Raw genomic sequence first — 57,671 nt, 5'->3', positions numbered from 1 at the left:
GACGACCGCTTCGACCTGATCGTCGCCAACCCGCCGTTCGTGATCTCCCCGGCCGGCCGGTTCACCTACCGCGAGTCGGGCTTCCACGCCGACGACTTCTGCCGTGACCTCGTACGCCGGGCGCCCCGCCACCTCGCGCCCGGCGGCACCTGCCACCTGCTGGCCAACTGGCTGCACGTCGACGGCGAGGACTGGCGCGACCGGGTGGGCGGCTGGCTCGCCGGGACCGGCTGCGACGGCTGGGTGGTGCAGCGCGACGTCCAGGATCCCGCCGAGTACGTCGAGCTGTGGCTGCGGGACGCCGCCGAGCAGGGCACCCCGCGCCACCGCGAGCTCTACGACGACTGGTTCGGCTGGTTCGAGGCGGCGAACGTCACCGGGATCGGCTTCGGCTGGATCACGCTGAACGACTCCGGGAGTCTCGACCCCGTCGTGCGGGTGGAGGAGTACGGGCGGCCGGTGGAGCTGCCGGTCGGCGGATACGTGGACGAGGTGCTCGGCTCGATCACCACGGCACACCGGCTGACCGACGCCGAGCTGCTCGGCTCCAGGCTCGTGGTGGCAGAGGGGGTGCTGGAGGAGCGGGTCGGCCCGCCGGGCGCCGAGGACCCGGCGCGCATCGTGCTGCGGCAGACCGGGGGGCTGCGCCGCAGCGTGGCGGTCGGGACCGTGGAAGCCGCCCTCGCGGGGGTCTGCGACGGCGATTATCCACTGGACCCGCTGCTCGCCGCGATCGCGGAGCTGACCGGTGAGGACCACGATGACCTGCGGACGAAGGCTCCCGCCGCCCTCCGCCCGCTGATCGCGGAAGGGTTTTTCCACATATCCACAGGGTGATCGTCCACAGGCTGTGGATATCGTCGCTATCGCTTGTCAATCGGATGGCAAACGCCGTGGGAGAAGCTCTGGTCGTGGGGCACGGACCCGGGGGGTGAAGGGTCCGTGCCACGTCCGGCCGGCTGTCACAGTGAGGCGGCCGACCCGCGGGCGACGCACCGGATGACCGGGCCCCCTACGCGTCGCCCGGGTCAGACGGCCGGCCGGACCTCCACACCCATCCCGAGCGACGGGGCCTGACTTCGAGGGGAACGCCGGTGATCAACCACGTCTGGATGACGCGTCTCGACGACGACCTGTACGACGGCCTGGGATCAGCTGTCGACCTGGTCGCGCTCCAGCAGAAGACGCAGATCCTCGGCCTCGGGCGCTCCGAGCCTGCCGAACAGGTCGTGGGCACGCTCGAGGCAGTCCCTGCCACGCCCGACCCTGCCGAGACCGTTGAGCGCCTTGCCTAACACCCACAGCGCCTGCGCCTCGCCGTACGGGTGGCTGATCTCCCGGCTCACGGTGAGCGCCTGTTCCGCGTGACGGGCCGCGTCCGTGAAGCGTCCCGCGTTGATGAACGTCTCGGCCAGCCGGGAGCAGACCCGCTGTTCCCAGACCCGCTGCCTGCTCGCCCTGAAGAAGGCGAGGCACTCGGCGTGGTGGTGGACCGCCTCGTTCAGCCGGCCGACCCGCGACAGGATCATCCCCAGGTGGTAGCGGGCCCTGGCGGTGCCCGCGCTGGAGCCCATCTCGATGAACAGGGCCAGCCCCTGCTCGGCGGCGGCGATCGCCTCCTTCGGCTGCTCCAGGAACAGGTGGTCGCGGGCGGAGTAGCTGAGCGTCAGGGCCTCCCCGCCCCGCGCCCCGACCTCCCTGAACGCCTCGCGCGCCGAGCCGAACCAGGCCAGGGCCTCCTCGTGGCGGCGGCGCCGCCCGGCCACGACGGCCAGCGCGTTGAGCACCTCGCCGGTGACGATGCGGTCGCCTCCGGCCGACAGCTCCAGCGACGTACGGAACTCCTCCTCCGCCTCGGCCAGCCGGTTGGCGCCGAACAGCACCCGCCCGAGCACGTAGCGGCAGCGCAGCTCGCTGGAGACGGCGCCGATCCGCCGCGCGACGGCCAGCATCTCCCGCGTCCGGCTCTCGAACTCCCGGACGTGGCTCCCCGACTCCAGCAGCGGCTCCATGGCGAGCAGCAGGTCGGCTCCCGGCAGCAGCTCGTCGGCCTTGTCCGCGCAGGTCACCTGGGCGATCGACGCGAACAGCGACTCCGCCTCCACCGAGAGCCAGGCCACCGCCTCGTCGGCGGAGGCGAAGGCGTGACCGGTCCCGGTGACTCCCAGCCGGTCGGCCATCGTGCTGCCCTCGTAGGCGAGGCGGTGCGCCGAGCGCGCGGACGCCAGGTAGAAGTCGAGCAACCGGCGCAGTGCCGCCTCGCCCTCCCCGCCGATGGTCACGCTCACACCGGACCCGCGCCGCTCTCCCCGCTTCGTCTCGCCCGCGGCGCAGCTCTCCTCCGTCGCGTTCTCGGTCCGTTCCGCGACGCGGCGGGCGAAGAGTTTGAGCAGGTCGTGGAAGCGGTAACGGCCGGGAGCGGGGGCTTCGAGCAGGCTGGTGTCCACCAGGGACTCGAGGACGTCCTCGGTGTCCATCGGGTCCAGCGCGAGCAGCGCGGCGGCGGCCCCGATCGAGATGTCCGGACCCCCGGGCAGGGAGAGCAGCCGGAACGCGCGGGCCTGGGCGGGGTTGAGCTGGCCGTACCCGAGGGCGAAGGTCGCCTCCACCGCGAGGTTGCCCACGCGCATCTCGTCCAGGCGGCGGCGCTCGTCGGCCAGCCGGGGCACCAGGGAGGCGACCGTCCAGGCCGGCCTGGCGGCCAGGCGCGCCGCCACGATCCGCACCGCGAGCGGCAGGAAACCGCAGGCGGCGACCACGTCCATGGCGGCGGCGCGCTCGGCCTCCACCCTCTCCACTCCGGCGACGATGCCGAACAGCGCGAGGGCCTCGTCCGGCTCCATGACGTCCAGGTCGATCAGCCTGGCCGAGGCCAGGTCGGCGAGCTTGCCCCGGCTGGTCACGATCGCCGCGCACCCGGCCGAGCCGGGGAGCAGCTGGCTCACCTGGGCGGCGTCGCGGGCGTTGTCCAGCAGCACGAGCATCCGCCGGTCGGCCAGGATCGAGCGGAACAGCGCCGACCGCTCGGCCAGGCCGTCGGGGATGGCGTCGGCGGGCAGGCCGAGCCCGCGGAGGAAGGCCGCCAGCGCCGACTCGGGCGCGGTCGGCTCCTCGCCGTACCCGCGCAGGTCGGCGTAGAGCTGGCCGTCGGGGAACAGGTCGTGCATGGCGTGGGCGACGTGTACGGCCAGGGCCGTCTTGCCCACGCCGCCGATACCGGAGATGGCCGCCACCGGCACGCCCTCGGAGCCGTCCTGGGCCGACAGCAGCGTGCGCAGCCGCGCGATGATCTGGCGGCGGCCGGTGAAGTCGTTCACGGCGGCGGGAAGCTGCGCCGGTCGCGGCAGCTCCGGGCTCGCCGCCGCCTGCGCCTCCGGCGTCCTCGCGGCCTCCGGGTCCGCCTCCTGGGGGGAGCCCTCCCGCGCGGACGCCTCCGCGGCCTCGGCGGCCCTGCCGACCCCGGCGGGCGCGGCGGGCGCGAGCCGCGCCGGCGGGCCGGCCGGGGCCGGCGTGAGGGCCGGGTCGCCGGTGAGGATGCGCTGGTGCATGCTCGTCAGGTCGGAGCCCGGCTCGATGCCCAGCTCCTCGATCAGCGTGGCGCGGGTGTCGGCGAAGGCCGCCAGCGCCTCCGCCCTGCGCCCGCACCGGTAGTAGGCCAGCATCAGCTGGGCCCGGAGCCGCTCGCGCAGCGGGTGGTCGCCGGTCAGCGCGATCAGCTCGGACAGGACGTCGGCGTGCCTGCCCAGCTCCAGGTCCAGGTCCATCAGGACCTCGATCACGCTCATCCGGCGCTCGGCGAGCCGCCCGCGCTGGTGTTCGGCGTACGGGCCGACGGCCCCGGCGAGAGGCTCGCCGGTGTGGAGCGCCAGGCTCGCGCGCAGGCTCTCCGCGGCCCGGGCCAGATCGCCCTCGCGGCGCGCGGTCTCCGCCTCCTGAAGGCCGCGCTCGAAGACGAGCAGGTCGAGGGAGCCGCCGTTCAGCCGCAGCGCGTACCCCCTGCCCACGGAGGTGAGCAGCTCGGGACGGGTGCGCGGCGACCTGCCGGGCTCCAGCACGGCGCGCAGCCGCGAGACGTAGGTACGCAGGGCGCCGAGCGCGCGGGGCGGGGCGTCCTCCCCCCAGATCGCGTCGATCATCTCGGCCGGCGTGACCGCCCGGCCCTCCCTCAGCAGGAGCATCGCCAGGATGGAACGTTGCAGCGGGGTGCCCAGATCGAGCTCGGAACCGTCGCGCCATGCCTGGACAGGACCGAGCACCGCGAACCGCAGTCCGTCTTCGCTGCCCTGAACAGCCATTTCTTGAATCTCCGCCCAATGGGAAGTTTTATGGCCAAATGATAGATCCTCCCTTGCTTACCCCGTAGGTAGAGGCTTGCTTGTTCGCCGAGACGTTGATTGCACGTCAATCGGCTGTTGAGCCGTGCCCCCAATGCTGGTGTCGTCGGGCATGGCCCCATACGGGGGCGGCCATGCCCGACATGTCAGTGGATTGCAGGCGTGGATAAAGGCGCGGTAAGTGCGATGCAGGGACCCGGGCCTATCAATGAGCCATGGCTCCTTCGGAAGCCGGGAGCCGCACCCCTCAAGGAGAGAACCACCATGCGCCGCTCGATCACCAAACTTCTCGGTCTCGCCGCCGCCACCGCCGTCATCGCGATCGGCGTCCCCGCCCTCGCCACTCCCGCCTCCGCCGCCACCCTCACCGCCTCGAGCGGGTACGACGAGGAGCCCTGGGGCTACTACTACTCCAAGTACTACGACGACTCCCGCGCCGCTGCCAGGGGCACCGTGTGGGTCGACGACGACGACCGCCTCCACATCCAGGGCAGGCTCTACGACAAGTACTCGCCGGGCCGGCTCTGCGGCTACGTCCAGTTCAAGTTCGAGACCCACGAAGGCGACGAGAACTACACCTGGGCCCGCAAGTGCGGCACCAGCGGCTACCAGCGCTTCCACTACGTCGCGGACGAGATCGACAACCTGCAGGTCAGGGTCTGCTACTGGGACAGGCACCACGCCAAGAAGACGCTGTGCGGTAAGTGGCGCTACATCTACGAGGTCGAGTCCGACGAGGAGTGACCCCGGGGCCCGGTGGATCCGGTGGATCCGTCCGGTGGCCGTACCGGTGGTGCCGGCAGACGGGCATCCTCCCCTCAACCGCGATCTCCGTTCGACCCGCTGACCACGCGAGCCGCGATTCGCGTGCGACATCGGGCGAACACCGGGCCCGCCCGAAACTTCGGGCGGGCCTTTTGTTCCATTAAGTAATTAGAATACTGTTTTTGACGCTATGTGCTTTCTGTGTAATTTCTAGCTGTTTATCCTTTTGGTCGTTCACCGTTCCTCGTATTACCGCACGCAGGTGTCCGTCTCACGCGGCCTCGGCCAGGCCCATCCGCGCGTGCATCCGTTCTCGGACGACCGGCCATTCGTCACTCAGGATGGAGTAGTACGCGGTATCTCGGACCGTGTCGTCGGCGCCTCGGCTCTCCGCCCGCCGCACACCGTCGAGGTGCGCGCCGAGGGCTTCGATGGCGGCCCGGGAGCGTACGTTCCGTATATCGGCCTTGAGGGTGATGCGGTGGACCTGCCAGGTCTCGAAGGCGAGGGAGAGCATCAGATACTTGCTCTCGCGGTTGACGCCGGTTCCCTGCGCGGAGGCGGAGAGCCAGGTGTAACCGATGTCCGCCACGGACGGGACATCGCCCACCGCCCCACGGGCGCCCGGCGGCCAGGGCATGGGGCCCTGCCAGTACTCCAGGTTCATGAGACGGGTGGCACCGACCACGCGATCGGTGTGAAGCCACCGGATGGCGAAGGGCATCGTGCGGCCCTCCGCCTGCTCAGCCAGAGCGGCCTCCACGTAGGAGACCATCTCGTCCCGGCCATGGGGGACGCGAGTGAAGGCGTAGGTAGAACGGTCTTCACTCGCCGCGGCGACGAGATCGTCGACGACCGCGAGGCTGAGCGGTTCCAGGCGCACGAGGCGCCCGGACAAGGTGACAAAAGCGGGCATGAGCACATAATGAGGGCTCTTTCCCCTGCCTGATACCAAACGACACGAGACATCTTGGTGAGCATCGAGGAACGCACGTGGCCCGCGGGTCTTCGGGGTAAGAGATACCAGGTCAGAGCCGCTGACGCCACCCCGGAGACCTCCGCCGCCCGAGCGGGCCCGGCGGGGTGCGATCACCCCGCAGCGGGGCCCGCGACGAGCGGGACGCGCGCGGGGGGCGTGGGTGCTCCCCGCCCCGCGATCAGGCCGGTCAGCGCCTCGCTCAGATGGTCCAGCGAGGCCGAGATCCAGGGCAGCGCCAGGGGGTCGGGAGCGTCGAGCGCGGCCAGCCGCAGCCGCGTCGTCTCGCCGTACAGGAGGCTGGTCGCCACCCGCACCCGCAGGGCCGCCGGGTCGTCGCCGAAGGCGTGGCCGGGGAGCACCCCGACGCCGTGCCGGTCGAGCAGGCAGGCGGCCAGGTCGGCGGAGGACGCGAAGTCGAGCCCGGTGAAGTCGGGGTAGAGGTAGAAACCACCCCGCGGCGCGTCCACCCGCACGCCCGCGCGGACGAATCGCTCGTACACCGCCCGCGCCACCGCGCCGTGCAGCTCGCGGCTCCGGCTCACCCGCTCGACGAGCTCCGGCGGCTCGGTGTAGGCGTACGCCGCCGCCTGCTGGACCGGCGCGGCGGGGCTGGACCAGATCTCGCTCGCCACCGCCAGGAGCCGGTCGCGCAGGGCCGGTGACGGGAGCCGGGCCACGCCGATCCGCCAGCCGCCCAGGGCGAGGCTCTTGCTGAGCCCGCTGGTGATCACGGTTCGCTCGGGAGCCACGTCGGCGGGACTGAGGAAACCGGTGTCCGGGGAGTGGGCCAGGTCGCGGTAGATCTCGTCGGAGATGATCGTCAGGTCGAGTTCACGGGCGACCTCGGCGATCCGCCGGATCGTGGCCGCCCCGGCCAGCGTGCCGCTGGGGTTGTCGGGAAGCGTGACCAGCAGCGAGCGCACGTCGCGCCCCTGGGCGCGGGCGCGCCTGACCACCGCCGTCACGCGCTCGGGATCCGGCACCCCACCCTCGCCGGGGGGCGTCGGAACGAGCAGGGAGCGCGCCCCGACCAGCTCGGCCTGGGCGGCGTAGCTGACCCAGCTCGGCATCGGCAGCACGATGTCGCCGCCGATCGCCGGCAGCAGGCCGTACAGCAGGGGCTTGCTCCCGGGGCCGCAGACCACCAGGTCGGGGTCGGTGGGCAGGCCGCGCCGCGACCAGTAGCCGGAGGCCGCCTCGCGCAGCGCGGGCGCGCCGGCGACGGGCCCGTAGCCGTTGAGCCCGGACGCGGCGCCCAGCCGCTCGCTCAGGGCCGGATGCACGGGCAGGCCGGCCTCGCCGAAGGCCAGGTGCAGCACGCGCTCACCGGCGCGCCGTCTTCGCTCGATGTCCTCGTTGGCCGCCAGGGTGGCGGAAAGTGTGACGCTCATCGCGGGATCCCTACCTCGTCGTGGAAAGCGCGGAACGCGCTGCGGGGAAGTGCGGAATGTGTCGTGGAGAAGTGCGGATCGTGCCGGGGAGAAGTGCGGGCCGTTCGCGGGCAGGACGGACCGCCGCGGAACAGCGCGGGCCGTTGTGGAACGCCTTCCAGCCTGGTGGGATAGGGGCATCAGGACAAGCTTCGGTTGTCGTGGGTGGGCGTAAGGAAAACTGATGCTTGATTTACGGAGACTCGTCCTGATCTGTGAGTTCGCTCGCCGGGGCAGCATCGCGGCCACCGCGACCTCCCTCGGTTACAGCCCCTCGGCGGTCTCGCAGCAGCTGGCCGCTCTGGAGCGCCAGGCGGGCGCCGTGCTGATCGACAGGACCGCCAGGAGCGCGGAGCTGACCGACGCGGGGCGGCGCCTGGTCGAGCACGCCGAGCGCATCCTGGCCATGGTGGAGAGCGCCGAGTCCGACCTGTCGGCCCAGGCCGCGACCCCGTCGGGGCGGGTCACCGTGACCGCCTTCCCGACCGCCGCGGTGGCCTTCGCGCCCGCGCTGGCCAGGACGCTGCGCCGGCACGGTGAGCTCACCCTGCGGATGGGACAGTGCCGCTCGGGGCGCGGGATGCGCGAGGTGCAGTCGGGCGAGGTGGACATCGCCCTGATCGACGACTGGCACGGCCGGATGCGCGAGCCCGACACCGTGCGGGTCTTCCCGCTGCTGCACGATCCGCTGGTGCTCGTAGTGCCGCGCAGGCACCGGCTCGCCTCCCCCGACGTCCCGGTCGACCTGTGGGAGCTGCGCGACGAGCCTTGGATGGCCACCCCGGACGGCGAGCCCTCCCGGCTGGCGGTGGACCGGCTGATGGCCGACGTCGGCGGTCACCGGCCGGTGCCCTGGGAGTTCGAGGGACTGGGCACGATCATCGGCCTGGTCGCCAAGGGCATCGGCATCGCGGCCGTCCCCGCCCTGGCACTGGCCAGCGGGGTCCGCGGCATCGCCGTCCGCCGGTTCCCCGGGCCACCGGTGGGCCGGGTCGTGCACGCCGTCGCCCGATCGTCCAGCGTCCACCGCCCCGCCGTCTCCGTCACGCTCCGGGCCGTCCACGTCGCCGCCCGGCTCCTCGCCGCCGACCTGGAGGGGGTCGAACCGGCCTCCCGGGAACGCCCGGAGGCTCAGCCGGAGTTCGAAGCCCCGGATGAGGTGACGACCGAAGGCCCGTATCGGGATGATGACGCCTGACCGGGGCGGTGTTCCGTCGGGACGGCGTCCGGAGGCTCGCGGCCCGGTAACGTCGGCACGTGCCTCCCACCTACGCGCTTGAGCGGTTGCTGAACGACGGCGGTTCCAAACTGGTCGCCGGGGTGGACGAGGTCGGGCGCGGAGCCTGGGCCGGTCCGGTGGCGGTCTGCGCCGTGGTCACCGACCTGTCGGAACCGCCCGCCGGGCTCACCGACTCGAAGCTGCTCACCCCCGCCCGCCGCGCCGCCATGGTCTCCGAGATCACCGCCTGGGCGGCCGGGATCGGGTACGGCGAGGCGTCCCACGAGGAGATCGACGCGCTCGGGATGACCGAGGCCCTGCGCAGGGCGGCCAGGAGGGCGCTGGCCGGGCTTCCCGTCCGGCCCGACGTGGTCGTCCTGGACGGGAAGCACGACTATCTGGGCGCGCCCTGGCCGGTCAGGTGCGAGGTCAAGGGCGACCTTTCCTGCGTCTCGGTGGCCGCGGCCTCCGTGATCGCCAAGGTTCGGCGGGACACCTACATGGCCTCGCTGGGTTTCGAGGAGTACGGGTTCGCCGACAACGCGGGCTACCCCTCACCGGTCCACCAGGCGGCTCTGGCCGCCCTCGGCCCGACGGAGCATCACCGCCTGTCCTGGTCCTATCTGGACGACCTTCCCCGGTGGCGCCACCTCAAGAGGCATCGCAACCCGCTGGCCGGAGAGGGCCAACTCGGACTTTTCGGACCGCAATGAGACCGGTCCTGAGACCGGGACGAAACCGGGGAAGGCGGTCCGCCTCGGAGCGAGGCCGTCAGCAGTCGACCAGCTCGGGCGTCTGGTTGAGGATCTGTGACCTGGCGGTGACGAACTCCGCGTGGGCGCCGGTGGCGGACGGGTCGAAGACGGCGACCCGGTGGCAGTTCTGGAAGGCCAGCCTCACCCCGAAGTGGCGCTCCAGGGCACCGCGCATGGCGTCGCTGGCGAGAGCGCGCAGGAGTTGGCCACGAGCGGCCTCGTCCGGCGGGGGCACCGTGTTGTCGGCGAACTCGGCACCGGTGTGCTCGCGCTCCTTGACCAGGTCGCTGATGAGCGACCAGGCGTATGGAAGGGAGTCTCTGACACAGGTGACGAATGCCGCGTCCTCCACCTCACCGGCCTTGGCCTGGTCGAGAAGATCGTTCGAAACGGTCAGCGACATGCTGCGTTCTCCTCACAGAAGGGGATTCATCAGACACTAGGTCGGGCCTACGGATCGCTCCATCTAGCGGGAGAGCGACACTCGCGTGGGCCCGAAGACGAAGCCGGGATCGATCTGGGCCGCCAGATCCTCGCCGGTGGCCCTGTTCGCCCAGGCCTCCGCGTTGCGGAGGTGGAACTGCACGGCCTGGCGCCCGAAGCGGAACCAGTCCTTCTCCTGGGCGTCGAGATGGTCGAGAATCATGCCCAGAGCCCGGGAGTTGGCCGGTTCGAGGTCCCGGAGGGTGAAGGGGCGACCCTGCTCCATCGCGCGGATCGCCGCGGAGTGCTCCAGGCAGACCAGCAGGTCGTCGCCGACCTGGTCGCGCAGGAACGCCACGTCTCCCGGACCGTGGATCTTGTTGCCCACCACCGCGACCGGCACGCCGTAGTCGGCGGCGTAGTCGCGGTACTGCCGGTAGACGCTCACGCCCTGGCGGGTCGGCTCGGCCACCAGGAAGGTCATGTCGAAGCGGGTGAACAACCCCGAGGCGAAGGAGTCGGCCCCGGCCGTCATGTCGACCACGACGTACTCGCCCGCGCCGTCGAGCAGGTGGTTCAGATAGAGCTCCACGGCGCCGACCTTGGAGTGGTAGCACGCCACCCCCAGGTCGTCCTCGCTGAACGGCCCGGTGACCATGAGCCGGGGCCCCTCGGGCGTGGCGGCGGAGAATCGGGTGTGGATCGGGTCGTCCTGCTCGTCGAGGCGGAGCAGCCGCGAGCCGGACCCCGGCGGGGTGGTCTTGACCATCGCGGAAGCCGATGAGATGCGGGGGTTGTCGCCCCGCAGGTATTCCTTGATCTCGGTCAGGTGCGAGCCCATCGGCCTCGGCAGCGCACCCTCGCCCAACCCCAGCGCCATGCCCAGGTGCTGGTTGATGTCGGCGTCGACGGCCACGACGGGGCCGCCCCGGCTCGCGGTGTATCTCGCGAAGAGCGCCGACAGGGTCGTCTTGCCGCTGCCGCCCTTGCCAACGAACGCCACCCTCATAACGACGATCCAATCTGATTATGAAAATCATTTCAATACTTCTGGGGGCCCATCATGCCACGACGGGTGGGGGCGCGGGGCGCATATCGCGAGGAGAAGGAGAGACGCTCTCGTGTCGCGAATGCGGATAAAAGTAATCTTTCAGAACAGGAACGGATGAAAGGGGCGAGAGAAAACACCTGCCATGTCATGACCGGTGACAAAGATCCGCTGTTACCGCTTCGAGGTCTCCTGTGCGGAATCGGCGGCCCTCTTGGCGATCGGCGGGGCGGATGTTTACCACCGGCGCCGGTGAGATCCGGCCGGTCCGGGTATCCCACCCCGAGTCGGTTGATCTTGACCCCCTGCAAGATCGTGGACAAGGGTCAGCAAGGGGCTTTGGTGGTACGTATCGGTACCTGGTCGCGTCGCGTTTCCGCGCGGCGGGTTCCTGAACAGCGGTTTTCCGCACGAAGGGTCTCCGGGCGGCGGTTTCCCGCGCGGAGGGTCCCCGATCGGCGGCTTTCCTGGCGGTTGGTCTCCGGACGGCGGGCCGGTGGGTTCGCCGCGTGCGGGGTCGCGCTCGCGGTGCTCGTGACGCCGGCGCCCGTTCTCGCCGCGTCCGGGACGGGTGGGGCGGAGACGTCCTCGCCGTCCTCGCCGTCCTCGCCGTCCTCGCCGTCCGTCCGGACGAAGGCCGAAACTCCCTCGACGACGGCCGCGGACGGAAAGTCCCCGTCGGTTCCGGTGGTGAGGGGGAGGTCTTCGCCCGTGGCGGTGGTCAGGGGGAAGCCTTCGGCGGTGACGACGACGGTGACGAAAAAGGGAAGGCCCTCGCCCGCGTCCGTGACGGGAAAGCGGGTCGCGCGGGGCGCCGCCGACGACGAGGGCCGTTCGACGGCAAGGGCCGGAGAATCGGCGGGTGGCGAGTCGGAGGTCGAGGAGTCGGTGGGTGGTGAGCCGGGGGTCGAGGAGTCGGTGGGTGGTGAGCCGGGGGTCGAGGAGCCGGCGGGTGGCGAGTCGGCGGGTGGTGAGTCGGGGGTCGAGATCACCAAGACGGCCTCGCCCATCCTCGCCAAGCCCGGCCAGAAGGTCACCTACACCATCAGACTTCGCAACACCGGTGATACCGGTCGGTCGAACTTCACCTTCACCGACGACCTGTCTGGCCTGCTCGACGACGCGCACTTCGACCACGACCAGTCGGCCACCTCGGGGACGGTCTCCTTCACCGCGCCCGAGGTGACCTGGACCGGTGACGTGGCAGCCGGTCAGACGGTGACGGTCACCTACGGCGTCACGGTGGACGACCCTCCGGCGGGGGACCTGCGCCTCTCCGGCGAGCTGGTCGGTCCCGAGGGGTCCAACTGCGCGGCCGGCTCCGCCGATCCCGCCTGCGGGAACCTCGGCGCGCCCGGCCTGCCGCTGCTGTACGTCCTCATGACCGCCGACAGGGAGACCGCGGCTCCCGGCCAGGTGGTCACCTACACGATCACCGTCGGCAACGTCGGCAACGCCGTCTATCCGGGGGCCACGCTCACCGGAGACCTCTCCCGGGTCCTCGACGACGCGGCCTACAACGGCGACGCGCGGGTCACGAGAGGCACCGTCTCGTACGGCGCGCCGAGGCTGGCCTGGACCGGCGACATCCCGGTGGCCGAGACGGTCACGATCACCTACAGCGTGACCGTCGGCACCCCGGCCACCGGGGACGGGGTGCTGGACAGCGCCGTCCAGGCTCCCGGGGGCGGGACGAACTGCCCGAACCCGGCACCGTGGTCCGCCAGGCTCGCCGCTCCCGTTCCCGGCGCGGGTCTCGGCTGCGCGCAGCGGGTCGCCGTCGAGGGGACGGCGAGCACCGGGGCGCCCGCACCCGAGGCGTCCGAGCCGGGTGACGTCGTGGTGGACGCGAAGCCCGGGTCCGGCTGCCCGGCGGGGTCGGCCGGCCCCGGCTGCGAGAGGCGGCCGGTGGAGACCGTTCCCGCCCCGGCGGCCGCCGACGGCTCCGCCCCGGCATCCGAGACCGTCCCCGACCCGGCATCCGACACGGCGCCCGACCCGGATTCCGCGCCGATTCCCGCTCCCGGCTCGGTACCCGAGCCCGCGCCGGTTCCCGGTCCTGCACAGGCGCCCGCCTCCCCCTCGGGGGGAACGCCTGCTCCCCGCCCGGAGCGGACGCCGGTGCCCGCGCGGGTGCCGGGGCCGCCCTCCGACCCGTCGTGCGTGCCGGGGCGGGGACGGTCCTTCTCGGTCCCCTGTCCCGCCGGTTGGTCTCGCGTGGAGCCGGCCGGTCCCTCGCTGCCGTTCACGGGCCTGCCGTTCTGGCCGGTCCTGGCGGGACTCCTGCTCTTCGGCCTCGGTCTGGCCCCGCGGCTGGGTGCCCGGCGAGGGAGGCCCTAGCCGGGCTCTCGGCGCGCCGGATCAGACCGGCTGGACCCGACGGCGTCGACGGAGCAGGAACGCGCCGGTGACCAGCCCCGCGACGGCGGCGGAGGCCAGCGAGGCCGGCAGGACCCAGTCGGCCGGCTTCTCCGGCGCGGCCACGGTGTTGATGTCCGTGGCGCAGACCAGCACGGGTCCGGTGGCGCTCCTGCGGGCGCAGGCCGTCGTCGCCAGGTTCTGCACCGCGGCCCCCGCGACCGCGCCGACCCGGGCGCTCACGTGGACGACGGCGTCCTTCTGGGGCGGGACGTTCACCGTCCACGCCACCTCGCCCTGCTTCACCCGCCCTCCGGCGTCGGCCTTCACGAAGGTCATCGACGGCGGCAGGGACTGCACCAGGAGGACGCGCCTCAGCTGGGCCGTCCCCTGGTTGCTGATGCGGAGCGTGTACGTGTTCTCCGCGCCCGGAGCGGTCTCCCTCGCCCCGTCGTCGAGGGAGATGGAGACCGAGGGGACCGGATCGGCCCAGGCGAGGGGCCATCCAAGAGCGGGTACGGCGATTGCGGCGAGCAGACCCACGCTCGCCAGATGACGTTTCATCCTCGAACCTCCATGGTGACGCTAAGTAATCACTCCATAACAGCATTCCGACCCTCGTGGGTGCTCTCAACGCGCCGGACACGCCGAGCGCGTTGTCCGCCGGTTCGCCGGCCTGTCGGGTCGACAGCCCGTCAGCCCACCGGTTCGTCGGCCCGCCGGGTCGTCAGTGGCAGGCGGAGTCGAGGATGACGGCGTTCGTCTCGGCGCGTTCGCCCGCGTTCCTCCGGTTCCCGGCCTGCAGCGCGGGCACGGAACGGGGCGGGGCGGGCGGCGCCGCCAGGGTGGCGATGACCTCGCGCCTGATCAGGTGGTAGTCGGGCGCGCCCGAGTAGATCAGCGGGGGGACGAACTGGAGGCTCCTGATCCTGGAGTCCTTCACCTTCTCCGCCAGCTCGACCAGGTCGGGCAGCAGCTGTCGCGGGATGTCGGTGGAGATCGCGTCGACGGCGGCGGTGGCCAGTTTCTCGAAGCTCTGGAAGACCGCCATCGGATCGGCCTGTTTGGCGACGGCGTTCAGCAGGCACTTCTGGCGGCCCATCCGCACGTAGTCGTCGCTGTCGGTGCGGGACCTGCCGTACCAGAGCGCCTCCTCGCCCGAGAGTTTCCGCCTGCCCGCCTCGATGAGGCCCTCGTTCTGCCTGCCGTACACGATGGGGTCCTTGATGCGGACCCGCACGCCGCCTATCGCGTCGACGATTTCTATGAAACCCCTCATGTCGACCATCGCGTAATAGGGGATGTCGAGCCCGAGGATGCCGCTGATCGTCCTTTTCAGGAGTGTCGGGCCGCGGTGCCGCTTGTTCTGCCGGGGAACCATCTCGGGGTAGTCCTCGGCGTACTGGTAGACCTCGTTGAGCAGGCCCGGCGTGTACGGCGGCTCGCCCTGGAAGCCGTAGGGGAAGCGGTCGCGGGCCGGGCCGGGCGGCATCGGGACGTCCTCCAGATTCCTGGGCAGGCCGAACAGCACGGTGTCTCCGGTCCGGGTGTCGACGCTGGCCACGGTCATGCTGTCGGTGCGTACGCCGACCCGGTTGGCCGCCGCGTCCGCGCCGACGAGCAGGATGTTGAGCCGGTCCACGCCCTTCCACGGGTCCACCGGGATCGGCGTGACACTTTCGGCGAACACCGAGGTCACCACGTTGTGGGAGACGTAGGCCAGCCGGGCCGCGTAGACCATGGGAGAGATCACCAGCACGCACAGCACGCCGATGGCGGCGGCCGAGAGGTACTCGGCCGCGGGGGGCGCCGCCTCCGGCCGTACCAGCAGGTAGGAGCGGATGATCACGGCGACGGCCACCGTGGCGACCAGCATCGCGGTGAGCGCGAAGACCCAGAGCCAGGCCGGTTGCACGGCGAGGGAGAGCAGGGAGGGCCCGGCGGTCAGCACGGCGGTCGCGGCGGCTCCGGCGAGGGTGAGCTCGATGCCCATCAGGAAGGCGCCGGTCAGGCGGCGGCCCACCCAGATGTGGGCCAGGCCCCACAGAACAGCCGATCCCAGCGTCAGTGCCAGGCTCGATCCGACGCCTGTTCGCCCCGTATTGCCTGCCATAGCCGTGACATCTCCTGTCCGTCAGCCCAATACGTCGCAGGTTAGTAACGGTTTTCGGTTGAATCGGCTATGTGGTTGTTCGACGCGCTGGGGGTGGTGGGTCAAGGTTTGTAAACCAGATCTCGCCGTCGCGATGACGCTGATCCCCAAGTTCGCGTCAAAAAGAGTCCGTAACCGGTTTTGCCCGGCAAACGCGGGGATTCCCAGGTAAAGCGGTTAGGGGGCCCCGTGCGTAGAGTGATCGGTTCGATTTTGATCGCGCTCGGATGCCTTCTCGCTCCCTTCGCCCTCACCGCCCACTGGGCGGCGAACGAGATCGCGGACCCCAGCCGTTACCTCCGCAACGTGACCCCGCTGGCCGATCACCCGGCCGTCAAGAGCGCCGTCACGAATCGCGTCACCGACGAGATCGTCGTGCGGTTGCGCGGGCTGGGGATCTCGGTCGGCGGGGAGCTCATCCGCGAGACGGTGAAGGCCGGCGTCAACGACGACTTCGCCGTCGCCTGGGTGGACATCAACAAGCTGACGCACCGCCGGTTCCTCGCGATCCTGGGCCACTCCCCGAACACCGGCGTGCAGGAAGACGGTGTCGGCTACGACCTGGCCCCGGTGTACGAGCTGGCCAAGCGGAGGTTGCAGGTCGCCGGCATGGGGGACGCCTCGCGCCTGCCCGAGGCGCACCCCGTCACCCTGCTGCTGCCCACCTCCGCCATGGTCACGATCGACAAGGGCTACGACGAGCTGATCTCGCTGAGATGGGTCCTGCTGGGCCTGTCGCCGGTCCTGATCGTCGCGGGGGTGGCCCTGATCCGCGATCGGTGCACCGCGCTGATCGGCGCCGGGCTCGGCCTGGCCGCGAGCATGCTCGCGCTGGCGATCGCCATGTCCGCGGTTCGCAACGTCTACCTGCCCGGTGCCGTCGCCGGTGGCCTGTCGTACGCCGCCGTGGTCGCGATATTCGACGCGCTGACCGCCTTCCTGAGGAACGGCCTTCGGATGATCTTCACGCTGGGCCTGCTCATGGCGGCGGTGACCTTCTTCGTCAGGGGCAGGCTCGTCCGTTCCAGGCTAGCGGCGGCGGCGTTCGAGGCCCGCGCTCACCAGTCCGCGGCACCCTCGAAGGACGTCCCCGAGGGGTGATAGCCGAGCCGGGTGCGCGCGGCGGTGATGTCGAGGGTCCGCTCGACGGCCAGGTGGCCCGCGGCGTAGCGGGTCAGCCGGGGCGGGCGCGGGCGCCGGAGCAGCCGTGACACGGTCTCGGCGACGGCGGCGAGGGGGTCCACCAGCGCGAGCGGCAGGTAGTACGGTTCGGCGTCGATGCCGCGTTCCCCGAGGATCGCGCGCAGGGCGTCGTCGAGTACGACGGGCTCGGCGTCGGTCACGTTGAAGACGCCGTGGTCGACCGGGCCCTCGGCGGCGAGCAGGCAGGCCTGGACCAGGTTGTCCACCGAGGTCAGGCTGACCCGCTGGCGTCCGTCGCCCACCGCGAGCAGCCTGCCGCCCCGGACCGCGCCGAGGACCCGGGGGAGCAGCGTGGTGTCCCCCCTGCCGTAGACCGCGTGCGGCCGCAGGATGACCGCCCGCTCCAGGCACCGCTCCGCGGCGGCCTTCGAGGCGCCGTACGCGTTGGCGTACCGCCCGACCGGGGCGGCGTCCTCGGCGGCCATCACGGTCGGCAGGAACGGGTCGTAGACGCTCGCCGTGCTGACGTGCACGAACCTGGCGCCGGGAAAGGCGGCGGCGGCGTTGCGGGTGCCGTCCACGTTGGCGGCCCAGATGTCACGCGGCGGCCCCCAGTCCGTGACGCTCCCGGCGCAGTGGATCACCACGTCCACCTCCCCCGGGAACGTCACGGGCCGGGGGCCGAGAAGATCCCACGACGTGTACGGCGCGCCGCCGACGTGCCCGCCGTCCACCCGGGGCCGCCTGCCGAAGGCCGACACCGTCCAGCCCCGTGCCACGGCCGCGCGGCAGACCGCGCCCCCCACGAATCCGGAGGCGCCCGTCACCGCGATCCTCGGTGGCCGCCCGGTGGGCCCGCCAGGTCCGCGAGGCCCGGCGGCCCGTTCGAGCGCGGCCCGTTCGAGCGCGGGCCGCTCAGGCACGGGCCGCTCAGGCACGGGCCGCTCAGGCACGGCGGGCGACCAGGTCCCGCAGGGCGGCCCGGTCGAGTTTGTCGGCCCGGCCCGAACGGGGGAAGGCGTCGAGCGGCTCGATCCGGTCGGGCAGGGCCGCGGCGTCCACGATCTCGGGAAGCGCCCTTCGCAGCAGGCCCTCGTCGTAGCCGTCCGCGGGAACGACGGCCAGCACGACCTCCTCGTCCCCGGTCTCGGGGTCGGGGAGCCCGACGATCGCGGCCTCGGCCACCCCGGGCAGCGCCGCGACACCGGACTCGTACAGGCCCGGGTAGATGTTGACCCCGTCGCGGAGGATCATGTCCTTCTTCCGGCCGAGCAGCACCAGCCGGTCTCCTTCGAGCCGGACCAGGTCGCCGGTGGCGATCTCCCGCAGCGGCTCCTCGCCGAGATAGCGCTGGGCGAGGTGGGGGCCGGAGACGAACAGCTCGCCGTCCTCGGCGATCCGGACGCCGACGCCCGGCAGGGGCACCCCGAGCAGATCACCCCCGGCCTGGGCCAGCTTCTCCCGGGCGGACGCGATCGCGATGGGGAGCGCCTCGGTCATCGCGTAGACCGACAGGACCTCGGGCCCGGCCTCGATCGCCCGGCGGAGTACGCCCGGCGGGGCCGGGGCGGCGCCGAGCAGGAGGTAGCGGAGGGTCGCGGGGAGCCTGGGGGTCTCGCGCAGCAGCCTGTCCAGGTGGACCGGGACGGCGAAGGTGTGGGTGGCCCGCCGCGCGGCCAGTTCCGCGGCGAGGTCACCGCCCCCGGGCAGGGACCAGGTCGCCCCGGCCAGCAGGGCGGGGAGTCCGAGCATCAGCTGGTCGGTGTGCACGACGTCACCGGGGCCCAGCGGGAACACGCTCCGGAACATCTCCAGCCCGGCCGCGAGAGACCCCCGGGTGTGCACCACCCCTCGGGGGCGTGCCGTGGTACCCGAAGTGAAGATCACCGCCGCTGGTTGGTCCGGGTCTGTCCCGTACGCCGCCGGACCGGTCGCGGGACCGGCCTCCCGGCCGACGGCCTCGCCACCCCGACCGCCGTCCCGGCGGTCCCGACCGGCCGGGTCGGTGGGGCCGGTGGGGCCGCCGGACGACCGGAGGATCCGGGAGAGCCGCAGCGCCCCCCTGGGGACTCCCGGCAGCCACGGGCCCGTGTACAGGTGGCGGACGGGGTGGCCGGGAAGCGGGTTCGCGAGGTCCGGCAGGAGCAGGCCCCGGCGGCGGGCCAGGCCCTTGAGCGGACCGCTCAGGGTGTGGAGCAGGGACTCGCTGACCACCCACGCGGGCCGGGTCGCGGCCATCCGGGCCGCGAGCACGTCGGGCGCCAGGCCGGGGTCCGCGAGGACGAGCGTCCCGCCCGCCGCCACCGCCCCCAGCGCCAGCGCCACCGCGTCGACCCCGGGCCGCACCGCGAACAGCACCCCGTCCCCCGGCCGCATCCCGGCTCCGTCCCCCGGCCGCATCCCGGCTCCCCGCCGCGTCCGGCCCTCCGCCCGCGCACCGCCCTCCGGACCCGCCCCGGCTCCCGGACGTCCTCGGCCCTCCGGCGCCGGCCCGCCCATCGCGTCGCGGACCGCCGACACCCGGCGGGCCAGCTCACCGTAGGCGATCTCGCGGCTCCGGCCGTCGACGATGGCGGTCCGCCCCGGCTCCCGCGCGGCGACCGCCATGATCCCGCTGACGATGTCGTTGATGTCGTTGATGTCGTTCACGCGGCACCGGCCCGGCCGACCCACAGGTGCTCGTAGGTCGGGATGAGGACCCCCCTGGCCGCGCGTCGCCGTACGACGCGAAGCCGGTGGGAGAGCAGGACCGAGGCCACCGCCCGGATCTCCGCCAGGGCCAGCGGGTAGCCGATGCAGAAGTGCGGCCCCGCGCCGAACCAGAGCCTGCGCAGCTCGGGCGGGTGGGCGCGGGAGGGGTCGAACGGGCCGTACGCCCTGGCGCAGTTGTGGGTGACGATCAGCACCCGGTCGCCGGGGCGCACCCGCGTCCCGCCGACGCGCGCCGGAGCGGCCACCGAGCGCAGCATCAGCGGGGTCGGCGTGGTGACCCGCATGGCCTCCTCGATGACCGTGTCCAGGTCGCCGACCGGGGTCCGGTGGTCGTGCAGGAGGGCGACGAGCCGGGGGACGAACGTGGCGACGGTCTCGGTACCGGTGAGGAAGAACGCCCCGGCCGCGCCCCTGGCCTCGGCCGCGGACAGCCCCTGCGCCCGCATCCGGCCCATGACCGTGGACTCGTCCCCGGCCTCGTAGGCGGCCTGCGCGATGTCCCCGATCCGGTCGAGCACCCGCCTGGCGACGGCCACCTGCCGGTCCGACAGCCGCCGCGAGCGCAGCGAGACCATCGAGACGACCCGCTCCCCGTCCGCGAACAGCTCCCTGGCCCGCGCCTCGGAGACCTCGCCCAGCCCGATCACCCGGCAGATCACCGCCCCGGCCATCAGCCGCATGGCGTCCACCAGGTCGACCGTCTCGCCCCGCTCCAGGCGCGCGGAGAGATCGTCGAGCGGCCCGCGGAGCACGTCGTCCACCAGCGCGGACACGTAGCCGGTGGTGAACAGCGGCATCAGTTTCCTGCGGAGCGCGAGATGGCCGGGCCCCTCCATGTTGAGCAGCACGGAGGGGCCGAGCACGGGTGTCCACAGGTCGCCTGGGGATCCGGGGCCGTCCTTGCGGAACCGCTCGTCCATCAGCACGGCCCGCGCGACGGCGGCGTCGTTGACCACGACTCCCAGCCCGGGGACGCGCACCACGGGCCCGAGCCGGGCCAGCAGCCGCATGAGCGGGTAGGCGAAGGGGTGGGCGGCCAGGTAGAGGCGGGTCTCGTGCCTCACCGGACGTCGATCACTTCGGGCCGGTAGTGGTGGTCGGCGTACCAGGCGAGGGTGCCCGCGAGGCCGTAGGCCCGCAGCCTGCGCACGGAGCCGAAGACCACCACGTCGCGACGCGAGGCGTACGCGGGGGTGAGGGTACGCACCCGGTTGACCAGGGCGCGGTCCTCGTGGACCTCCTCGATCGCGGTCCTGGGGAAGCCGCCCGCGCGCTCGTACAGGTCCGCGGTGATGGCCAGGGTGGCGCCGGGCATCATCACGTACGGGCCCCGGTAGCGCGGGTCCCTGTTGCCGGGCCGGAAGCGGCCGAAGGTCGCCGCCACCTCCACCACGAACGGGATGAGGTGGCGCTCCCAGAACTTCAGCCGGAACTCGTCGGTCCGGGGCCGCAACTGCCCGCCGACCATCTCCAGCCCGTCGCCGAAGGCCCGCCGGATGTTGCGCACCCAGTCGGGGCGGGGCAGGCAGTCCGCGTCGGTCCTGGCCAGGTGGGTCGCCCCGTGCGCGATGGCGTGGCGCATGCCGGTGTCGGAGGCGGCGCCCGTGCCCTTCCTCGTCTCGACGACCACCTGGACGCCGTGCCGCCGTACGACCTCGGCGGTGTCGTCGGTGCTCGCGTTGTCCACCACGAGCAGCGTGAAGTCCCGGTCGTCCTGCTCGGCCAGCGCCCGCAGCGTCGCCTCGATGCCGGGGGCCTCGTTGTAGGCGGGAACGATCACCCAGAGGTCCATCACATCTCCGCCGGCATCACGCCGGTGCTGATCCGTCACATCTCCGCCAGCATCACACCGGTACTGATCCCGCCGCCCAGCCCGAGCAGCGCCACCCGGTCACCCGGCCGCCAGCCGCCCAGCGCGAGCTGGAGCGGCAGCGTCGTCGAGGCGCAGTTGCCGTGCTCGGGCAGGCTGACCACGAGCCTGTCCTCGGGAATGTCGAGCACCTCGGCCAGGAAGCGCAGGTAGGGCAGCGCCACCTGGTGCACCGCCACGATGGCGAAGTCGTCCCAGGTCAGGCCGGTGCGCTTGAGCGCGTTGAGGAAGATGTCCGGGCCGATCGCCTCGAAGGCCTCCTTCAGCCTGCGCCCGTCGCCGCGGAAGTAGGAGTACTCGGGGTCGCGGGGGTGCGCCGAACCGCCTCCGGGCAGGGTGCCGACCGCCCAGGCCGTGGAGTCGGCCGCGAAGTCGCGGTAGAAAATGCCACGTTCCATGTCGGCGGCGACCGTTACCGCGGCGCCGGTGTCCGACAGCGTGTAGCCCGCGAACGAGTCGACGAACTGCGCGCGGTCCCTGACCCGCCACCGGATCGCCCGCGACGGGATCTCACCCGAGCAGACCAGCACCTTGCGGTGCGCGCCCGTGAGGATCAGCGCCTCGGCGATCTGGATCCCGTTGAGCATGCTGTTGCAGGCGTTCTTGACGTCGAACACCGGGCACGAGAGTCCCAGCTTGGCCGCGACGATGTGCGCGGTGGCGGGCTCGACCATGTCCTGGGAGGCCGACGCGAAGACGAGCAGGTCGACGTCGGAGTGGTCGAGCTCGCGGGCCGCCTCCGCGGCGAGGTCCGACGCCTGCTGGTCGTCGCGGGCCACGTGGCGGCGCCGGATTCCCGTCAGCCGCTCGACGACGCCTCCGTGGGGCACGTAGCCCTCGATCCGCCGTTCGACGTCCGCGCTGGAGACGGTCCGCTCCGGCAGATACGTCGCGACGCCCGTGATCCGGGCTTTCATTGATCTCCCTGAACAGCGTCAAGTCTCACCATGCTCGCGCAATGTATCTAAAACACGGTGATTTGTCCTGATCGCGGGGAGGTGAAGGGGGCAAATGGGAGGGAGGAGAACAACGAAACGACGGAAATCACCTCGGTATGAGCCGGCCGTGAGGGGGTAGCAGGTGCCGCCATGAGCGACGTTCGGACGGGACCGGTGACCACGAAGGTCCCCGCGCGGTTGGACCGGTTGCCATGGTCACGATGGCACTGGATGGTCATCATCGGACTCGGCACCGTCTGGATCCTCGACGGTCTCGAAGTGACGATCGTCGGAAACCTCTCCGCCCAGCTGGCCAAGGAGGGCAGCGGCCTGGCGATCACCCAGGCCCAGGTCGCGGGCACCGCCGCCGCCCTCTACGTGGCCGGAGCGTGCCTGGGGGCGCTGTTCTTCGGCTGGCTCACCGACAGGTTCGGCCGCAAGAAGATGTTCATCATCACGATGGTCGTCTACCTGGTCGCCACCGCCGCGACGGCGTTCTCGTTCTCCGCCTGGTGGTTCTTCCTGTTCCGGTTCCTGACCGGGTTCGGCATCGGCGGCGAGTACGCCGCCATCAACTCGGCCATCGACGAGCTCATCCCGAGCCGGCACCGGGGCAGGATCGACATCATCATCAACGGCAGCTACTGGCTCGGCGCCGCGGGCGGCGCGCTGCTGACGGTGCCGCTGCTCAACAACCTGCCGCTGAACATCGGCTGGCGCGTCGCGTTCGGCATGGGCGTGGTGCTCGGCTTCGCCATCCTGCTGGTGCGCAGGCACGTGCCGGAGAGTCCACGCTGGCTGTTCATCCACGGCCGTGACGAGGAGGCCGAGGGGCTGGTCGACGGGGTGGAGAAGCAGATCGAGCGCGAGAAGGGCGTCGAGCTCGACGAGCCCTCGCGGTCGATGACCATCCACCAGCGCAAGTCCATCGGGTTCGGCCGGATCGCGCACACCATGGTCGCCCGCTATCCCAAGCGCACCGTCCTAGGCCTGTCGCTCTTCATCGGCCAGGCGTTCCTCTACAACGCCATCACCTTCGGGTACGCGCAGATCCTGTCGACCTTCTTCGGCATCGAGACCGAGACCGGCTACTACTTCGCCGTCATCGCGGTCGGCAACTTCCTCGGCCCGCTCCTGCTCGGTCGGTTCTTCGACACGATCGGCCGCATCCCGATGATCTCCGGCACCTACATCCTGTCCGGGGTGCTCCTTTTCGGCACGGCCTGGCTGTTCAACCAGGAGGTGCTGACCGCGACCACGCTCACCGCCTGCTGGTGCGTCGTGCTCTTCTTCGCCTCGGCGGGGGCGAGCTCGGCCTACCTGACCGTCAGCGAGATCTTCCCGATGGAGACCCGGGCCATGGCCATCGCGTTCTTCTACGCGATCGGCACCTTCGTCGGTGGCGTGTCCGGGCCGCTGATCTTCGCCAGCCTCGTCGAGAGCGGCAGGCCCGGTGACACCGCGCTGGCCTTCTGCATCGGCGCGACTCTCATGGTCGCCGCCGGGCTGGTGGAGCTCTTCCTCGGGGTCAAGGCAGAGGGCAAGGGCCTGGAGGACATCGCCGAGCCACTGAGTGCCGTCTCCGGCTGAAGTGCCGTCTCTGACTGAAGCGCTGTCTCCGCCTGAAGCGCCGTCGCGGTCTGGGGACGCGGCTCCGTCGGGAGTTTGACGGTCCTCTGTCGCGGCAGAGGACCACATAAGATCATTTTTCGTGATCGACCGGATCGACCGGACTGACCGTGATCGACCCCGCCGGGCTGAACACCGTCACCCGCCCCGTGATTCTGCTGGAGGTATGCATGCGTGGTACCGCTCGTGCGTTCGCCATGACCACCGCGGCCCTCGCCCTCGGGCTGACCGCCTGCAGCGCGGGCGGGCCGGTCGACGGCCGGCCGGTCGCGCAGTCCGTCCCCAAGGCCGGTGAGGAGACCAAGAAGCCGGGGAAGCCGGCCGGACCCGTCACCCTGAAGTACTGGACCTTCGCCCCGCCCGCGGCCGCGCTGAAGAAGACGATCACCGCGTTCGAGCAGGCGAACCCCGGCATCGAGGTCGAGCTGCGCACCTTCGACGAGGCCGACTACCGCAAGCGGCTGCCCAAGGCGCTCGACGGTGACGAGGCACTCGACGTCGTCGGCATCCAGGTCCCGACGATGACCCGCGCGGTCGTCGACCGGCTTCGCCCGGTCGACGACTGGAAGGACAAGGTCTCCGGCGGCTGGGTCGAAGAGCTCGACGAGAGCGCGGTGAAGCAGACGAGGAAGGCCGCCAAGAACGGCGAGCTCTACTCCGTCCCGATGGGGTCCAGCGGCGGCGCGGTCATGTACTACAACGCCAATCTCCTGTCCGAGCTCGGGGAGTCCTTCCCCGAGACGGCCGCCGATCTGGAGTCCATCGTCATGCGGGTCAAGAAGGAGATACCCGGCCTCCGGCCGGTCGTCTTCTCCGGGGAGCCGCGCCGGCAGGAGGAACTGCTGTTCACCATCGCGGGCCAGACCCAGCCGACCCTCTCCGACGACCTGCTGGCCGGTGACAAGTCGTGGAACGGCCCCGAGACGGTCTCGGCCCTGACGGCCTACGGGTCGTTGTTCGACCGGGGCGTGCTGGCGAGGTCGGCGCTGACCCTTGAGGGCGACCGCCCGGCCGAGCTCTTCCGCGCCGGCAAGGCCCTGTTCCTGGTGGACGGCTCGGACCGGAGCTCCATGCTGTCCGCGTCCTACCGCGAGACCACGAAGGCCTCCGTCAAGAAGGTCGGCGCGGGTCCCTTCCCGACCATCCTGCCGGGTGCCGAGCCCGCCGTCCGCAGCACGGTCGAAGTTGGCCTGGCCATCCCCAGGAGCTCCAAGCACGTGGCCGAGGCGGCCACGCTGATCGAGTTCCTGACCGCGGGTGAGGGCGTCTCCGGCTGGGCCGGAGACCTGACGATGGTCCCCTCTCGCGAGGACTTCCGGATGGACTCGTCCGTCTTCGCCACCCCGGAGGGCAAGAACGGCTACGCCGCGATCCAGGAACTCATCAGGGACGGCGGTTCCCTGAACGTCCCCGACGAGGTCTTCCTGGAGCGCGCCGAGGGTGACGCCATCCTCGACGTCGCCCATGGCCGGACCACCGCGAAGAAGGCGGCCGACCGCCTGCAGAAGGAGTGGGCCCGCGGCCAGTGACGGTTCCCCGGTACGGTCGGTGACGGCCTCTCTTCCGCGGCGGCTCTTCCGCGGCGGCTCTTCCGTGGCGGCTCTTCCGCGGTGGCCGGATCAGGCGTCCACGAGCCGGAAGGTGCGGCGGTAGGCCATCGGTGAGACACCGATGGCCACCTGCAGGTGCTGGCGGAGCGAGGCGGCGGTGCCGAACCCCGAGCGCAGGGCGACGCCGTCCACCGGCAGGTCGCTGGTCTCCAGGAGCCGCCGGGCCAGCTCGATCCGCTGCAGGATGAGCCACTGCCCCGGGCTGAGGCCCATCTCGTCGCGGAAGCGCCGGGTGAAGGTACGGCGGCTCATCCGGGCGTGGGCGGCGAGCTCGCTGAGGGGGAGCGGCTCGTGCAGCCGCTCCAGCGCCCAGGCCCTGGTCGCCGCGGTCGTCGCGGCGGTCGGGGCGGGAAGCGGGTGCTCGATGAACTGGGCCTGGCCGCCGTCGCGCCACGGAGGGACGACGCATCGCCTGGCCACGCGGTTGGCCACCTCGGTGCCGTGGTCACGCCGGACGATGTGCAGGCAGAGATCGATCCCCGCGGCCACCCCGGCCGAGGTGAGCACGTCCCCGTCGTCCACGAACAGCACGCTCGGGTTCACCTTGACCTTGGGGAACAGCTTCTGGAAGTGGTCGGCGCCGCTCCAGTGGGTGGTCGCGGGACGACCGTCGAGCAGTCCGGCCGCCGCGAGCACGTAGGCGGCGGTGCAGATCGAGACCAGGCGGGTGCCCGGCCGGATACGCGCGATCGCGGCGGCCAGGGGCTCGGGGAGCCTTCCCTCGCTGGAGGTCGTGCCGAGGGCGTGGGTGGCCGGGATCACCACGGTGTCCGCGCCCTCCAGGGCCTCTGCCCCATGCTCCACCGCGATCGAGAAGTCGGCGTCGGTGCGTACGGGGGCGCCGTCGATGGTGCAGGTGAGCACCTCGTAGAGCCGTCTGCCGTCCGCGCCCTCGGCGCCGCCGAAGATGCGCGGCGGGATGCCCAGCTCGAAGGGGATCACACCGTCCAGGGCGAGCGTGACGATCCTGTGCATGACCCGATTCTTACACATGAAAGGTATCGGCCATCTTCGGGCGGTTCGTCGCGGTGTGTCTGCCTCTGTCATGCGGCGAGCTCAGGAGCGGAACGCGCTCAACAGCGGCAGGCGGAGGACGAGCCGGGCGCCGCGGCCGGTGGTGCTGTCGGCGGCGTAGAGCCGGCCGTAGTGCGCCACGGCGATGTCCCTGGCGATGGGCAGGCCCAGGCCGGTTCCCCCGGCGTCGCGGCTGCGCGCCGAGTCCAGGCGGGTGAACCGCTGGAAGACCCGCTCCCGCTCTTCCGCGGGGATGCCGAGCCCGTCGTCGGTGACCTCCAGAACGGCCTCGCCCCGCTCGCTCCGGACCCGGACCCGCACCTCGCTCACCGCGTGCCGGTCGGCGTTGGCCAGCAGGTTGGTCAGCAGCCGGCCCAGCTGGAGCCTGCTGCCTCGCACCACGACGCCGGGGTCGCGCTCCAGCAGCAGCTCGTGCCGGGACGAATGGCGCTTCGCCTCGTAGGTGACCAGCTCGGCGAGGTCGACCGGCTCCGGCGGGCCTGCTACGCCGGCGTTGAGGCGGGCGAGCAGCAGCAGGTCCTCGATGATGGCCTGGAGCCGTTCCACGTCCCTCAGCGCGGAGCACATCGTGCTCAGCGGGCTCTCCGCCTCCGGATCGGAGATCGCCAGTTCGAGTTTGGCGCGCAGCCCGGTCAGGGGGGTGCGAAGTTCGTGGGAGGCGTCGGAGGCGAAGCGGCGCTGGTTCTCCACGGCCCGCTCCAGCCTTTCGAGGGTCGCGTTGATGGTCTCGGTGAGCTGCGCCATCTCGTCCCCGGACTCGGGAACGGGCATCCGGCGGCTGAGGTCGGAGGCGGTGATCTCGGCCATCTCGGTACGGATCCGTCCCACCGGCGCGAGCGTACGGCCGGCGAGATGCCAGGTGCCCCAGCCGAGCAGCGCGAGAAGCCCCAGGGAGAAGAGCGCCAGCGCGACCTCGAGGGAGTTGGTGCGGAGGACCGGGGGCTCCGGTGCCGCCGCGTAGACCATGACGTCGCCGTAGACGGTGTGGGCCATCCGGAGGCCCACGGTGATGTAGCACTCCCGTTTCTCCGCCGAGGAGCCCACGCACGACGTCCCGTCCACCTGGATGTCGCCGCCGACCGGGCGCATGCGGCTGATCGGGGGCGAGCCGAGTACGGCGGGGCTGGCGGCGACCACCCGGCCGTCGTTCGCGACGACCTGGATGCGGTCGATGCGGTTGACCGGGGGGACGACGGGGTTCGGACGGCCCTTCTGGATGTCCAGGCCCGTCTTCCTGGCCGCTACGGCCGTCGCGCCGACGAGGTCGGCCACCAGCCTGTTCTGCGCGATCTGCCACGTCGCGAACGCGCCCGTCCCCAGGGCCAGGGCGAACACGACGATCGCTACGAGGGTCACCCGACCCCGGATCGAACGCGGACGTCGCAATACGTATACCCCCCGAAAAGCGGCTTTCCTTCCCTAAAGACGCTTTTAATCATTTATAGGTGACCGGTATTAATCCCCAGGCAAAGCGTGGCCAAGTTCTCAGCGCGTTCGGCGGCGAGGGCCACGGTTTCCACGAGCCCGGGCCGCGGAGGGTGGTCGCTGTCTCCGGCCCCTCCGCGGCGGGTCGCTCGTTCCCCTGCGGATCGCCGCCGAGTCTCCCCGGCAGGACGATCAGGCTCCGGCGCACGAGTCGTGGGTCGCGTCGAATCCCTTCAGGCTCTCGTTGTCGCCGCGGGGAAGCGGCTTCAGCCCTTTCCAGTCGTCGCCGATCGTCAGGACGAGCCTGCCCGTGGTCGCCCGGCGGACGGGCAGCGGCCTGGCGGCGAGCAGGTCTCGGCTGAGGGTGGGCGCCTTGGCGGCGCCGTTCGGCGAGTAGGCGATCGTGGTCGTCGGGTACGGCTTGCGCGACGCGTCGCCGATCCTGGCGACGTGGTAGCCGCGCTCCTCCAACTGGACGGCGACCAGGGTGGCCAGGCCGGACCGCATGGTCCCGTTGCGCACCTCGACCTGGATCTTCGACCGGGGCACCCTGCTCTGGCCGCCCTTGACCCCGGAGCCGCTGATCGCCCGGTCCGTCGCGACGATCTTGAACAGCCTGCCGCTCTGCGGCTGGACCCACTCCACCCGGCCGGGGTGGACCAGCGAGTAGCGCCACGGGGTGGTGATGAAGTGGATCTGCCCCGCGGCGAGTCCCTGCGCGCTGGTCGCCAGGTCCCGCATGACGCCCGGGGTGAGGCCGGGGTCGGTGGTGACCGACTTCGTCGCCGCGTCGAGGAAGCCGAAGAGCCGGGTGGGGTCGGTGAGCGTCTCGCCGCTCATGACCTTCTTGACCATGGAGGCGATGAACATCTGCTGGCGCTGGATGCGCCCGATGTCCGATCCGTCGCCCAGGCTGTAGCGGGCCCGGACGTAGCCCAGGGCCTGCTCACCCCCGAGGTTCTGGCGCCCGGCCGCCAGGTGGAGCAGTGCCTTCTTGTCGTTGATCGCCTCGGGTACGCAGACCTCCACGCCGCCGACCGCGTCGACCATGCCCTTGAAGCCGGTGAAGTCGACCTTCACGAAGTGGTCGATGTGGATGCCGGTGAGCGACTCGACGGTCTTCCAGGTGCAGGTGATGCCGCCGGAGTTGAACGACTCGTTGATCATGCCCACGTGCGGTCGCTGCCCGGGCAGTCCCTGCCTGGCCCGGCAGGCGGGAAGCTGGACCATCGAGTCGCGCGGGAAGCTGACGACCATCGCGTTGTCCCGCTTCGGCGAGATGTGCGCGAGCATGATCGTGTCGGTCCGCTCGCCCGCCACCCGGCCGTACCGCGCGTTCTTGCCGCCCCGCTGGTCCGAGCCGACGACCAGGACGTTCATCGCCTTGCCCGCGGCCTTGACCGGGCGTCGCCCGAGGTCCTCCGCCGAGACCTCGACGTGCTTGACGTTGCCGCTCAGCTTGACGTACGCGCCGGCCACCGTCCCCGCGGCCACGAGCACCACGGCGGTGACGGCGGCCACCAGCCACCACAGCCACCTGCGGCCCGGCCGCCACGAGCGCCGGGCGGGCGGCGCCGGCGGCTCGGGGGGCGGTTCGGGGAATGCGTCGATCAACCCGCTGCTCACGTGACTCCCGGGGGAAGGCGGCCACGGCGTGCGCCCGTGACCGAGGAGCCGTATTCCGGCCGTCGCAGAGTTTACTAACCTCCCGGTACGGCTGGTCCGGGGCGGGTCTGCCCTGCGTGAGGGTACATACACCTGTCCTGTGCGGGGGTGCGGCTCCCTGTTACGATCCGCCGGTGATTATCCGTCACGGGTATCTCGGCGACGTACCGGCCGTCCTGGCGATGTTCGACGGCGCGGTGGCGTGGCTGTCCTCCCAGGGCCGCACCGGCCAGTGGGGCAGCGAGCCGTTCTCCCTCAACGCGGCCCGTGTCGAGAACATCACCGCGTGGGCGATGTCCGGCGGGATGCGCATCGCCGAACTCGACGGCCGGCCCGCGGGCTGCCTGGTGGTCGGCGCCGCGATGCCCTACGTCCCTCCCGCCTCCGAGCCGGAGCTGTACGTCCAGGGGCTGGTCGTCGACCGGAGACACCACGGCCGGGGGGTCGGGGCCGTCCTGCTGGAGCGCGCCCGCGCGGAGGCCGCCTCGCTGGGGGTCGCGCTGCTGCGGGTCGACTGCTACGCCGGCGACGACGGCCGGCTGGTGGCGTACTACGAGAGCCGGGGATTCACCAGGACCGAGAGCTTCAAGGTCGGAGACTGGCCGGGCCAGATCCTGGAGGCGAGGCTTCCCGCCGCCACGGGCTGAACGATCCGCGCCGGGCGGCCGGTGTCGAGCGACCCCTGTCGGCGAACGGTCCGTGCCGCGTGGCCCGTGCCGTGTACGCCGTGCCGAGCGGTGCGTGCCGTGTACGCCGTGCCGAACGATCCGCGCCGCGCGGCCCGTGTCGAGCGGGGTCGTACCGGGAGCGGTCACGTGACGGGACGTCACGTGCCGATTCACCGGGGCGTGTCATGCGCGCGAAATCTTGGTACGAGAGTATTGCCGGAGATTTGCCGCTATTTGGGGGATTTGTGGTTGGCGCTCTCGATCACCGCTATCGCGGTGAGCACCCGATCCGCACGCTCGCCTACCTTTTCCGGGAGGATCGTCTCAGGCTGTTCGCGGGGGTGCTCGCCTTCCTGGTCAAGCACAGCCCGACCTGGCTGTTGCCGCTGATCACCGCCAACGTCGTCGACATCGTGGTCGCCCGCGCCCCGATCGCCCACCTGTGGGTCAACGCGGGTGTGCTGCTCGCCCTGCTGCTCCTCAACTATCCCCTCCACCTGCTCTACGTCCGCTGCACGCACGGCGCCATCCGCCGGATGGGGACGAACCTGCGTTCCGCGCTCTGCCGCCGCATGCAGCAGCTCTCCATCGGCTACCACGCGCGGGTCAGCGCCGCCGTACTCCAGACCAAGGTCATCCGGGACGTCGAGAGCGTGGAGCAGACCAGCCAGCAGGCGGCCGACATGGGACTGTCCGCGCTCACCATGCTCGCCGGAGGCCTGGTGGTGATCGCCGTGCAGGTGCCCGCCGCGATCCCCGTCTTCCTGGTGGTCGTACCCGCCGCGGCCCTGCTCGTGATGCACATGCGCACCCGGCTGCGCGACGACAACGAGAACTTCCGCCGCGAGGTCGAGCAGCTGTCCAGCCGGGTCAGCGAGATGACCACGCTCATCCCGATCACCCGCGCGCACGGCCTGGAGCAGGACGCCCTGCACCGCGTCGACGGCACGCTGACCAAGGTGCTGCGCAAGGGCCTCCGGCTCGACCTGCTCAACGGCAGCTTCGGCTCGCTGGCCTGGATCCTGCTCAACGCGCTCGGCGTCGCCTTCCTCACCGGTTCCGCGCTCGTCGCCTACTACCAGGTCATCCCCATCACCGCGGGCGACGTGGTCATGCTCACGAGTTTCTTCGCCACCCTCACCGCCGCCGTCACCTCCCTGCTCACCCTCACTCCGATGATCAGCAAGGGACTGGCGTCCGTACGGTCCGTCGGCGAGGTCCTCCAGGCGCCCGACCTGGAGCACAACGCGGGCAAGGAGGAGGTCGCCTCCGTCCGCGGCGAGATCGAGTTCCGCGACGTCGGGTTCTCCTACGGCGAGGAGGCCGCGATCACCGGGTTCGACCTCACGGTGACCCCCGGCGAGACGATCGCGCTGGTCGGCCCCTCGGGAGCCGGTAAGTCGACCGTGCTCAACCTCGTCATCGGCTTCCTCCGGCCCACCTCCGGCCGGATCCTGCTGGACGGGCGCGACATGGAGACGCTGGACCTGCGGACCTACCGCAGGTTCCTGTCCGTCGTGCCGCAGGAGTCGATCCTGTTCGAGGGCAGCGTCAGGGAGAACGTCACCTACGGCATGGCCGACGTCTCCGAGGAGCGGGTACGGCGGGCGCTCAGGGACGCCAACGCGCTGGAGTTCATCGACCGGCTCCCCGAAGGCCTCGACACGGTCGTCGGGGAGCGGGGCGCCCGGCTGTCGGGCGGGCAGCGCCAGCGCCTGGCCATCGCCCGCGCCCTGATCCGCGACCCGCGCGTGCTGATCCTGGACGAGGCCACCTCCGCCCTGGACACCCGCTCCGAGGCGCTCATCCAGGAGGCGCTGACCCGCCTGGTCGCCGGGCGTACGGTCTTCGTCGTCGCCCACAGGCTGTCGACCATCCGAGGCGCCGACCGCATCGTGGTCATGCGCGACGGCGGGATCGAGGAGGCGGGAACCCACGAGGAGCTGATGCGGCTGCGCGGCGCCTACGCCGGCCTGCAGGGCGCCCAGCTCGCCTGAAGAGGTTCCCGGGCTGAGTTCTCGGACCGGGGAGTCTCGGAAGCCGGAGACGCGAGGAGGGTGCGGGACCCGTTCCCACGGATCCCGCACCCTCCTGTCCTGCCGGGTGGACTCAGCCCGCGGTGCCCGTCGAGGCCGGGTAGATGCGGAGCCAGTCGACCTCCATCCACGCCTCTCCCGAGCTGCCCTGGCCGGGGAACCAGTCCAGCTGCAGGCAGACCGACATCGAGCTGCGGGTGGCGTTGCCGGAGCGGAACCACTCCTGCCCGTCGATGTAGCCGACGACGCTGTCGGGGGTGACCTCCACGGCGTAGGTGTGCCAGGTGGTCATGTCGATGTTGGCGTGGGCCTGCTCCTGCCCCTGGGGGGTGTGCAGGAAGAAGTTCGGCCGCTGCCTCTGCGGGTCGTCGATGACCTCGAGGAAGTCGATCTCCTCCCCGGTGGAGCTCCGCACGTTGCCGCCGCCCTCCTTCGGCCACAGCAGGGCGACGGGGTGGTACGACCCGGCGCCCGGGTACAGGCGGATACGGGTCTCCCAGCGCCCGTAGGCCTGGTCGTGACGGGCGGCCAGGCCGGCCGTGGTCCCGTCCTCGCGGCCGTAGAGGTAGAGCGCCCCGTTGCCGAGGTAGAGCTGCTGAGGGGAACGGCGGCCGTTGCCGGCGTGCCCGGCCGAGTCGTAGAACACCCAGTCGGACTCGTCGAGGTAGTCGTCGAACTCCGCGCACCAGGACGGTGCGCCCCAGTTGAGGGCCTGCGCGGCGCTGGCCTCGCCGGTGGCGGCGGGGGCGCAGGGCGCCGCCGAGACCACCTCTCCCTGGGCCGCGCTGAGGGTGCTCACCGTCAGCGCGGCCACCATGCTGAGTACGGCCACCCGCACGTGGGATCTGGTGATCATGATTACTCCTCCCAGGATCTGGCGCAGAGTGTGGAGGGGCTGAAGCTCCAGCAGCCGGTGCTCGTCGGGCTGGGGATCGACGACGCGGTCGGGCTCGGCAGCGGCTGGGCGGGTGAGGCCGGCGGCCCGAACACCCAGCGCGGTGCGCCCGCCGGCTCCTGGTTCGCGATCAGCAGGACGGGGGATTCCGAGGTACGGCCCCGCCAGGGCGCGAGGCTCCAGCACGAGGCGATGTCCTCCGGCTTACAGAAGTCGGAGGTGGAGCGCTTGAGCGGGGGCAGGGGCAGGACGGTGGGGATCGAGGGCGCCGGGGACGGGGCGGCCATCGGGGATCGGGTGCTCTGGACCGGTTCGGTCAGGAGGGAGGGCTCGTAGGCGCCGGTCCGCGTGGGCGCGGACCGTGGCGCGTTGGTCGCCCAGCTCGGCGGACCGGTGCGCGGCGGGGCGGTGAGGGTGGAGGTCGGGCTCGCCGAGGGCTTCGGCGTCCCCTTGTGCGGGGTGGTGGGCCGCTGGGACGTCGACCGGGTGGGCTTGGGCGCGGCGGTGGCGGTCGGCGCCGGCTTGGTCGCCGTCGCCGTCGCCGTCGCGCTGGGGGCCGGAGGCTTGGGACCCGGGTGCGTGGGCGACGGGTCCGGCGCGGGCTTGGTGGCCTTGTCGGAGGGTTCGGGGCCGGGGGGTTCGGGCGTCGCCTTCGGCGGTTGCGGCTTCCCGGTCGCCGTGGCGCTCGACGTGGGTGAGGAGGTGGTGTCGGCCGGCGGCGCCGGGGTGTTCGGGGCGGAGGTCGCCGACGGCTTCGTGTTACCGGGAGGCGCCGTGTTCTTGGGCGGTGCCTGGGTGGCCTTCCCGGTCTCCGGGGGCGCGTTCGTGGGCGCCGTGTTCTTCCGGGGCGCCTCGGTGGCCCTCCTGGTCTCCGGAGACGCTTGGGTGGTGGGCCTGGTGTTCCTCGGGGCCGCCGGTGGAGCCGCGGTGGGCCTGGTGTTCACGGGCGGTTCCTCGGCGGGGCGTGCCCTCCTCGACGGCGGGTTCGTCGGTACCGCGTTCCTGGTCCGCACGTTCTCCCGCGAAGGCGCGGAGAACTGCTCGGCGGGAACGTTCTCCTCCGTGCGGGGGGCGGTGTTCCGCTGGCCGGGACTGCTACGGGACGTGGGAGGGGAACTGCGGGCCTCGGGAGGTGACGCGTTCTCCGTGGGCGGGTTCCGGTCGGGGCGGGAGGATGAGCCGCCCTCCGCGGGCGGGTTACCGTCCGGCGTCGAGCCGGAGTCGCGGTTCGAGGGAGACCGCTCGTCCGGCCCGGAGGTGTTGCCGGTCTCGGGGACGGTGGTCTCCGGAGGGGACTCCTCTCGTGCGGGGGGCGGGGCGGCGGGGGGAGCGGGAGGGACGGCGAACTCCTGCGACGGTGAGCCCGAACTCACGCCGGGATCCGCCAGGGCGGCCCACGGCTGGGCGATGACCGCGCTTGTCGTAGCGGATACCGCGGCCAGCAGAAGGCCGGAGAGTAAGGTGACACGCCGGGACGAGCTGCGTGGGGGCATTGATCGCTCTTCCTGGATCTATGGGGTGGGCTCTGGGCCGGAGATGGGTTTCCAGCCCGCGGCGGTGAATTCCGGGGTGCCCGGGAGGGCGACCTGCGGCACGGAGGTGGCGAGGGGGTCGGGGACGTTGACCCAGTCCCCCTGGTTCGCACCGCGCATGCCGGGCTGCCAGACCATGAGCAGGCTCATGGCGTACGGGCTCGCATAGGTGGGATCGGTGTCGCCGACGCCCTTGGTCGCGGTCACCTGGACCAGGACCGAGACCAGCACCTGGTCCTGGGCGCGGGCCTTCCACTGGACGCCGATCGTCCGCGTCCGCATGGCGGCGCCGTCGGGCAGTGCCCCGTCCTTGGGAAGGCCGAGGATCTCCCGCCATCCCGCGACGGCCTCGCGGGCGCCGGCCCGTGCCGCGTCGTGCTGCTCGGGACGCGCGTACAGCACCGCGGCCTGCTCGGCCTGCTCGGCGTCCAGGGTCCACGCCGCCTCCAGCGCCGCGGCGGCGGCCGAGGCCGCGCCCAGCTCGGTGCGGGGGAACCCGACGGGGTAACCGGCCGCGCCCTCGTAGCCGGAGGGCGGGGCGAGGAGAACGGTGTCCCCGACGGCCTTCGGCGCGGAGGCGTTCACGGGGGTGGATTCGGTTTGAAGGAGCTGCCATGCCCCGGCCGCCAGCAGGATCGTCCCCACGATCGAGACGACCACGATGAGCATCCGCCGCCGGGCGCTCGGCGGCGGGCCCAGATCCCAGTTCAGCGTGGGATCGTCGGCGACCGGCCGCACTAGTGGCTCCGGTCGGGGCGCTGCCCGAAGGTCTGCCCGGCCGCCGCGGCCAGGCGGAGGTACGCGCCCCGCGTCGTGGGCCGCAGGCGGACCAGGTCCACCTCGGCACCCTCCTTCAGGTGCGGGTCGTAGGGGATGCGGATCACCGCGCGGCAGCGGGAGGTGAAGTGGCGCTCCAGCAGGTCCAGGTCCACGTCGGACTTGGGTTCCACGGCGTTCAGCACGACGATGGCGTTCTTGACGAGATCGGCGTGGCCGTGGGCGGTCAGCCAGTCCAGCGTCGCGGCGGCCGAACTCGCCCCGTCCACCGCGACCAGGCTGACCAGCACGATCTGGTCGGCCAGTTCGAGTGTCGCGCCCATGGCCCCGTGGAGCAGGCCGGTCCCGCAGTCGGTGATGCAGATGGAGTAGTAGCGCTCGATGAGCCCGGCGACCGTGCGGTAGTCCTCGGCGTTGAACGCCTCGCTCACGGCCGGGTCGGTGTCGGAGGCGAGGACCTCCAGCCGGGCCGGCGACTGGGAGGTGAAGGCGCGGGCGTCGGCGTAGCGCAGGATGTGGGGGGCCTCGGCCAGCATGGTGCGGATGGTCGCGGCCGTCTCGGACTTCACCTTGATGCCGAGGGTCCCGCGGTCGGGGTTGGCGTCGATCGCGATCACCCGGTCGCCGCGCAGGGAGGCGAGCGTGTTGCCGAGGGCGACGGTCGTCGTGGTCTTGCCGACCCCGCCCTTGAGGCTCATGACCGCGATCCGGTGGTGCCCGCTCGCGACGGGGGTCTGGGCCTGCGCCATCAGCGTGCGCCGTTCCAGTTCCGCCGCCGACTCCGCGGGGATGATGCGCTTGCCGGAGAGCTGCCAGACCAGACGGCGCCATCCTCCGGCGGGCTCGGGGCGGCGGTTGGTGAGCAGGTGTTCCGCGGTGAGCGGGACCGTTTCGTGGAACTGCTCGGGCGGGGTGGGCGGCGATGTCTGGATGTGGGGAGAGGTATCCGTCATTGCCCTGGTCCTTTCTCGAAAAGCGATCGTGGGGGGATGGAAGGTCAGCAGGTCCGCCAGCGCACCGTCGTGCTGACCGAGTCGTCGAGGCCGTGCACGGTCATCGGGGCGGTGACCGAGGCGGGGGCGCCGCACCAGTTGCGGACCCGGTGGGCGCGCAGGTTGATCACCTGCGTGACCCCTTCCCGCAGCGTGCCGCTGGAAGGGGTCACCGCCAGGCCGGGAGCCGATATCCGCCATTTCAGCGGCTCTCCCGAGATGGTGAGGACCATGCTTCCCAGGCCGAACTCGTCCAGCGTCACCACGGGCGGGACCCGCAGGCGCGAGGCGAGCCCGTCCTGCCGCACCGGCGCGCCGGCCGTGGGAGGCGGAGACCGGGTGGCCTGGCTGGTGGACGCCTGCAGCGAGCTCGCGGGCTCTCCGGACTCGATCGCGGGGCCGAGCAGGTTCATCCCGGTCAGGGTGCCCGCCGCGCCCGCCACGACGATGATGACGAGCTTGATCGTGGTGTTCCTGATCCGGGCGCCCGCCCAGCTGAGCGCCTCCAGCACGCGGATCCCCATTTCGATCCGCTCCTCGTCGGGGCGGTCGTCGGGTTCGGTGTGGAAGCGCAGCGCGGGAACCTGGGCGTCGTCGCGCACCCCGATCTCGCGTGTCGCGGCGTCGCGTACGCCGGTCTCGCGTCTCGCGGTCTCGCGTGTCGCGGTGTCGCGCATCTCGACGGAGGCCTGCCCGGCGATGACGACGGGTTCGGGCTTGACGACGGGTTCGGGAGCGGGCGGCGCCTGCCTGGGGATGGTGCCGGTGAGCTCCTCGCTCTGGGCGAGGACCTCGCGCGCCCACGCCTGGGTGAGCAGGGCGTCGTAGAGCGGGGTGTCGTGCCCGGGTACGGGTGGCGCGGACGGCGGGCGGGCCGGCCGGGTCCTGCGAGGCGGCAGGGCGGGCAGCGGGGGCAGTCCCGAGGGGTTGGCGGGGTCGGAGGAGCCCGTCGCGGGCCTGTCTCCCGGTGCCGTGCCCGGTGCCGTGCTCGACGGCGTCGCGGCCGGTGGCTTCGCGGAAGGCTTCGAGGCCACCGGCGGGTAGGGAGGCATGCGGACCCTGGGAGTGGGCGAGGGTGGCGACGCCGCGGCCGACGGTGCCGGGACGCCGCTCCCGGCCGGGGATGCGGGCGAGGCGGGAGACCGGTGCCCGGGCGGGGCGGGGGTCCGGCCCCCCGGCGGGGGCGCGGGAAGGACCGGGGACCGCCCCCCGCCCGGAGGGGCGGACAGGAGAGGAGACCCGTCCCGGGCCGGACGCGCGGGCGGGATCACCTCGGGAGCCGCCTCCGCGGACGCCTCGGTGGAGACCTCGGGAGGCAGCGCGTCCGTGAGCCGCTGCCGCTCCTCCGCGGAGAGCGGCGCGACCGGGGGATGGGAGATCATCTGCGGCACCGTGTAGCGGATGTTGATCGGCCGCGTGCACACGGAACACCTGATCATGTGGGAGAGCAGGCGCGCCTGGGAGCCCTCCGGGTCGGCGGGAGGGGACGCCGCCCGCCCGCCCGCCGGGCCCTCGGGGAGACCGGCGGGGAAGACGCCGGGGAAGACGGTCTCCACCAGCGGGGCGAGCTCGGGGCAGGTACGCCGCCCGTGGGCGAGCGCGTCCAGCCCGCTCACCAGGGTCTCGATCAGGTCCTGGGTGCGGGTGGCGAGCCTGCCGACCTCGTCGACGGGCATCGCCAGCACATGGGAGAGATCCTCCATGCCGAGCGCGTGGCGGTACGTCAGCCTGAGCGTCTCCGTGCCCAGGGGGTCGACGATCGTCCACACCCGCTCGATCAGCGAGGCGTCGGGCATGCCGGGCCCCGAACCCGGCACGTACCGCTCCCGGTACCCCGGAGAGGTGCGGCAGTCACGTCGCAGTGCGGCCAGCAGCCGCCCCCGGGCCGTGACGTCCCCGGGAGCGGCCTCGACCCGGCCGGCCGCCAGCGCGGCGACGACCGCCGCGCGCGCCCGGCCGGACTCGAGGTGGGAGGCGGCGTAGTCCATCAGGTGCGCGCCGTGCTCGCGCACCCAGGCCGCCCCCTGGCCGGGGCCGGGCGTGAGACGCCCGGTTCCGGTGGGTGTGCTCATCGGCCGTCGTACTCGACCGGGTCCGGCTCGACCCGGCCTTGGTCGGACCGGCCCTGGTCGGACCGGAAGGGAGCGGTGTTCTCGCCCGGCCATTGCTCGGGGACGTCGTCTCCGCCGTCTCCGGGGTCCCTGGGGGCCACGGCGTCCTCGGGTCCCGGCTGGGCGGGGTCCAGCCCGCCCGTGTCCGGCTGCCAGGGCTCCTCCTCGCCGGGGACGCCCTGCTGCCGCTGGTCGGGCTGTCCCTGGTCAGGCTGCGGGACGACGCTCTCGCTGGGGATCGGGCTGGGAAGCGGGACGGGAGGGGGATCGGTCACCACGAGCTCCAGGTTCCGCTGGGGCAGCCCGGTGAACTTGGTCCAGTTGCTGATCTGACCGGGCGCGGGCTCCGCGTAGAGCCAGCGGATGAAGGCGGGCCACAGGCACGAGTCGCGGGGGATCATCGCCTGGGCGCCCGAGGACGGGCTCGGGCCCTGGGACGCGCTGAGCGCCTGGATCTCCTCGGTGGTGTAGTTGCGGCACGGCGGGGTGCCCGGCGGGGCGATGTTGAGGTCCCACACGCCGTTCTCGTCCGTGTAGCGCATGCCCCTGTCCAGCCCGAGGGCCTCGTAGGCGCGCCGCAGGAGCTCGGGGTTCTCGAAGACCGGCAGCGAGACGCCGCCGTCGGGCCCGCCGCCGGGAAGCCGCGGGTCGGCCGGCATGAGCACGGTCCCGTCGGGACCCTGCGACGCGTTCTCACCGGGGCCGACGGACGGCTGCGGCTGCGCGGGCCGGGAAGGTCCGGCCGGAGGAGGCGTCCGCGAGGGGTTGGGCGCCTGCGAGCGCCTCTGGCCACCGGGCGGCTGGACCGGAGCCTGGCTGCCGCCGCGCGCGGTCGGTGCCACCGAGGGCGCGTCGCCGGTCGGCCTGGTCTCGGGAGGCGCCGTGGGGAGGGTTACCTCGCCCGAGGGCACGAGCGGCCGGCCGGGGCCCGACCGGATCGCCGGCTTCAGGGTGCCCGTCGGCCGGGGGTTCCTGGCGTTGTCCCCGGGCTGCGGGGGCCTGACGTCACCGGTGGGCTGGGGCTGCTGCCTGTTCCCGCCGGTGGGCTGAGGCTGCGTGGGCTTGAGACCGCCGGTGGGCCGGGGCTGCTGCTGCCTGTCGCCGTTGGTGGCCGGTGGCTGCGACCGCCCGTTCCCCCCGTTGGGCTGCGACGGCCGCGACGGGCCCGAGGACCTCGTCCCGCCGGACTCGGGAGCCGGCTTGGGCGGCGTGACAAGCTCGACCTTCTTCTCCACGGGGCGCTGGATGACGCTGCCGCTCTCGTTCTCGCTCTCCGAGATGTTGCCGCTGATCTTCTTCGTCGGGGTCGGAGGCGGTGGAGGGGGAGGCTGGACGGGCTGGTTGTTCGCCGGCGGGGGCTGAGCGGGGGGTTGCACCGGCCCGGGGTTGGGAGCGGGCTGTACCGGTGCCGGGTCGGGCTTGGGCGGCGGGTCGGCCTTCTTGGGCGTCGCGGGTTTCGTCGGCGCGGTCGTCTTGGGGGCCGAAGGCGGGGTCGGCGTGCTCTTGGGGTTTCCCGGTCGCTGGAGGGGCGCCGCCGCCGCGGCGGCTGCCACGCCGAGGACGGGGAGGGCGACACAGCCCTCCGCGGAGCCCCCGAGCGCGTGCCCGTCGGTGGTGGCGGTCAGGCAGACCCGCTGGTCCCCGGCGGCGGCGGCCGGCCTGGCGCCGTCCGCGATCGTGCTGCCCGCGTCGGCGCCGGAGAGCGGGAGCGGCTGGTCGCCGCCGGGTGCCGCGCTCGACGTCCAGGCTCCCGCCTGGTCGTCGAGGAGGTACGTGCCCGCGGCCAGCCGCATCACCTGCCCTTCGCCGGGATCGGGGCGCATGGCGATGACGGTTCCCAGCCCGGCGCCGGCACCGAAGACACCGATCGCGACACTCGCAGTGATCACCGTCGCGCGCGATGGCTTACGTGAGGGTGTCATTAGAATGTTCCTTTTCTTCCGGTGAAAACGTCAGTCGCCGTGGCTCTCCAGGACGTCGCTCCACTCGCCCAGCACGCGAGCGGGCTCGTTCGAGCCGGCGGGGGGGACATGTGTCACATACATGCGGCCGTATGTGGCGCTCACCGAGTGGGCGAAGGCCTTGTTGCGGGTGCGGACGGCGGCCGAGCCCTTCAGCTTGACCTTCGCCCCTTCCCGCACCGCCTCGCGGAGCTCGGTGGATCGGGCTCCGTACCAGACCAGAGCGCCCCCGTCACTGGTCCTGAGCGCGCGTACCGGTCCCTCAAGCCGGTACGACAGCGTGATCTTCCAGTCGGCCTGCTCCAGCCGGACGCGTTCCTGCTGCCAGAACAGCGCGGCCTCGCTGGTCCACGGCCCCTCGTCGAACCGCGGGTCGACCTCGGCGTTCTCCAGGCTCGCCAGATGCGCGCGGGCGATCTGGCGAGGGGTCGAGCTCAGCCCGGTGGCGTTCTCCGGGAGGCTCGTCGCGTACCCCTCGCCGTCGGTCGCTATCTTGGGGAACCGCGCCGGGGTGGCGCGCGTGTCGGCGGCCGAGGCGACGAGCCGCCAGCCGCCGGGGGCCGAGCTCATCACGTCGACGATCCGTGCGACGCCGGGCTCGTACGAGACCGCCACGAACCAGTCGGCGGCGCCCTCCACGTGACGCGGGATCCACACCTGGGGGTTGGGCCATATCCCCGTCGCGAGTGAGGTTCCCTGCATCTCGGCGGTCTTGAAACCCGCCCTCGTCATCTCCAGCGCGAGCCCGTGCTCCAGCTTCGCCATGGCCGCCTGGTCCTTCCTGGCCTGGGCCGCCGACAACCCCCGCTGGTAGCGGCCGTGGATGCCGTACGCCTCCTTGGCGGTGAGCTGGGGCGAGCGGGATCCGGCCGGCGGGTCGGCGGGCGGCGGGGTGGTTCTGGTCTCGGTCCGTGGCCGCTTCGTGGGGGTGGCCTCGGGACGGGGGGACTTGGCCGTGCCGCTTCCGGCGGGTTTCGGGGTCGATTTGGGAGTGGAGCGGGCGGGGGTCGGCGTCGGTGAGGGCGAGGAAGGAGCCTTCTCCCAGCCTGTGTCCGAAGGGTCGGGGGTGGGGTTCGCCGCCAGGGACGAACCGGAGGGCGCTCTGGTCGCGAGCCAGAACACCGCCACGGCGATGATCGCTAACACGGCCGTGAACAGAATAACCTTCCGCCAATCGAATGACAGGAGGCGTTCGGGATGCCAGTCGGATGCGTGTTCGGAATCGTGCCTAGAGGAACCACTGCCACGGCCAGAGGACCCAGCCTGTCCATCTGGGAAATCTGATGCACGCCATGACATAGGTCCAAATATTAGACTGACCGTGATCTATTTGGAAGGTAAAGGGCTCAGTAATTGCCACTTATGGTTATTGGATTATAAATAACACCTAAGTAGATATATGGCCCGTCCGAAACCGGCAATGCCCCCACCTGCTGCCATCCTTCGGGTGGACCGTGCCACCGGCTCTCTAGAGAAGTGTGGCCTTACCGGGGTTTCGGATGATCCTTCACGTTTCTTGTTGAGCTGCCATTTCCCTGACGCGGGCCGGGCGTTCGTCTCCTGTTCGGTTTTCCGGCGGCCGTCCGCGCTCTCGTCGCGCACGGGAAGATCGCGATACCGTTTCCCACTTCTGATTGGTGCAAGCCGTCATAGCAACTTGATATGTATGCGTTTCCTCTGTTTGGTGGTTCGGCTCCCGGCCCGCGTTCGGGTAATTGGAACCCCCGCTTTTCCAGGGGTGCGCGGGCGGCGGCCTTCCGCCCTCGGGGGCCGCCCGGCGGGACGCGCGGGCACGCGATCGCCCGGGACGAGGAAGAGACGAGGAAGAACGGGTACGTCGCCTTCCAGGGGCCGCGGGGCGTCCGGGGCGATCCCCGCCCGGCCTCGCCCGGCCTCGTCCGGCCGGTGCCTTCGGCGGGTCGACGGGGTGACCTCTCGCCCGCTCGGCGCTTTCGGCGGGACGTGGCCTGCCGTCCGATCGGCGCCTTCGGGAAGTCAGCGGGGCGTGGCTCCGCCGCCCGCGCCGAAACCCGTCTCGTGGTTCCACAGGTGGGCGCATCCCGGGCACTGCAGGTGCAGCAGGCTCCCGGTGTTGGCCAGGAGATAGCGCCAGTGCTCCCCGCAGTTGCGCCCGCCGAGGCAGTCGTCGCAGTCGCGGTGGTCCCGGCAGGCGGGACAGGGCACCCATGCCCTGCGCCCGAGGTCGGCGTGTGGATCAAGTGGCAGCACGGCCGGGCCTCCTCCGGGGGAGAACGCCGGCGGCCACGAGCATGTCGTAGGTCTCCTGCTGCCGCTCGTCGAGGCCGGAGTAGAGGAGGTCGTACGCCTCCTCCTCGCTCCGCATCACCGCCACCGGGTCCCAGCCCGGCTCCAGCGCCGCGATGACCGCGGCGCGGCGGCGAGTCTCCTCAAGGGTGAGGTCGATCTCGAAGTCGGTGTGTGGGCTGGTGCCGTCCTGGTTCACCGCATGACTTTCCGGTCGGCCGGCGGGCGCGCCGGAGAGGGGGCCCGGAGAGAAAGGCGGGGCCTCCGGGCGGCATCGGGGAGGGACTCGCCTCCGCCGGGGAAGAGCCGCTCTTCGCGACCGGCCGTTACGCGCCCCGGGAGGAAGCCCTTCACGGGGGAGATTTGTCCGCTACATACCTTATGTGGCTTTTGTCATATTTTCGTGTGATGTGCGTTACAGGCAACCGCCGGCCGGTACGGCCGCGCCGCGCCTTCCCCCGCATCGCCCTCATGCCGGAGGCCGGGCCGGCAACGGCGTGCGACTGCGGGTATCAACAGGTCAGGGGAGTGCGGTCGTCCCCGGGGGTATGGACCTCTCCGAGGAAGACCACGGCCCGGAGGCTGCCATGACCGCGTACACCCTTTCTATCGTCGAAGGCGACACCGATGACGTCTCGTCCGGCGACGACATCTTCTCGCCCGCCTCCCCGGTCGACTTCAGCCGGCTCGACCCGTACACCCTGCTGTGGCTGACCGAGCACGGCTACGAGGACGAGGGAAGGCGGGTCGTGGTCACCCCGGCGGGTCACGAACCCGAGGGGGTCCGCGTGGTCGCCTCCCGCGACGTGGATCTCTGATCCCCGAGGACGGTCACACGGGAGCGATGCGGCGTGGTATCCGCGGTGAGGACGATTTCCACCTGACAATCTAGGCGTGAACCGACATTCCCGGAGATCGTTTCTTCAGCTCGGCGGTGTCGCCGCGACGGGGGCGCTGATCCCGGTGCATGTCGCGTATACGGAGACCGCGCATGTGGAGGCGCGCATCGGAACCACGCACCCGGAAACCACGCCGCGCGCGCCGGCCGACCCCCTCGCCCCGCTGCGCCACCGGTGGCGGGACGTGACGGCGGGGTCGGGGTTCGACGCGACGGCCGAGCCGTACCGGACCCGGCTGGCGACGCTGGGGAGGAGGGCGGCCGGGTACCGGGACGCCATGGCGCCGGCCGGCGCGTCGCTCTGGCCCGACCTGGCGTTCCCCTCGCTCGGCGCCACCCCGGCCCGGCTGCGGACCATGGCCCGCGCGTACGCCCTGCCGGGGACCGGCCTGACCGGCGACGCGAGCCTGGCCGCGGCCGTCGCGGGTGGCGTCGACCACTACCGGCGGCGGGTGTACGCCGCGGGCGCCGACCAGGTCGGCAACTGGTGGTACTGGCAGATCGGCACCCCCAGGAACCTCCTCGACGCGGCCCTGCTGATCGGCCCGCACCTGACGGAGCGGCAGAGCGGGGCGCTGCGGGAGGCGGTGGACCACTTCCTGCCCGAGTGCCGCCTGGACGACTACGGCGGGACCAGCACCGGGGCCAACCGGGTGGACCTGTGCGTGGTGACACTGCTGCGGGCCATCCTCGGCTCCGACCCGGCGAAGGCCGCGCTGGCCGTCTCCGCGCTCTCCCCGGTCTTCCCCTACGTCTCCGAGGGCGACGGGTTCTACCGGGACGGCTCCTTCGTCCAGCACACGACCATCCCCTACCAGGGCACGTACGGAGCGACGCTGCTGTCCGGTCTCGCGACGCTGTTCGCGGTGTTGCGCGGCTCGCCGTGGGAGGTCACCGACCCGAACAGGCAGGTTGTTCTCGACAGCGTCGAGAGGACGTTCGCGCCGGTCGTCCACGACGGCTTCTGCATGGACCTGGTCAGCGGCCGGGCGATCGGCAGGCAGCCGTACGGCGACCACCGGAGGGGGCGCGCGATCGCCTCCGCGATCCTGCTGCTGGGGGAGACGGCCTCCGCCGCCGAGCGGTCCCGCTGGCAGGGCATGGTCAAGGGGTGGGCGCTGCGGGACACCCACCGGCCCATGCTCGACGCGGCCGAGGACGACGACCTGGGATTCCACGCCCGCCTCGCCGCGATCCTGGGCGACGACGCCGTCCCCGCGGCCGAGGAACCCGCCGGGCACCGGCTGCTGGCGATGAGCGCCCGCGCCGTGCACCGCGGGCCGGGCTGGTGCGCGGGCCTCAGCATGGCCTCCCACCGCGTCGGCCACTACGAGCACGGCAACGGCGAGAACCTCCGCGGCTGGCACACCGGCTCGGGAATGCTCTACTGGTGGGCCGGCGGCCACGGCGACCAGTACTCCGACTCCTTCTGGACCACCGTCGACCCCTACCGCCTGCCGGGCACGACCGTCTCCACCCGGCGGCTGGCCGACGGCGCCGGTGAGGCGTGGGGCGACACCTGTCCGCCGGGCCGCTGGGTGGGCGGCGCCACCGACGGCGTGTACGCGACGGCCGGCCAGCACCTGAACGGCTTCGAGAGCACCCTGGACGCCTTCAAGTCGTGGTTCTTCCTCGACGACGCGGTGGTCTGCCTCGGTGCCGGGATCACCGCCGAGGACGGCGTACCCGTCGAGACCATCGTGGACAACCGCAGGACCGACGCGGTTCTCACCGTGGACGACGGGAAGGGCTGGGCGCACCTGGAGGGACACGGCGGCTACGTCCTGCCCTGCGGCACCCGCCTGCGCACGCTGCGCGAGGAACGCGCCGGCGGACGGGACCCGGTGACCCGGAGCTACGTGACCCTCTGGCTCGACCACGGTGTCGATCCCGTCTCGGCGGGCTACGTGTACCTGCTGCTGCCGGGCGCGAGCCTCGCGGACACCCGGGCCCGTGCCGCCGACCCCGGCTGGGCGCGCGTGCTCGCCAACACCGCCAGGCAGCAGGGTGTCCGGGTGCCGTCACTCGGGATCACCGCCGTCAACTTCTGGAACGACGGAGCCGCCGGGGACCTCGCCGCCTCCGCCCCGTGCGCGGTCCTCGTCAGGGAGGGCGGCGACGGTACGGCCACGCTGACCGTGTCGGATCCCCGGCGCGACCTGGACGAGCTGACCGTCACCTGGAACCGGCCGGTGACCGAGGTGCTCCGCGGGCATCCCCTCCTGGCGGGCGCCACGACCGGCGCGGGCCTCACGCTCACCTTCGGACGTCTGGCGGGCCGGGGCGGCGGCTCGAACACGGTCACCGTACGCCTCGGCCAGGACCTGTTCCGTGAAGGGGACACGGGGGGCGGGTCGCGCCCCCGCCGGTGAACGTCACGGGTTCGACGCCGACCGGCGGGAGGCGGAAGGAGCGACGCCTCTCACCGGCGTTCCAGAACGGCCGGGCAGATCCCCCGGGCCTCGGGGTCACCGGTGCCTCGGGTACGTGGCCTGGACAGCCAGTTCCCGAGGAGGGCGCCGGCGCCGGGCGAAGACCCTCCCTGCAGGGGAGTCAGTCTCCAGGTCCCCCGGTCCCTCGGTTCCGAGAGTTCCCACACCGCCTCTCCCGCGTGCAGGAGCAGGCGTCCTCCCCGCTCCCGGGTGTAGAGAACCGGTGGTCTCTTGACGTCTGCGGAGAATTCTCGCCACGCGCTCTCCGCGCAGTCGATCCTGAGCGTCGTCCCGAAGGGCCACGGCTTCCGCCAGCCGGCGGCCAACCGGCTGTTCATCTCCTTCTGAGTCGGTCGCCGGGCGAAGGAGAGATCCGCCTCGGCCATCGCGTGGGTGAAGTAGCGGACGGCCTCGTCCAGCGCGGTCCGGCCGTCCAGCCTCACCCCGGTCTCGACACCGTCGAGCAGGCCGTGCGCGGCGTCGAAGTTCGCCGAGAACAGCGCTCCCCTGCCGCCGTCGGCGATGACGCCCTTGGCGTGGTTGAGGGAGTCGGCGTGAACGCGCACCCCCAGATCGGCCAGTGCCGTGGCGTCGGCCCGATGGGCGGCCATGTTGTTACGTCCCCGGCACAGCAGGTCGACCTGTAGCGGTCGCCTCCTCATCGCGCGTTCGAGGGGGCCGAGGAGCAGTTCCGGCCGGTCGACGAGTCCGTTCAGGGAGAAGGTGGCCAGGAGAATGCTGTTGCGCGCCTGGTCGATCACATCGTGCAGGTGGTCCAGGATGAAACGTTCGTCGTCATGGGTCCAGATGACGCCCGGTCCCGGAGGCTTCTCGGGAAGCGGGACCCGGCAGGAGCTCGGTTCCGGCTCGCGCCGTTGCACGGAGTAGGTCGCGGACCCCGGCGGCATCTCGTAGGAACAGGAGTGCCACAGCCGGACGAAGAACCGGGCGATCCGGTCGACCTCGGCCGGTTCGTCGACGACGACGCCGTTCTCCCCGATCCTGTTGAGCCCGTTCGTGTCGAGATTGGCACTGGAGATCAGCGCGAACCGGTCGTCCACGACGACGAACTTGGCGTGGCAGTCGGGACGTCCTCGCACGGCGATGCCGCGCCGGGTCAACTCGGCGAAATGCTTGCGCTGGATGCGGGCCGCGTCGTCGGGATCCTGCTCGTCCTCCAGTTCGGCCAGCCGGCGCCGCAGGCTCTGCCCGCTGAGCTCGGAGATCACATAGACACCGCCCCGCAGGCGTCGCGCCGCGGCGTACAGGGCCTCCAGCAGGTCGGTCTCGCCGAGCAGGTAACTGGCCACGAACACTTTGTCGCGCGCTCGGCCGATCAGTTCCAGAGCCGCTTCCTTGATGGTCCTGCGAGATCCCGCGTAGGTGAAGACATGCCGGTAGCCGCCGGGGGCGTCCTCGCCCGGCGAGTACGGTCCGTGGGTCCGCCCGGCGTCGCGCAGGAGGAAGAAACCTTCGTCGAAGGTGAGCCCGCCGAGATCGATCCGGTCAGTCATAGGCGAAGTCCCTGCGTCGGCGCAGCTCGTAGGTGAGTGCGTAATGGCCCAGTGCCCATATCCGCTCGCGTACCGATTCCTCGGTCAGCGTGGTCCCGTAACGGCGCCCGGCCTCCGCGCAGGCCCGCTCCAGCTCTCCGGCCGGGTCGCGCGCCGACATCACCGACGTGACGACGTCGTCCCGGGCGAACAGCAGGCGGGCCTCGTCGTCGGCGGGGAAGAACGAGCAGGAGACCTCGGCCACCGCCTCCTCCCCCTGGACGGCGAGTCCCGCGGGCTCGGCCGGCATCCGGCCCCGGTCACAGATCATCCGGGCGGTCTCGCCCTCCAGAAGCAGCTCCCACGCGCTCGGACCGCGCTTTCGCATCCTGGAGAGCGGTGGCTCGCCCCGTTCGGTTACCAGGCCCAGCTCGCGCCAGGCGGCTTGTTGCGCGACCGGGTCGTCGAGGTGGCCGGCGAGTTCCAGCCACCGGCCGAGCAGGCCGTCGGCCCCGTCCAGCCGGGCGGTCACCTCGACCTGCTCGCCGTCCTTCCCGGAACGCCTGCGGGACCCGGTCAGGGTGACGTCCGCGACGTGGCCGGCGTCGGGGGCCGTCCGGATCACGGCGCGGCAGCGATAGGCGGGGCACAAACCGGGCAGGACCGGCTGACCAGGCCCGCCTTTCAGGTCCTCCACCAGTGGGATGTCACCGTGGTCGGGGATCGGCACGTCGGCGATGCCCGAACCGCGTGTGCCCGCCGTGCCCTCGCGGACGCGCATGCCGAGGTAGGCGGCTCTGCCGTACGCCCTGAGTTCGGAGGGGACGGGTGCTCGTTGATCCGCGGCGAGCTGCTTGCGCTCGAGCTCGCGCAACCAGCTGTTCTGTTCGGAGGCGACGACGAACAGGTCACCCGTGCGTGGCAACAGGACGAAGTCGGCGGTGGAACGCACCAGCCGGTGAACGGCCTGCTGCGTCAGAGCCTCCACCGAGCGCCCGGGATCAACGCGGTAACCGGCGCCGTCGGGCGTCAGCACTCCGTCGGCGACCAGCCGCCACGCCGCTCCCGCGAGCACGCTGGGCGGCAGCGACGTCACCGCGGAGAAGTCGGCGGGCTCGATCGTGCCGAGTGCCAGCCCCATCTCCAGGACGAAGCGCTCCAGTGACGTCAGCTCGCGGGACCGCCTGCGGAGCACCGGCACGCTACGCCAGTACAGCATCGGCAGCAACGACTCGGAGATGACGGCGACGGCGTCGCCTTCGAGTAAGGGCGGCGTGATGCGCCGGAGCTTCACGGGGACGTCACCTCAAGATGCTTGAGCAGCAGGGAGGAGGGGTTGCCGGGGGAGAACTGGGCGGCCATGTTCGCGTAGAAGCGCTCCGCCTCCGGCACCCCCCGCAGGCCGGTGAGGGTGTTGAGGTGGCCGACCAGCATGACCGAGCGACGTGCCCGGCTGCACGCGACGTTGAGCCTGCGGACGTCCTGCAGCCACAGGGCGAAGCCCGGCCGCTCGCGGGACGGGCCGCGCCGGGTGCGGCAGAAGCTGACGATGACCAGATCGCTCTGCTGCCCCTGGATCCTGTCGATCGCGTCGATCACCTCGAACCGCAGGACCCGGAAGGCCGGTTGCCCGGGCGCCTCCAGCCGTTCCCTGATCGCGCGGGCCTGGGCACGGTAGAAGGTCAGCACGCTGACGGTCACCGCCTTCTCCCCGCGGGCCAGCAGCTCCCCCTCCCAGGTGCGGCAGGCCGAGGTGACGAGGTCGGCTTCGAGAGGGTTGACGAATCCCGTGCCCACGAGCTCCTCACCGGCCCGGGGATGGTCGGACGTGTCCAGGAAGATCAGCGGCCGATGGAACGTCTGACCGGCGACGAGCGGTGTCACACCCGAGGCCGCGAGCGTCTCCGCCGGCGGGCTGACGTAACGCCCCCCGTACACGGGATCCCTGACAAGGGCGGCGATGGGGTCGATCATCCTGCGTTGCTCGATCAACTCCTGACGCATGGACGGCGGGCCCTCGACGACGCACCGCTCGAACAGGCTGCGCACGAGATGGGTGCGCATGGCGCCGAGCAGTTCCCGGTCGGCGTCGGCACCCTGGGCCCGAAGCCTGCGGTGCCCCTTGGCGAACTCCTTCTCGTACGTCCGGGGCCAGTGCCCTTGCAGGCGGAGACGCTCGGCGATCTTCAGGACCGAATCGGCGCGAAACCGGTGCAGCTCCTCGTCCTCCTTCCACAGCCCTCCCAGGGTGGCGACCGCTGCGTGGACGTCGGGAACGGCGCCCCGGTCCGCCATGTTGAGCGCGCTCAGCGCGTGCAGGAAGTGCTCGTCCTTGGCCTCGACATACGGAGGTAGTTGCTTCTCGTCCCCGACCAGGACCCAGCGGCGGGACTGTTTGGCCCCGATGAGGAACTCGCTGTCGACGACCCGGCTGGCCTCGTCGACGATGAGGGTGTCGAACTCCTCGTCGCGCAGGCCCTCGTCGCCGCCGAACCCCACCGTCGTGCAGCAGACGAGATTGGCCGAAGCGGCCAGCTGCTCGCCCAGCTTCGTCATGAGGCCCCGCTGCTCGTGCTGCCCGGCCGTCCGGTCCAGACCGGTGAGCTGGAACCAGCGCTGTTCGAGGTGGGCGTATCGCTCCAGGCGCCATTCCCGTTCCTGGTTCCGCCTGGCCCGGGTGGCCAGTTCGGCGTCGCCGGCGTCCGCGATGCCGGGGTCCTCGAGCCGGTTCAGTGCCTGGAGCCGGGCGTGCCGGGCCTCCTCGGCCAGCCGTGCCGTCTCCTCGCACGCCCGGCCGTCGCGGATCTCCAGATCCGCGTCCCGGGCCTGGGGGGAGTCGATGTACCGTCGTCCCTCGGCGCACGCCGCGGCGGTGCGCTCCCGCTCGCGACGGGCCGCCTCCAGATCGCCGCGCACCGCCCGGTGGGTCCGGCGCGACCGGCCCAGCTCGCCGGCCCCGAACCACGCCAGCGTCCGCGACCCGATCGTCGCCCCGCTTTCGAGCCGGTCGAGCGCCTCGCGCGCCAGACGCTCGTCGTGCCCGGCGTGGGTCAGCCGCGCGGCGGCGGCCCGGTCGGCGGCGACGGCGAGGGAGAGCCGGCGCGCGGCCTCCTCCATGGCCGTGCGGTGCTCCGCACGGCGGTGGTGGCGCCGGTGAAACGCCTCGTCGCGCCGGGCGGCGGCTCCGGCCTCCGCTCGCCGGGCCTGGACGTAGGTCTCGATGCGGGTGCGCTCGTCCGCGAGGCGACTCGCCTCGGCACGCCATCCGGAGGCCCCGGAATCCTCCGGCCGCCGCGCCCTGCGTGCGATCTCTCCCACGATCTCCGTCTTCATGAACCGCCGGAGCTCCGGCCGTACCCGGGAGTCGTCCCATCCCGCGCGCAGCGGGAACACGCCGTCGACGTCACTGAGGCGCCGCAGCACCTCGTCGACGGCGACGTGCATCGGGGCGAGCAGCAGCACGCGCTCCCCCCGGGCCACCAGCTGCCGGACGACCTCCGTGATCACCGTGGTCTTGCCGGTCCCCGGCGGCCCCTGGATGAAGAACGCGTGAGGGCTGCCCACCGCCCCCGTGACGGCCGCGCGCTGCTCGGTGTTGAGCTCGGTGTCGAAGAAGCCCCTGGGCGGGGGAAGCGTGGGCAGCGCGGGGAGTGACGCGGGGGCGCTGAGCATCCGCGCCAGTACGTCCCAGTCGCCGACCACCTCTTCCCGCAGGAACCGGTTGAGCGCGTAGGAGTGCCGTGTCAGGCCGAAGCGCGCGGTACTCGTGACGGTCACCGGCGTTCCCGGCTGGAGGACGAGACGGTCCGTCTGCGTCAGGTGGAGCACGCCCTCGTCGGCCGACTGGACACGTACCCCGGCCTTCCTCCCGTCGGCCTCCACCGTGACCGAGGTGCCGACGCCGAACCCGTCGGCCGGGCCGTGCAGGCGGATCGGGAAAGCGTCGGGCGGGAACAGCGGTGACGGGTCGAGAAGGACACCGCGGACGCTGACCTTCTCCTCCCGCTCGATCCGGAGCGCGAGCAGGTCGATCATCATGAGCAGGGCGGAGTAGTACCGGCGCACGCCCGAATGGAGCCGGGCGTTCTCCATGACCTGTTCGTCCGGTGAGCCAAGGCCCCTCGCGGCGAGGTCGCGGGCGCGGCGGGCGGCGCGGATCCGTTCCCGCACCTCCCGGTGGACGGCCTCCATGTCGCAGATACGCCGCTCGTAGGGCGAGTGGAAGGTCACCGCGCCACTGACCGTGAACTCCGAGCGGGGTGGCCTCGTACGCGGCTTCACCGAGGTCACGACCGCCAGCGGCTCACCGCTGTCCGACTCGGGTTGGCTGCTGACGAAGACGTCGTACCGGGGTCCGCTCAGGCAGAAGTAGTCCTCGTCGCGACCGGTCCGCCTGTCGCTCACGAAGCCCGCCCGCAGATCCGCCTCGACGGCGCCGAGGTTCGTGCCGATCCTCGCCAGCTTCTCCGGCAGGCCCGCCCGGTGGGTGAGGGGGAGCCGGATCGCCCCCTCGGGTGCGTCCAGGGTGGCGAGAACCTCGCGCGTGTACTCGATGAGCCACAGCAGCGGGATCCCCACGAGCAGCGTCGCGCCGAGCATGCCGCCCCTACCGGTCGGTGCGGACGAACCGCAGGTCGTCGCAGAGTCGCGTGACGTCCTCGGCGGCTCCGCGCAGCTCCCAGGCGGCGCGCAGGACGATCCGGGCCTTGTTTCCGAGCGTCTGGCTGTCCTTGGGGCTCACCGGGCGGTCGCCGTGGGCCAGGATCGACTTGTTGCGCGCGGTGACCAGCGTGTTGAGATGCGACAGTGCCGAGGTCTCGCGGATGCCCGCTCTGGCGGGCAGCGCGTCCTCCAGCGCCGTGAGCAGGACCGCCGCGCTCATCAGCCCGATGACGGGAGGCAGCGTGTTCGTCGCGCCCGTCCGGCCCAGCGAGCGCTGGATGTGCCCGTACCGCTCCCGCAGGCCCGGCACGTCATCGGTGAGGAGGGAGTAGTCGGGCCGGTCACAGGTGAAGCCGGGCGCCAGCGATTCCAGCCGGCCCGCCAGGCAACCCTCGATGGTCCGGTAGGACAGGAGCGCGGCGAAGTCGTGGCGGCCGAGTTCCCGGTAGTGCTCGCCGAGGACGAAGTAGCTGATCACGAGGCTGTCCCCGTCTCCCGCGGCCAGTCGCCGCAGGAAGCCGATCTGGCGTTCGAGCCGGTCGGCGGTCTCCGCGCTGATCTGGTACGACTCGTGGCCGAGCGCCGCGGCGACCGTCTCCACGCACGCGGGGAGGCGATCGAGATCCAGGTCGCACCAGGCCCGGTAGAGGTCCGACAAGGCCCGCATGAAACGTGCCCGGCCCGGTGCGGCCAGGCTCTCGCACAACTCGTCGTACCGCTGCCGAGCGCTCTCGAAGGCGCCGCTGGCGAAGGCCTGCAGCGCTCCGGCCATCTCCTGCTCCCCGAAGAGAGCGGTCGGGTTGTCGAGCAGGAGCAGGCGGTCGGAGCCGGGGATGGGGCGGTGCCGCACGGGGTCGTACTCGCTGTCGATGTAACACAGATCCAGGCCCAGCTGCCAGGCGGCCAGCGCCGCCGCCGCGCTCATGACCTTCCGGCCGCCGGTGATATCGATGATCGCGTACGGCCGGGAACCGTCGGCCGGGCGCAACCTGTCCAGCTCCTCCTTGACGATCCGGTAGATGCCCAGCGGATCGGTGGGAACGCACGGGCGGTGGGCGAAGTCCCGTTGCCGTAGCCCTCCGGGGCCCACCAGACACTCGGCGATCACGTCGATGCTGTCCTGAGCGGTCTCGGAGGAGACGACCAGGAGCCTGCGGGGCTTGATCACCTTGTGGGTGATGATCGTGGTGAGCGGGGAGAAGCCCGAGAGGCTGATCAGAAGCTCGACGGGTTCGCGGGGAGCTCGGCCGCCCTCCTTCGTGATCCGCTCGACCACGTCGTCGAGCAGATGGTCCAGGTAGAAACGGACCGCCTGGGACTTCGGATCGCCCTCGCCGTAACTCTCCTGGCCCTGGTCGATCCGTTGGAGCCGGGCGGTCCTGTTGTCGAAAGAAACCATGTGACGGCTCCCACGCGGTCAACGGGCAGACCCGCGGGATCTTAACAACTTATATGCGGCCTACGGTAGTGTTCATAATGATCTATCGCAGGTGGGAATTTCCTGTCGTGCTGGCGTGATGTGCCTATGTCATGAAATGTCCTTTTTCTCTGGACCATCGTTCTGCCTGGGGAAACGCCGCCGAACCTCTTTCCTGGAACGTTGAAACGATCATCCATCCATGCGTCGACATGAATGGACAATCGGTGTATTAGGCGCTATGTCATCGCGTTTTCCTCGAAGATTTCCGGCGCGCCGCACGGGACGGGACCGGGTCCCGGCGGGCGCGGGAATGAGCCGCCCGCCGGGACCCGGTTCAAGGGACTTAAAGGGACTCAATGGGACTTCGCGGAATTCCGGGGTGCCCCGGAGTGTCCCGGGAGGTCAGGTGCCGATCTTGCCGACCCCGGCCCCCGCGCTGACGATCGCCTTCACGGAGTTCGGGTCGTCCAGGGTGTAGCCGTAGTACGAGCTCGCCTCCTGCACGCTGCCGCCGCACTCGGGCGGATCTGAGGCGTCGAGCACGTTGTTCCGCGCGACGCACCTGCCGGCGGTGCCGGAGTAGGTGTTCGTCACCGGGACCTCGACCCTCTCGAAGTAGTTGCCCTCGACCAGGCAACCGGCGTTCAGCTGGCAGACCACCCCGGCGTCGGTGTTGTAGACGTAGTAGTTGTTGAACACGTGCACCGGCTCGCCGAACCGCACCCGCGGGTTGCGCTGCGGGGTCCGGTCGAACCAGTTGTGGTGGTAGGTGACCTTCAACCGGCCGACGTCCTGCGCGCTGTTGCCGTCGTCGTGGCCGAGCAGCATGTTCTTGGTGTGGTCGTGCGTGTGGTTCCACGACACGGTGATGTACGACGAACCACGCTTGATGTCGATGAGCCCGTCGTACCCGTCGGCCAGGTCGTTGTGGTCGATCCAGACGTGGTGGGAGAACATCTGCACGTTGATCGAGTCGTCGTTGGCGTTCCGGAACGACAGGTTGCGGATGATGACGTTGTTCACGGCGTTCGCCGGCGGCGAGGTGACCGAGTTGTCGAGGGGGAGGCCGATGTTGAGGCCGCCGCCGCTGATGCCGCCGGTGGAGCCGATGCCCACGATCGACTTGTCGGAGGTGACGTTGTGCATCCCGGCCGGAACAGTGATCATCCCGCGTACGCAGATGTTCAGCGGCCCGCTCTGGCCGATCGCGGAGATCAGCTCGCTCGCGGTGTCGACCTCGACGGTCGGCCCGCCCGCGCCGCCGGTGGTCCCGTTACGGCCCCAGGCGTTCACCGAGGCGAACCCGGCGGGCGTCCCGGAGGTGGGGCAGGAGCCCGGGGGCGGCGACACGGTGGGCGTCACCGTGGGCGTGACCGGCGGCTCGCTCGGCCCGCCGCTGTCGGTCACCTGCACGTCGTCGAACGAGGCGCTCGCGTAGTAACCGGCGAGGCCCACCTTGCCGGAGGAGAAGGTGGAGTCCGTCGCCGAGACGACCTCCACGTTGTTCACGAAGCCGCGCAGCGTCGTGCCGAACGCCTCGAGCCTGAGGGTGTACCAGGTGCCCGGGGTCACCGTCGCCGCGGCCGAGTCGAGGGTCGCCGGGGCGCCGCCGGTCCGCTTGCCCAGGACGACCGAGCCCGAGTTGCTCAACCCCAGGTAGTAGTAGTTGCCGGAGCTCTGCGCCCTGGCCAGCACCGCGACGTAGCGCCCGCCGCCGTTGAACGCGATCGGCTTCACCCGTGCCTGCACCGCCTGGCCCGACCAGCCGGTGCCGACCACCGTCCTGGCGTCCGCGCCTGTCCCGGACTGCCGGTACACCTGGGAGCCGTCGGCCACCACCGACCAGCTTCCCCCGGACTTCGACCAGCCGTTGGAATTGCCGTCCTCGAAGTCGTCGGCGAACAACGAGGCGGCGAACGCGCTGGGCATCGCCACGAGCACCAGCGCCCCGATCACCGCGAGAGCGAGGGACGTCGCGAGCGCGATGAGCGGCGAACCGCCGAGCCCTTTCCTTCTTCGCACCGTGGAACCTCCAAGTTCCGTCAGTGCCGACCGGCCGTGCTCCCGGCCCGGTCGGCCATGGCCTCGCGCCGGGACCGAACCGGCGACGCGAGCGTGCCGCGTTCCGCGGTCACGCGCCGGCGTCGCCGGGGCCCCGGCGAGCGATGTCCGTCGGGCGGCGTGCGAGCCCGCCCAAAAACCCCCTGGCTGAGGGCCTTGGGCATTGCTGACCTGCGGCGGAGTACGCCGAGCAGACCCGTCACGACGCTCTGGGACGAAGGGTGGGAAAGCGCTATCCAACTCTTTTCGCACTTTTACGCCCGGAGAAAGGTGCAGTCAAGCGCCCAGTTCGTCCGGAGACCCCGAGGCCCCGGTCCTCCGCCCGGCCGGAACGCCGTTCTCCCAGCTGGGAACCCGTCGAGGCCGATCCGGAGGCGATGCGAAAATCCTCCCGCGAACGCGCGAGGATTTTCCCGAGTCCGCGCCGGGAGGCGGTCGCCCCGCGCGTCCGCGTCGGGTGACGACCACCCCCGCGCGTCCGTGCCGGGTTGGGCGTGCGGGCCGCCCGCAGGGTACCGCCGGCCCGCGCGTACCATTCAGCGGTGGAGGTTCTGGAACCGGAGGAGTGGCGAGCGCGGGCGGAGGCCCACCGGCGCCGGGTCGAGGTGTGGGCGGAGCCGCACCTGGCGCGCAGGGCGCGGGGCGAGGCCCATCCCATCGAGGACTTCCTGTTCACCTACTACGGGCACCGGCCGGCGCGGCTGCGGAAGTGGCATCCGGGAGCCGGGGTGATCTTGAGGGGGGCGCGCGACTTCGGCCGCGACTACCTCGACACTCCGGAGGGGGCCACGCTCGACACCGCGGCGCTGATGGACAGACGCGGGTCCTCCATCGAGTGGATCATGCGGCTGCTGGCCGCCACCGCGGCACGGCCGGGATATTTCGGCTGCTTCGGCCTGCACGAGTGGGCGATGGTCTACAAGGCCGAGGAGGTGCGGCACGAGGCCTGGCCGCTGCGGCTCAGCGGGGAGGAGATCGCGGAGGTGGTGGAGCAGCGGGGGGTGCGGTGCGGCCATTTCGACGCGTTCCGCTTCTTCACCCCCGAGGCGCGCCCGCTCAACGTGCTGCAGCCGACGCGCGAGCGGCAGCCGGAGCTGGAGCAGCCGGGTTGCCTGCACGCCAACATGGACCTGTACAAGTGGGCGTACAAGCTGTCGCCGCTGGTGAGCGGTGAGCTGGTCGCCGACTGCTTCACGCTGGCCCGCGACATCCGCGCCGTGGACATGCGAGCCAGCCCGTACGACCTGAGCTCGCTCGGTCAACGGGCGATCCGGATCGAGACGCCCGAGGGACGGGCCGAGTACGCCGCCGAGCAGCGGGGGTTCGCCGAGCGGGCGAGGCCGCTGCGGCAGCGCCTGCTCGACTCCTGCGAACGGCTGCTCGCCGGCACCCGCCGTTCCTGACCCGCCGCCTGTCCGGATCCGCCTCTTCCGACCCGCTGTGAGGCCGCAGGCGCCGTCAGGGCTCCGGCGCCCGGGGCGCCGAGAGCGCGTTCGGCCGAGCACGGCCCATCCGGTGCCATCGGGGATCCCCACCCCCTGACCGTTGCGGGCACGGTGCTGAAACTTACATCGGCCATGACTCTCCCCGGCGCGATGATCCCGCAAGGTTTCAGGAGGCAGGGACAAAGGTTGGAACATATACCGAGTCCGCATGCCTCAGGAGGGAATCCGAAAGTTTCTGGGCCGCCTTGACGTATTTCGGGGAGGTTTCCACACTGAGTCCCCAAGGCGTCCTCCTACGGCCGGGCCGGTGGTACGCAGCAGGGCCGTCGTCTGCGACGCCCCGGTGGTGTGCCTCCCCGGCAATGGGCGCGGCGTCGAGTTCGCGGGGCCGTCCCCCGCGTTTCCGCTTTCCCGTGACGCAGTTATGGAGGCTCAGGCATGGGCACAAACGCCATACCCCCGCCCGGCACCCGGCGACCCCTCGGCGGTCTTCGCCGGGCTCTGGTCGCCGGCGCCCTCGGCACCCTCGTGCT

At 71.6% G+C, this 57,671-nt stretch carries 42 protein-coding genes (1 of these 42 running past the window's edge); 13 read left to right on the top strand and 29 right to left on the bottom strand.

Features of this window, described 5'->3' with window-relative positions; genetic code table 11:
* On the top strand, positions 1–837 hold the 3' portion of the coding sequence (locus ACTOQ1_RS25830) for a DUF7059 domain-containing protein (RefSeq protein ID WP_440070611.1). Its footprint begins 642 nt before the window's first position; only the last 837 of its 1,479 coding nucleotides appear in the window; its start codon lies off the left edge, out of view; the stop codon is at positions 835–837.
* A gap of 314 nt (positions 838–1,151) precedes the next feature.
* Here ACTOQ1_RS25830 and ACTOQ1_RS25825 read toward each other — a convergent pair whose 3' ends face one another.
* Entirely contained in the window at positions 1,152–4,295 is a 3,144-nt protein-coding gene (locus tag ACTOQ1_RS25825; RefSeq protein ID WP_440070610.1) for an AfsR/SARP family transcriptional regulator, read from the bottom strand.
* 303 nt (positions 4,296–4,598) lie between these two features.
* Here ACTOQ1_RS25825 and ACTOQ1_RS25820 point away from each other — a divergent pair, with 303 nt between their 5' ends.
* Positions 4,599–5,078 (top strand): hypothetical protein, encoded by a 480-nt coding sequence (locus tag ACTOQ1_RS25820; protein ID WP_440070609.1) that lies wholly within the window; start codon positions 4,599–4,601, stop codon positions 5,076–5,078.
* A gap of 292 nt (positions 5,079–5,370) precedes the next feature.
* Here the strand turns inward: ACTOQ1_RS25820 and ACTOQ1_RS25815 are convergent, their stop codons facing one another.
* Positions 5,371–6,015 (bottom strand): GNAT family N-acetyltransferase, encoded by a 645-nt coding sequence (locus ACTOQ1_RS25815; RefSeq protein WP_440070608.1) that lies wholly within the window; start codon positions 6,013–6,015, stop codon positions 5,371–5,373.
* A gap of 173 nt (positions 6,016–6,188) precedes the next feature.
* Positions 6,189–7,469, bottom strand: a complete 1,281-nt coding sequence (locus ACTOQ1_RS25810) for a pyridoxal phosphate-dependent aminotransferase (RefSeq protein WP_440070607.1) — start codon at positions 7,467–7,469, stop codon at positions 6,189–6,191.
* Positions 7,470–7,692: 223 nt separating this feature from the next.
* Between ACTOQ1_RS25810 and ACTOQ1_RS25805 the strand changes: the two genes are divergently transcribed.
* Entirely contained in the window at positions 7,693–8,706 is a 1,014-nt protein-coding gene (locus ACTOQ1_RS25805) for a LysR family transcriptional regulator (RefSeq protein WP_440070606.1), read from the top strand.
* Between the two features lie 59 nt (positions 8,707–8,765).
* Positions 8,766–9,440, top strand: a complete 675-nt coding sequence (locus tag ACTOQ1_RS25800) for a ribonuclease HII (RefSeq protein ID WP_440070605.1) — start codon at positions 8,766–8,768, stop codon at positions 9,438–9,440.
* 58 nt (positions 9,441–9,498) lie between these two features.
* Here the strand turns inward: ACTOQ1_RS25800 and ACTOQ1_RS25795 are convergent, their stop codons facing one another.
* Positions 9,499–9,885 carry an SCO5389 family protein gene (locus ACTOQ1_RS25795; RefSeq protein ID WP_362687966.1) on the bottom strand — a complete coding sequence of 129 codons (387 nt, stop codon included), beginning with the start codon at positions 9,883–9,885 and terminating at the stop codon, positions 9,499–9,501.
* Between the two features lie 63 nt (positions 9,886–9,948).
* A complete protein-coding gene (locus ACTOQ1_RS25790) occupies positions 9,949–10,914 on the bottom strand; it encodes a nucleotide-binding protein (RefSeq protein ID WP_440070604.1) in 966 nt (321 codons plus the stop codon).
* An 825-nt stretch (positions 10,915–11,739) separates the two neighbouring features.
* On the opposite strand from ACTOQ1_RS25790, the gene ACTOQ1_RS25785 reads away from it, so the two are divergent.
* A complete protein-coding gene (locus tag ACTOQ1_RS25785; protein WP_440070603.1) occupies positions 11,740–13,293 on the top strand; it encodes a hypothetical protein in 1,554 nt (517 codons plus the stop codon).
* Positions 13,294–13,314: 21 nt separating this feature from the next.
* On the opposite strand, the gene ACTOQ1_RS25780 is transcribed toward ACTOQ1_RS25785, so the two are convergent.
* Entirely contained in the window at positions 13,315–13,875 is a 561-nt protein-coding gene (locus ACTOQ1_RS25780; RefSeq protein ID WP_440070602.1) for a hypothetical protein, read from the bottom strand.
* 163 nt (positions 13,876–14,038) lie between these two features.
* A complete protein-coding gene (locus ACTOQ1_RS25775; protein WP_440070601.1) occupies positions 14,039–15,424 on the bottom strand; it encodes an LCP family protein in 1,386 nt (461 codons plus the stop codon).
* A 228-nt stretch (positions 15,425–15,652) separates the two neighbouring features.
* On the opposite strand from ACTOQ1_RS25775, the gene ACTOQ1_RS25770 reads away from it, so the two are divergent.
* Positions 15,653–16,564 carry a hypothetical protein gene (locus tag ACTOQ1_RS25770; protein ID WP_440070600.1) on the top strand — a complete coding sequence of 304 codons (912 nt, stop codon included), beginning with the start codon at positions 15,653–15,655 and terminating at the stop codon, positions 16,562–16,564.
* Here the strand turns inward: ACTOQ1_RS25770 and ACTOQ1_RS25765 are convergent.
* The 5 genes from ACTOQ1_RS25765 to ACTOQ1_RS25745 are packed head-to-tail and all read right to left on the bottom strand — an operon-like array spanning position 16,522 to position 22,105.
* Positions 16,522–17,529 (bottom strand): NAD-dependent epimerase/dehydratase family protein, encoded by a 1,008-nt coding sequence (locus ACTOQ1_RS25765; RefSeq protein ID WP_440070599.1) that lies wholly within the window; start codon positions 17,527–17,529, stop codon positions 16,522–16,524. The genes ACTOQ1_RS25770 and ACTOQ1_RS25765 overlap by 43 nt on opposite strands.
* 22 nt (positions 17,530–17,551) lie before the next feature.
* Positions 17,552–19,255, bottom strand: coding sequence for a class I adenylate-forming enzyme family protein (locus ACTOQ1_RS25760; protein WP_440070598.1), 1,704 nt, complete (start codon positions 19,253–19,255; stop codon positions 17,552–17,554).
* Positions 19,252–20,382 carry a cytochrome P450 gene (locus tag ACTOQ1_RS25755; RefSeq protein WP_440070597.1) on the bottom strand — a complete coding sequence of 377 codons (1,131 nt, stop codon included), beginning with the start codon at positions 20,380–20,382 and terminating at the stop codon, positions 19,252–19,254. The genes ACTOQ1_RS25760 and ACTOQ1_RS25755 overlap by 4 nt, the downstream gene beginning before the upstream one ends.
* Positions 20,379–21,110: a glycosyltransferase gene (locus ACTOQ1_RS25750; RefSeq protein WP_440070596.1), complete on the bottom strand. Its 732-nt coding sequence runs from the start codon at positions 21,108–21,110 to the stop codon at positions 20,379–20,381. The genes ACTOQ1_RS25755 and ACTOQ1_RS25750 overlap by 4 nt, the downstream gene beginning before the upstream one ends.
* Positions 21,111–21,145: 35 nt before the next feature.
* Complete coding sequence (locus ACTOQ1_RS25745) at positions 21,146–22,105, bottom strand: 3-oxoacyl-ACP synthase III family protein (RefSeq protein WP_440070595.1); 960 nt, start codon at positions 22,103–22,105, stop codon at positions 21,146–21,148.
* Positions 22,106–22,276: 171 nt separating this feature from the next.
* Here ACTOQ1_RS25745 and ACTOQ1_RS25740 point away from each other — a divergent pair, with 171 nt between their 5' ends.
* Together ACTOQ1_RS25740 and ACTOQ1_RS25735 are read left to right on the top strand one after the other, a co-directional pair.
* Positions 22,277–23,716, top strand: a complete 1,440-nt coding sequence (locus ACTOQ1_RS25740) for an MFS transporter (RefSeq protein ID WP_440070594.1) — start codon at positions 22,277–22,279, stop codon at positions 23,714–23,716.
* Positions 23,717–23,925: 209 nt separating this feature from the next.
* Complete coding sequence (locus tag ACTOQ1_RS25735; RefSeq protein ID WP_440070593.1) at positions 23,926–25,284, top strand: ABC transporter substrate-binding protein; 1,359 nt, start codon at positions 23,926–23,928, stop codon at positions 25,282–25,284.
* A gap of 90 nt (positions 25,285–25,374) precedes the next feature.
* Here ACTOQ1_RS25735 and ACTOQ1_RS25730 read toward each other — a convergent pair whose 3' ends face one another.
* The 3 genes from ACTOQ1_RS25730 to ACTOQ1_RS25720 form a co-directional block, all read right to left on the bottom strand.
* Positions 25,375–26,340 carry a GlxA family transcriptional regulator gene (locus ACTOQ1_RS25730; protein ID WP_440070592.1) on the bottom strand — a complete coding sequence of 322 codons (966 nt, stop codon included), beginning with the start codon at positions 26,338–26,340 and terminating at the stop codon, positions 25,375–25,377.
* An 81-nt stretch (positions 26,341–26,421) separates the two neighbouring features.
* Positions 26,422–27,756: a sensor histidine kinase gene (locus ACTOQ1_RS25725; protein WP_440070591.1), complete on the bottom strand. Its 1,335-nt coding sequence runs from the start codon at positions 27,754–27,756 to the stop codon at positions 26,422–26,424.
* Positions 27,757–28,017: 261 nt separating this feature from the next.
* Complete coding sequence (locus tag ACTOQ1_RS25720) at positions 28,018–29,451, bottom strand: LCP family protein (RefSeq protein ID WP_440070590.1); 1,434 nt, start codon at positions 29,449–29,451, stop codon at positions 28,018–28,020.
* A gap of 173 nt (positions 29,452–29,624) precedes the next feature.
* Here ACTOQ1_RS25720 and ACTOQ1_RS25715 point away from each other — a divergent pair, with 173 nt between their 5' ends.
* Together ACTOQ1_RS25715 and ACTOQ1_RS25710 are read left to right on the top strand one after the other, a co-directional pair.
* A complete protein-coding gene (locus tag ACTOQ1_RS25715) occupies positions 29,625–30,137 on the top strand; it encodes a GNAT family N-acetyltransferase (RefSeq protein WP_440070589.1) in 513 nt (170 codons plus the stop codon).
* A 266-nt stretch (positions 30,138–30,403) separates the two neighbouring features.
* Positions 30,404–32,155 carry an ABC transporter ATP-binding protein gene (locus ACTOQ1_RS25710; protein WP_440070588.1) on the top strand — a complete coding sequence of 584 codons (1,752 nt, stop codon included), beginning with the start codon at positions 30,404–30,406 and terminating at the stop codon, positions 32,153–32,155.
* 112 nt (positions 32,156–32,267) lie between these two features.
* Here the strand turns inward: ACTOQ1_RS25710 and ACTOQ1_RS25705 are convergent, their stop codons facing one another.
* The 9 genes from ACTOQ1_RS25705 to ACTOQ1_RS25665 all read right to left on the bottom strand — a co-directional run bounded on the left by ACTOQ1_RS25705 (position 32,268) and on the right by ACTOQ1_RS25665 (position 42,926).
* Positions 32,268–33,050, bottom strand: a complete 783-nt coding sequence (locus tag ACTOQ1_RS25705; RefSeq protein WP_440070587.1) for a glycoside hydrolase family 16 protein — start codon at positions 33,048–33,050, stop codon at positions 32,268–32,270.
* 2 nt (positions 33,051–33,052) lie between these two features.
* The gene (locus ACTOQ1_RS25700) at positions 33,053–34,462 is read right to left on the bottom strand and encodes a hypothetical protein (protein ID WP_440070586.1); all 1,410 of its coding nucleotides are present in this window, start codon (positions 34,460–34,462) and stop codon (positions 33,053–33,055) included.
* 138 nt (positions 34,463–34,600) lie between these two features.
* The gene (locus ACTOQ1_RS25695) at positions 34,601–35,359 is read right to left on the bottom strand and encodes a hypothetical protein (RefSeq protein WP_440070585.1); all 759 of its coding nucleotides are present in this window, start codon (positions 35,357–35,359) and stop codon (positions 34,601–34,603) included.
* A complete protein-coding gene (locus ACTOQ1_RS25690; RefSeq protein ID WP_440070584.1) occupies positions 35,359–36,351 on the bottom strand; it encodes a nucleotide-binding protein in 993 nt (330 codons plus the stop codon). Before ACTOQ1_RS25690 ends, ACTOQ1_RS25695 begins: the two co-directional genes overlap by 1 nt.
* A gap of 44 nt (positions 36,352–36,395) precedes the next feature.
* Complete coding sequence (locus ACTOQ1_RS25685; protein WP_440070583.1) at positions 36,396–38,462, bottom strand: hypothetical protein; 2,067 nt, start codon at positions 38,460–38,462, stop codon at positions 36,396–36,398.
* Positions 38,459–40,423 carry a hypothetical protein gene (locus ACTOQ1_RS25680; protein ID WP_440070582.1) on the bottom strand — a complete coding sequence of 655 codons (1,965 nt, stop codon included), beginning with the start codon at positions 40,421–40,423 and terminating at the stop codon, positions 38,459–38,461. The genes ACTOQ1_RS25685 and ACTOQ1_RS25680 overlap by 4 nt, the downstream gene beginning before the upstream one ends.
* A gap of 30 nt (positions 40,424–40,453) precedes the next feature.
* Positions 40,454–41,608, bottom strand: coding sequence for a hypothetical protein (locus ACTOQ1_RS25675; protein ID WP_440070581.1), 1,155 nt, complete (start codon positions 41,606–41,608; stop codon positions 40,454–40,456).
* 849 nt (positions 41,609–42,457) lie between these two features.
* Positions 42,458–42,691, bottom strand: coding sequence for a hypothetical protein (locus ACTOQ1_RS25670; protein ID WP_440070580.1), 234 nt, complete (start codon positions 42,689–42,691; stop codon positions 42,458–42,460).
* Positions 42,678–42,926, bottom strand: coding sequence for a DUF6400 family protein (locus ACTOQ1_RS25665; protein WP_440070579.1), 249 nt, complete (start codon positions 42,924–42,926; stop codon positions 42,678–42,680). Before ACTOQ1_RS25665 ends, ACTOQ1_RS25670 begins: the two co-directional genes overlap by 14 nt.
* A gap of 388 nt (positions 42,927–43,314) precedes the next feature.
* On the opposite strand from ACTOQ1_RS25665, the gene ACTOQ1_RS25660 reads away from it, so the two are divergent.
* Together ACTOQ1_RS25660 and ACTOQ1_RS25655 are read left to right on the top strand one after the other, a co-directional pair.
* The gene (locus tag ACTOQ1_RS25660; protein WP_440070578.1) at positions 43,315–43,545 is read left to right on the top strand and encodes a hypothetical protein; all 231 of its coding nucleotides are present in this window, start codon (positions 43,315–43,317) and stop codon (positions 43,543–43,545) included.
* Between the two features lie 175 nt (positions 43,546–43,720).
* On the top strand, positions 43,721–45,997 hold the full coding sequence (locus ACTOQ1_RS25655; RefSeq protein ID WP_440070577.1) for a polysaccharide lyase 8 family protein: 2,277 nt from the start codon (positions 43,721–43,723) through the stop codon (positions 45,995–45,997).
* A gap of 50 nt (positions 45,998–46,047) precedes the next feature.
* On the opposite strand, the gene ACTOQ1_RS25650 is transcribed toward ACTOQ1_RS25655, so the two are convergent.
* The 5 genes from ACTOQ1_RS25650 to ACTOQ1_RS25630 all read right to left on the bottom strand — a co-directional run bounded on the left by ACTOQ1_RS25650 (position 46,048) and on the right by ACTOQ1_RS25630 (position 55,654).
* Positions 46,048–47,571 (bottom strand): phospholipase D-like domain-containing protein, encoded by a 1,524-nt coding sequence (locus ACTOQ1_RS25650; protein ID WP_440070576.1) that lies wholly within the window; start codon positions 47,569–47,571, stop codon positions 46,048–46,050.
* The gene (locus ACTOQ1_RS25645) at positions 47,564–48,844 is read right to left on the bottom strand and encodes a hypothetical protein (RefSeq protein WP_440070575.1); all 1,281 of its coding nucleotides are present in this window, start codon (positions 48,842–48,844) and stop codon (positions 47,564–47,566) included. Before ACTOQ1_RS25645 ends, ACTOQ1_RS25650 begins: the two co-directional genes overlap by 8 nt.
* Positions 48,841–52,149, bottom strand: a complete 3,309-nt coding sequence (locus ACTOQ1_RS25640) for a DEAD/DEAH box helicase (protein WP_440070574.1) — start codon at positions 52,147–52,149, stop codon at positions 48,841–48,843. The genes ACTOQ1_RS25645 and ACTOQ1_RS25640 overlap by 4 nt, the downstream gene beginning before the upstream one ends.
* A gap of 7 nt (positions 52,150–52,156) precedes the next feature.
* A complete protein-coding gene (locus ACTOQ1_RS25635) occupies positions 52,157–53,611 on the bottom strand; it encodes a TIGR02710 family CRISPR-associated CARF protein (RefSeq protein WP_440070572.1) in 1,455 nt (484 codons plus the stop codon).
* Positions 53,612–54,034: 423 nt separating this feature from the next.
* Complete coding sequence (locus ACTOQ1_RS25630) at positions 54,035–55,654, bottom strand: pectate lyase family protein (RefSeq protein WP_440070571.1); 1,620 nt, start codon at positions 55,652–55,654, stop codon at positions 54,035–54,037.
* 581 nt (positions 55,655–56,235) lie between these two features.
* Here ACTOQ1_RS25630 and ACTOQ1_RS25625 point away from each other — a divergent pair.
* On the top strand, positions 56,236–57,096 hold the full coding sequence (locus tag ACTOQ1_RS25625; protein ID WP_440070570.1) for a 3-methyladenine DNA glycosylase: 861 nt from the start codon (positions 56,236–56,238) through the stop codon (positions 57,094–57,096).
* Positions 57,097–57,671 lie beyond the last annotated feature (575 nt).

This window comes from Streptosporangium sp. OZ121 (assembly GCF_051918885.1).
Classification (GTDB): Bacteria; Actinomycetota; Actinomycetes; order Streptosporangiales; family Streptosporangiaceae; genus Streptosporangium.
The sequence above is the reverse complement of the archived record's forward strand: the minus strand, read 5'-3'. Positions and strand labels throughout refer to the sequence as shown.

Coding starts and splice junctions, on each gene's coding strand:
- ACTOQ1_RS25650 (WP_440070576.1), bottom strand. CDS start 47,571: ATGACTGACCGGATCGATCTCGGCGGGCTCACCTTCGACGAAGGTTTC.
- ACTOQ1_RS25660 (WP_440070578.1), top strand. CDS start 43,315: ATGACCGCGTACACCCTTTCTATCGTCGAAGGCGACACCGATGACGTC.
- ACTOQ1_RS25680 (WP_440070582.1), bottom strand. CDS start 40,423: ATGACACCCTCACGTAAGCCATCGCGCGCGACGGTGATCACTGCGAGT.
- ACTOQ1_RS25640 (WP_440070574.1), bottom strand. CDS start 52,149: ATGCTCGGCGCGACGCTGCTCGTGGGGATCCCGCTGCTGTGGCTCATC.
- ACTOQ1_RS25705 (WP_440070587.1), bottom strand. CDS start 33,050: ATGATCACCAGATCCCACGTGCGGGTGGCCGTACTCAGCATGGTGGCC.
- ACTOQ1_RS25825 (WP_440070610.1), bottom strand. CDS start 4,295: ATGGCTGTTCAGGGCAGCGAAGACGGACTGCGGTTCGCGGTGCTCGGT.
- ACTOQ1_RS25730 (WP_440070592.1), bottom strand. CDS start 26,340: ATGCACAGGATCGTCACGCTCGCCCTGGACGGTGTGATCCCCTTCGAG.
- ACTOQ1_RS25740 (WP_440070594.1), top strand. CDS start 22,277: ATGAGCGACGTTCGGACGGGACCGGTGACCACGAAGGTCCCCGCGCGG.
- ACTOQ1_RS25810 (WP_440070607.1), bottom strand. CDS start 7,469: ATGAGCGTCACACTTTCCGCCACCCTGGCGGCCAACGAGGACATCGAG.
- ACTOQ1_RS25780 (WP_440070602.1), bottom strand. CDS start 13,875: ATGAAACGTCATCTGGCGAGCGTGGGTCTGCTCGCCGCAATCGCCGTA.
- ACTOQ1_RS25795 (WP_362687966.1), bottom strand. CDS start 9,885: ATGTCGCTGACCGTTTCGAACGATCTTCTCGACCAGGCCAAGGCCGGT.
- ACTOQ1_RS25775 (WP_440070601.1), bottom strand. CDS start 15,424: ATGGCAGGCAATACGGGGCGAACAGGCGTCGGATCGAGCCTGGCACTG.
- ACTOQ1_RS25750 (WP_440070596.1), bottom strand. CDS start 21,110: ATGGACCTCTGGGTGATCGTTCCCGCCTACAACGAGGCCCCCGGCATC.
- ACTOQ1_RS25820 (WP_440070609.1), top strand. CDS start 4,599: ATGCGCCGCTCGATCACCAAACTTCTCGGTCTCGCCGCCGCCACCGCC.
- ACTOQ1_RS25635 (WP_440070572.1), bottom strand. CDS start 53,611: ATGGTTTCTTTCGACAACAGGACCGCCCGGCTCCAACGGATCGACCAG.
- ACTOQ1_RS25815 (WP_440070608.1), bottom strand. CDS start 6,015: ATGCCCGCTTTTGTCACCTTGTCCGGGCGCCTCGTGCGCCTGGAACCG.
- ACTOQ1_RS25685 (WP_440070583.1), bottom strand. CDS start 38,462: ATGAGCACACCCACCGGAACCGGGCGTCTCACGCCCGGCCCCGGCCAG.
- ACTOQ1_RS25690 (WP_440070584.1), bottom strand. CDS start 36,351: ATGACGGATACCTCTCCCCACATCCAGACATCGCCGCCCACCCCGCCC.
- ACTOQ1_RS25735 (WP_440070593.1), top strand. CDS start 23,926: ATGCGTGGTACCGCTCGTGCGTTCGCCATGACCACCGCGGCCCTCGCC.
- ACTOQ1_RS25790 (WP_440070604.1), bottom strand. CDS start 10,914: ATGAGGGTGGCGTTCGTTGGCAAGGGCGGCAGCGGCAAGACGACCCTG.
- ACTOQ1_RS25805 (WP_440070606.1), top strand. CDS start 7,693: ATGCTTGATTTACGGAGACTCGTCCTGATCTGTGAGTTCGCTCGCCGG.
- ACTOQ1_RS25745 (WP_440070595.1), bottom strand. CDS start 22,105: ATGAAAGCCCGGATCACGGGCGTCGCGACGTATCTGCCGGAGCGGACC.